General features: G+C 67.5%; 56 protein-coding genes (1 of these 56 running past the window's edge). 29 read left to right on the forward strand and 27 right to left on the reverse strand.

Annotation, left to right across the window (positions count from 1 at the left end; translation table 11 throughout):
* Positions 1-103: 103 nt before the first annotated feature.
* The 3 genes from spt to HT136_RS05330 all read right to left on the reverse strand — a co-directional run bounded on the left by spt (position 104) and on the right by HT136_RS05330 (position 2,091).
* Positions 104-1,342 (reverse strand): serine palmitoyltransferase, encoded by a 1,239-nt coding sequence (gene spt, locus HT136_RS05320; RefSeq protein ID WP_214198542.1) that lies wholly within the window; start codon positions 1,340-1,342, stop codon positions 104-106.
* An 11-nt stretch (positions 1,343-1,353) separates the two neighbouring features.
* Entirely contained in the window at positions 1,354-1,593 is a 240-nt protein-coding gene (locus tag HT136_RS05325) for an acyl carrier protein (protein ID WP_214198543.1), read from the reverse strand.
* A gap of 135 nt (positions 1,594-1,728) precedes the next feature.
* Positions 1,729-2,091: a response regulator gene (locus HT136_RS05330; protein ID WP_214198544.1), complete on the reverse strand. Its 363-nt coding sequence runs from the start codon at positions 2,089-2,091 to the stop codon at positions 1,729-1,731.
* A 62-nt stretch (positions 2,092-2,153) separates the two neighbouring features.
* On the opposite strand from HT136_RS05330, the gene HT136_RS05335 reads away from it, so the two are divergent.
* Genes HT136_RS05335 through HT136_RS05355 form a run of 5 tightly spaced genes read left to right on the forward strand, consistent with a single transcriptional unit; the run spans position 2,154 to position 5,448 of the window.
* The gene (locus HT136_RS05335; RefSeq protein WP_214198786.1) at positions 2,154-2,441 is read left to right on the forward strand and encodes a DUF3572 domain-containing protein; all 288 of its coding nucleotides are present in this window, start codon (positions 2,154-2,156) and stop codon (positions 2,439-2,441) included.
* Positions 2,438-3,079: an HAD family hydrolase gene (locus HT136_RS05340; RefSeq protein WP_214198545.1), complete on the forward strand. Its 642-nt coding sequence runs from the start codon at positions 2,438-2,440 to the stop codon at positions 3,077-3,079. The genes HT136_RS05335 and HT136_RS05340 overlap by 4 nt, the downstream gene beginning before the upstream one ends.
* Positions 3,079-3,543 (forward strand): RidA family protein, encoded by a 465-nt coding sequence (locus HT136_RS05345; RefSeq protein ID WP_214198546.1) that lies wholly within the window; start codon positions 3,079-3,081, stop codon positions 3,541-3,543. The genes HT136_RS05340 and HT136_RS05345 overlap by 1 nt, the downstream gene beginning before the upstream one ends.
* The gene (locus tag HT136_RS05350) at positions 3,524-4,300 is read left to right on the forward strand and encodes a glycerophosphodiester phosphodiesterase family protein (RefSeq protein WP_214198547.1); all 777 of its coding nucleotides are present in this window, start codon (positions 3,524-3,526) and stop codon (positions 4,298-4,300) included. The genes HT136_RS05345 and HT136_RS05350 overlap by 20 nt, the downstream gene beginning before the upstream one ends.
* Complete coding sequence (locus tag HT136_RS05355; RefSeq protein WP_214198548.1) at positions 4,297-5,448, forward strand: GNAT family N-acetyltransferase; 1,152 nt, start codon at positions 4,297-4,299, stop codon at positions 5,446-5,448. Before HT136_RS05350 ends, HT136_RS05355 begins: the two co-directional genes overlap by 4 nt.
* A gap of 6 nt (positions 5,449-5,454) precedes the next feature.
* On the opposite strand, the gene HT136_RS05360 is transcribed toward HT136_RS05355, so the two are convergent.
* Positions 5,455-5,805, reverse strand: a complete 351-nt coding sequence (locus tag HT136_RS05360) for an SEL1-like repeat protein (RefSeq protein ID WP_214198549.1) — start codon at positions 5,803-5,805, stop codon at positions 5,455-5,457.
* A 330-nt stretch (positions 5,806-6,135) separates the two neighbouring features.
* Here HT136_RS05360 and dksA point away from each other — a divergent pair, with 330 nt between their 5' ends.
* From dksA to HT136_RS05385, 5 genes are all read left to right on the forward strand, one after another.
* Positions 6,136-6,594 carry an RNA polymerase-binding protein DksA gene (gene dksA / locus HT136_RS05365; RefSeq protein ID WP_214198550.1) on the forward strand — a complete coding sequence of 153 codons (459 nt, stop codon included), beginning with the start codon at positions 6,136-6,138 and terminating at the stop codon, positions 6,592-6,594.
* Between the two features lie 216 nt (positions 6,595-6,810).
* Positions 6,811-7,176, forward strand: a complete 366-nt coding sequence (locus HT136_RS05370; protein ID WP_214198551.1) for a PilZ domain-containing protein — start codon at positions 6,811-6,813, stop codon at positions 7,174-7,176.
* Positions 7,177-7,253: 77 nt separating this feature from the next.
* The gene (locus tag HT136_RS26180; protein WP_246543390.1) at positions 7,254-8,933 is read left to right on the forward strand and encodes an ABC transporter substrate-binding protein; all 1,680 of its coding nucleotides are present in this window, start codon (positions 7,254-7,256) and stop codon (positions 8,931-8,933) included.
* 81 nt (positions 8,934-9,014) lie between these two features.
* Complete coding sequence (locus HT136_RS05380; RefSeq protein ID WP_214198787.1) at positions 9,015-9,398, forward strand: DUF4112 domain-containing protein; 384 nt, start codon at positions 9,015-9,017, stop codon at positions 9,396-9,398.
* A 1-nt stretch (position 9,399) separates the two neighbouring features.
* Complete coding sequence (locus tag HT136_RS05385) at positions 9,400-9,648, forward strand: hypothetical protein (RefSeq protein WP_214198552.1); 249 nt, start codon at positions 9,400-9,402, stop codon at positions 9,646-9,648.
* Positions 9,649-9,669: 21 nt separating this feature from the next.
* Here the strand turns inward: HT136_RS05385 and arfB are convergent, their stop codons facing one another.
* Genes arfB through pabB form a run of 4 tightly spaced genes read right to left on the reverse strand, consistent with a single transcriptional unit; the run spans position 9,670 to position 13,725 of the window.
* On the reverse strand, positions 9,670-10,086 hold the full coding sequence (gene arfB, locus HT136_RS05390; RefSeq protein WP_214198553.1) for an alternative ribosome rescue aminoacyl-tRNA hydrolase ArfB: 417 nt from the start codon (positions 10,084-10,086) through the stop codon (positions 9,670-9,672).
* A complete protein-coding gene (locus HT136_RS05395; protein ID WP_214198554.1) occupies positions 10,083-10,736 on the reverse strand; it encodes an RluA family pseudouridine synthase in 654 nt (217 codons plus the stop codon). The genes arfB and HT136_RS05395 overlap by 4 nt, the downstream gene beginning before the upstream one ends.
* Positions 10,736-11,851: a pyridoxal phosphate-dependent aminotransferase gene (locus HT136_RS05400; protein ID WP_214198788.1), complete on the reverse strand. Its 1,116-nt coding sequence runs from the start codon at positions 11,849-11,851 to the stop codon at positions 10,736-10,738. The genes HT136_RS05395 and HT136_RS05400 overlap by 1 nt, the downstream gene beginning before the upstream one ends.
* Positions 11,852-11,901: 50 nt before the next feature.
* The gene (gene pabB, locus HT136_RS05405) at positions 11,902-13,725 is read right to left on the reverse strand and encodes an aminodeoxychorismate synthase component I (protein WP_214198555.1); all 1,824 of its coding nucleotides are present in this window, start codon (positions 13,723-13,725) and stop codon (positions 11,902-11,904) included.
* Positions 13,726-13,919: 194 nt separating this feature from the next.
* On the opposite strand from pabB, the gene HT136_RS05410 reads away from it, so the two are divergent.
* The gene (locus HT136_RS05410) at positions 13,920-15,518 is read left to right on the forward strand and encodes a helicase HerA-like domain-containing protein (RefSeq protein WP_214198556.1); all 1,599 of its coding nucleotides are present in this window, start codon (positions 13,920-13,922) and stop codon (positions 15,516-15,518) included.
* A gap of 114 nt (positions 15,519-15,632) precedes the next feature.
* Here HT136_RS05410 and HT136_RS05415 read toward each other — a convergent pair whose 3' ends face one another.
* From HT136_RS05415 to HT136_RS05440, 6 genes are all read right to left on the reverse strand, one after another.
* The gene (locus tag HT136_RS05415) at positions 15,633-16,565 is read right to left on the reverse strand and encodes an OmpA family protein (protein ID WP_214198557.1); all 933 of its coding nucleotides are present in this window, start codon (positions 16,563-16,565) and stop codon (positions 15,633-15,635) included.
* Positions 16,566-16,970: 405 nt separating this feature from the next.
* A complete protein-coding gene (locus HT136_RS05420; RefSeq protein ID WP_214198558.1) occupies positions 16,971-18,392 on the reverse strand; it encodes an ATP-binding protein in 1,422 nt (473 codons plus the stop codon).
* Positions 18,389-19,123: a response regulator gene (locus HT136_RS05425; RefSeq protein WP_214198559.1), complete on the reverse strand. Its 735-nt coding sequence runs from the start codon at positions 19,121-19,123 to the stop codon at positions 18,389-18,391. Before HT136_RS05425 ends, HT136_RS05420 begins: the two co-directional genes overlap by 4 nt.
* 43 nt (positions 19,124-19,166) lie before the next feature.
* Positions 19,167-19,964, reverse strand: a complete 798-nt coding sequence (locus tag HT136_RS05430; protein WP_214198560.1) for an EF-hand domain-containing protein — start codon at positions 19,962-19,964, stop codon at positions 19,167-19,169.
* A 205-nt stretch (positions 19,965-20,169) separates the two neighbouring features.
* A complete protein-coding gene (locus tag HT136_RS05435) occupies positions 20,170-20,577 on the reverse strand; it encodes a cupin (RefSeq protein WP_214198561.1) in 408 nt (135 codons plus the stop codon).
* A gap of 35 nt (positions 20,578-20,612) precedes the next feature.
* Positions 20,613-22,433, reverse strand: coding sequence for an aminopeptidase P family protein (locus HT136_RS05440; protein ID WP_214198562.1), 1,821 nt, complete (start codon positions 22,431-22,433; stop codon positions 20,613-20,615).
* Between the two features lie 42 nt (positions 22,434-22,475).
* Between HT136_RS05440 and HT136_RS05445 the strand changes: the two genes are divergently transcribed.
* Entirely contained in the window at positions 22,476-24,566 is a 2,091-nt protein-coding gene (locus HT136_RS05445; protein ID WP_214198563.1) for a S9 family peptidase, read from the forward strand.
* A gap of 8 nt (positions 24,567-24,574) precedes the next feature.
* A complete protein-coding gene (locus HT136_RS05450) occupies positions 24,575-24,982 on the forward strand; it encodes an acyl-CoA thioesterase (protein WP_214198564.1) in 408 nt (135 codons plus the stop codon).
* On the opposite strand, the gene HT136_RS26185 is transcribed toward HT136_RS05450, so the two are convergent.
* Both HT136_RS26185 and ald read right to left on the reverse strand, forming a co-directional pair.
* A complete protein-coding gene (locus tag HT136_RS26185; protein ID WP_281423370.1) occupies positions 24,979-26,718 on the reverse strand; it encodes a sensor domain-containing diguanylate cyclase in 1,740 nt (579 codons plus the stop codon). The genes HT136_RS05450 and HT136_RS26185 overlap by 4 nt on opposite strands.
* Positions 26,719-26,775: 57 nt before the next feature.
* Positions 26,776-27,891: an alanine dehydrogenase gene (gene ald / locus HT136_RS05460; protein ID WP_214198565.1), complete on the reverse strand. Its 1,116-nt coding sequence runs from the start codon at positions 27,889-27,891 to the stop codon at positions 26,776-26,778.
* A 157-nt stretch (positions 27,892-28,048) separates the two neighbouring features.
* Between ald and HT136_RS05465 the strand changes: the two genes are divergently transcribed.
* A complete protein-coding gene (locus HT136_RS05465) occupies positions 28,049-28,504 on the forward strand; it encodes an Lrp/AsnC family transcriptional regulator (RefSeq protein WP_214198566.1) in 456 nt (151 codons plus the stop codon).
* On the opposite strand, the gene HT136_RS05470 is transcribed toward HT136_RS05465, so the two are convergent.
* From HT136_RS05470 to HT136_RS05480, 3 genes are all read right to left on the reverse strand, one after another.
* Positions 28,489-30,273, reverse strand: coding sequence for a cation:proton antiporter domain-containing protein (locus HT136_RS05470; protein ID WP_214198567.1), 1,785 nt, complete (start codon positions 30,271-30,273; stop codon positions 28,489-28,491). The two genes, HT136_RS05465 and HT136_RS05470, sit on opposite strands and share 16 nt — an antisense overlap.
* Before the next feature lie 137 nt (positions 30,274-30,410).
* Positions 30,411-32,864 carry a DNA translocase FtsK gene (locus HT136_RS05475; RefSeq protein ID WP_214198568.1) on the reverse strand — a complete coding sequence of 818 codons (2,454 nt, stop codon included), beginning with the start codon at positions 32,862-32,864 and terminating at the stop codon, positions 30,411-30,413.
* Between the two features lie 86 nt (positions 32,865-32,950).
* Entirely contained in the window at positions 32,951-33,571 is a 621-nt protein-coding gene (locus HT136_RS05480) for a thiamine phosphate synthase (protein ID WP_214198569.1), read from the reverse strand.
* Here HT136_RS05480 and HT136_RS05485 point away from each other — a divergent pair.
* The 3 genes from HT136_RS05485 to HT136_RS05495 all read left to right on the forward strand — a co-directional run bounded on the left by HT136_RS05485 (position 33,570) and on the right by HT136_RS05495 (position 36,058).
* Positions 33,570-34,262, forward strand: coding sequence for a YggS family pyridoxal phosphate-dependent enzyme (locus HT136_RS05485; RefSeq protein ID WP_214198570.1), 693 nt, complete (start codon positions 33,570-33,572; stop codon positions 34,260-34,262). The two genes, HT136_RS05480 and HT136_RS05485, sit on opposite strands and share 2 nt — an antisense overlap.
* A gap of 12 nt (positions 34,263-34,274) precedes the next feature.
* Complete coding sequence (locus HT136_RS05490; protein ID WP_214198571.1) at positions 34,275-34,898, forward strand: LysE family translocator; 624 nt, start codon at positions 34,275-34,277, stop codon at positions 34,896-34,898.
* Positions 34,899-34,981: 83 nt separating this feature from the next.
* A complete protein-coding gene (locus HT136_RS05495; protein WP_214198572.1) occupies positions 34,982-36,058 on the forward strand; it encodes an FUSC family protein in 1,077 nt (358 codons plus the stop codon).
* 26 nt (positions 36,059-36,084) lie between these two features.
* Here the strand turns inward: HT136_RS05495 and pyk are convergent, their stop codons facing one another.
* A complete protein-coding gene (gene pyk, locus HT136_RS05500) occupies positions 36,085-37,566 on the reverse strand; it encodes a pyruvate kinase (protein WP_214198573.1) in 1,482 nt (493 codons plus the stop codon).
* A 77-nt stretch (positions 37,567-37,643) separates the two neighbouring features.
* Here pyk and HT136_RS05505 point away from each other — a divergent pair, with 77 nt between their 5' ends.
* Positions 37,644-37,955, forward strand: coding sequence for a DUF1244 domain-containing protein (locus HT136_RS05505; RefSeq protein WP_214198574.1), 312 nt, complete (start codon positions 37,644-37,646; stop codon positions 37,953-37,955).
* 37 nt (positions 37,956-37,992) lie between these two features.
* Here the strand turns inward: HT136_RS05505 and HT136_RS05510 are convergent, their stop codons facing one another.
* Positions 37,993-39,153 carry an acyltransferase family protein gene (locus tag HT136_RS05510; RefSeq protein WP_214198575.1) on the reverse strand — a complete coding sequence of 387 codons (1,161 nt, stop codon included), beginning with the start codon at positions 39,151-39,153 and terminating at the stop codon, positions 37,993-37,995.
* 216 nt (positions 39,154-39,369) lie between these two features.
* On the opposite strand from HT136_RS05510, the gene HT136_RS05515 reads away from it, so the two are divergent.
* Complete coding sequence (locus tag HT136_RS05515; protein WP_039389019.1) at positions 39,370-39,606, forward strand: DUF2312 domain-containing protein; 237 nt, start codon at positions 39,370-39,372, stop codon at positions 39,604-39,606.
* Between the two features lie 51 nt (positions 39,607-39,657).
* Here the strand turns inward: HT136_RS05515 and HT136_RS05520 are convergent, their stop codons facing one another.
* Both HT136_RS05520 and HT136_RS05525 read right to left on the reverse strand, forming a co-directional pair.
* On the reverse strand, positions 39,658-40,389 hold the full coding sequence (locus HT136_RS05520) for a CPBP family glutamic-type intramembrane protease (RefSeq protein ID WP_214198576.1): 732 nt from the start codon (positions 40,387-40,389) through the stop codon (positions 39,658-39,660).
* 140 nt (positions 40,390-40,529) lie between these two features.
* On the reverse strand, positions 40,530-40,910 hold the full coding sequence (locus HT136_RS05525) for a winged helix-turn-helix transcriptional regulator (protein WP_214198577.1): 381 nt from the start codon (positions 40,908-40,910) through the stop codon (positions 40,530-40,532).
* A 146-nt stretch (positions 40,911-41,056) separates the two neighbouring features.
* Here HT136_RS05525 and HT136_RS05530 point away from each other — a divergent pair, with 146 nt between their 5' ends.
* The gene (locus HT136_RS05530) at positions 41,057-42,175 is read left to right on the forward strand and encodes an NADH:flavin oxidoreductase (protein ID WP_214198578.1); all 1,119 of its coding nucleotides are present in this window, start codon (positions 41,057-41,059) and stop codon (positions 42,173-42,175) included.
* 36 nt (positions 42,176-42,211) lie between these two features.
* On the opposite strand, the gene HT136_RS05535 is transcribed toward HT136_RS05530, so the two are convergent.
* Positions 42,212-42,667, reverse strand: coding sequence for an allene oxide cyclase barrel-like domain-containing protein (locus HT136_RS05535; protein ID WP_214198579.1), 456 nt, complete (start codon positions 42,665-42,667; stop codon positions 42,212-42,214).
* Positions 42,668-42,782: 115 nt separating this feature from the next.
* On the opposite strand from HT136_RS05535, the gene HT136_RS05540 reads away from it, so the two are divergent.
* From HT136_RS05540 to HT136_RS05555, 4 genes are all read left to right on the forward strand, one after another.
* Entirely contained in the window at positions 42,783-43,295 is a 513-nt protein-coding gene (locus HT136_RS05540; protein ID WP_214198580.1) for an arsinothricin resistance N-acetyltransferase ArsN1 family B, read from the forward strand.
* 174 nt (positions 43,296-43,469) lie between these two features.
* Positions 43,470-44,234, forward strand: coding sequence for a YebC/PmpR family DNA-binding transcriptional regulator (locus tag HT136_RS05545; protein WP_214198581.1), 765 nt, complete (start codon positions 43,470-43,472; stop codon positions 44,232-44,234).
* Positions 44,235-44,456: 222 nt separating this feature from the next.
* Positions 44,457-44,933, forward strand: coding sequence for a crossover junction endodeoxyribonuclease RuvC (gene ruvC / locus HT136_RS05550; protein WP_214198582.1), 477 nt, complete (start codon positions 44,457-44,459; stop codon positions 44,931-44,933).
* A gap of 41 nt (positions 44,934-44,974) precedes the next feature.
* Complete coding sequence (locus HT136_RS05555; protein WP_214198583.1) at positions 44,975-45,469, forward strand: nucleoside deaminase; 495 nt, start codon at positions 44,975-44,977, stop codon at positions 45,467-45,469.
* A 4-nt stretch (positions 45,470-45,473) separates the two neighbouring features.
* Here the strand turns inward: HT136_RS05555 and HT136_RS05560 are convergent, their stop codons facing one another.
* Positions 45,474-46,964 carry a glycosyltransferase family protein gene (locus tag HT136_RS05560; protein WP_214198584.1) on the reverse strand — a complete coding sequence of 497 codons (1,491 nt, stop codon included), beginning with the start codon at positions 46,962-46,964 and terminating at the stop codon, positions 45,474-45,476.
* A 153-nt stretch (positions 46,965-47,117) separates the two neighbouring features.
* Between HT136_RS05560 and ruvA the strand changes: the two genes are divergently transcribed.
* From ruvA to HT136_RS05580, 4 genes are all read left to right on the forward strand, one after another.
* Positions 47,118-47,729 (forward strand): Holliday junction branch migration protein RuvA, encoded by a 612-nt coding sequence (gene ruvA, locus HT136_RS05565; RefSeq protein WP_214198585.1) that lies wholly within the window; start codon positions 47,118-47,120, stop codon positions 47,727-47,729.
* The gene (locus HT136_RS05570) at positions 47,726-48,292 is read left to right on the forward strand and encodes a DsrE family protein (protein WP_343222114.1); all 567 of its coding nucleotides are present in this window, start codon (positions 47,726-47,728) and stop codon (positions 48,290-48,292) included. The genes ruvA and HT136_RS05570 overlap by 4 nt, the downstream gene beginning before the upstream one ends.
* Complete coding sequence (gene ruvB, locus HT136_RS05575; protein WP_214198586.1) at positions 48,292-49,335, forward strand: Holliday junction branch migration DNA helicase RuvB; 1,044 nt, start codon at positions 48,292-48,294, stop codon at positions 49,333-49,335. The genes HT136_RS05570 and ruvB overlap by 1 nt, the downstream gene beginning before the upstream one ends.
* Positions 49,336-49,598: 263 nt before the next feature.
* Entirely contained in the window at positions 49,599-50,456 is an 858-nt protein-coding gene (locus HT136_RS05580) for a PEP-CTERM sorting domain-containing protein (protein ID WP_214198587.1), read from the forward strand.
* Positions 50,457-50,623: 167 nt separating this feature from the next.
* On the opposite strand, the gene acnA is transcribed toward HT136_RS05580, so the two are convergent.
* On the reverse strand, positions 50,624-53,299 hold the full coding sequence (acnA, locus tag HT136_RS05585; RefSeq protein WP_214198588.1) for an aconitate hydratase AcnA: 2,676 nt from the start codon (positions 53,297-53,299) through the stop codon (positions 50,624-50,626).
* Positions 53,300-53,455: 156 nt separating this feature from the next.
* Complete coding sequence (locus tag HT136_RS05590; RefSeq protein WP_214198589.1) at positions 53,456-54,403, reverse strand: DMT family transporter; 948 nt, start codon at positions 54,401-54,403, stop codon at positions 53,456-53,458.
* Between the two features lie 170 nt (positions 54,404-54,573).
* On the opposite strand from HT136_RS05590, the gene HT136_RS05595 reads away from it, so the two are divergent.
* Positions 54,574-54,770, forward strand: the 5' portion of a protein-coding gene (locus HT136_RS05595) for a L,D-transpeptidase family protein (RefSeq protein WP_214198590.1). Its footprint extends 1,249 nt past the window's final position; the window shows 197 of its 1,446 coding nt (coding positions 1-197); it begins with the start codon at positions 54,574-54,576; its stop codon lies beyond the right edge, outside the window.

Raw genomic sequence — 54,770 nt, forward strand, 5'->3', positions numbered from 1 at the left:
TTGCCCTACTCGAACAAGGCGATGCGCGGCACGCCGAAGCCGAACAGCGACTTGCGAACCTTGCGCGCCGCCCCTTTTTCGTTTTCGGCCCGTCGGGGCGGGGTCAGCCGATGATGCCGACCTTCTGCCCTGCGCGGGTGAACATGGCGATGATCTGCTGGACCTGCTCGGCCGAGTGCTCGGCGCAAAGCGAACAGCGCAGCAGCGTCATGTTGGCAGGCGTTGCCGGCGGACGCGCAAGGTTGACGTAAAGCCCTTCATGGAGGAGCGCCTCCCACATCCCCGCGCCGCGCTCGAGATCGGGCATGATCACCGAGATGATCGCGCTCTGTGGCTCGGTCGTCCCGAGCTGGAAGCCGGCATCGGTAAGGCCCTTGTGCAGGGTCTTCGAATTTTCCCAAAGATGTGCGCGCTTGTCGCCCGCATGCATCAGCTTGCGGATCGAGGTGCAGGCGGTCGCCACCACGCTGGGCGGCAGGCTGGCGGTGAACACGTAGGGGCGGCAGACCAGGCGCATGACTTCGAACTTGGGGTGGTTCGAGACGCAGAAGCCGCCGACCGTGCCGACCGACTTGGAGAACGTGCCGATCACGAAGTCGACGTCGTCGAGGCAGCCTTGCGCTTCGGCGACACCGCGTCCGTGTTCGCCGATGAAGCCCATCGAGTGCGCCTCGTCGACCAGCACCATCGCGCCGTACTTCTTGGCGACCGCGATCATCTCCTTGAGGGGCGCGATGTCGCCGAGCATCGAGTAGACGCCTTCGAGCACGACGAGCTTGCCCGCGCCCTCGGGAATGCGCTTGAGGCGCTTTTCCATGGCTTCGATGTCGTTGTGCTTGAAGGGGACGACTTCGGCGTCGCCCATCTTGCACCCGTCCCAGATCGAGGCGTGGCTGTCGATGTCGAGGACGATGTAGTCGCCCTTGCCCGCGATCGTCGAGATGATGCCCAGGTTCGCTTGGTAGCCGGTCGAGAAGACCATGGCGTGCTGCATGCCGTAGAAGTCGCATAGCGCCTCTTCGACCGCCTTGTGCCCGGCATACGTGCCGTTGAGCACGCGGCTGCCAGTCGTGCCTGCGCCAAAATCGTCGAGCGCCTGCTTGCCCGCCGCGATCACGTCGGGGTCGAAGGTCATGCCCATGTAGTTGTAGGTGCCGAGCAGGATCGTCTCGCGCCCGTTGCACATCGCGACGGTGGGCGAGAGCACGCGCTCCATGACGAGGCCGAAGGGATCGGTGACCCCGGTCGAAAGCAGATCGGCGCGCATCTTGATGAGCGGGTCGAACTTGCTGAACAGGTCGGTGTGCGCGGTCGTCGCGTTGTCGCTGAGCATGTCGGTCATGGTGGTGTCTTTCAGCCCTGGAGCTTCATCACCGCGTCGACGAGCTGGCCGTAGTTCTCGATCTCGGCCTGCTGGTTCATCGAGATGATGATGTCGAATTCGTCTTCGATGGCGGCCACGAAGTCCATGACGGTGAGGCTGTCGAACTCCAGGTCGTCGGTGAAGCGGGTGGCATCGGTGACCGCAACGCCCTTCTTGTTGAAGGGTTCGATCAGGGTGATGATGCGCTCCGAAACGTCTTGGCGATCCATGGTGATTCTAACTCCGTAAGGTCCGGGCTGCTCTGTGTTCCGGAAATGCGGCGCAAAAGCGGCACGAGTGTAACATGTCAAGCGCCCATGGCGACAACGCGGCGGGGCGTGCGCACCAGGGGACGTGATCGCGCGTCAGATCAGCGCTCTTACCGCCTGCATGAAGGGGCCGATCGAGACCGGCTTGGCGAGGTAACCTTCCGCGCCCGCCTCGCGGATGCGTTCCTCGTCGCCCTTGCCGGCATAGGCGGTGACCGCCAGCACGGGAATGGTGCGTAGCGCCGGGTCGCGCTTGGCCGCCTCGATCAGGTCGAGCCCCGAGACGTTGGGCAGCTGGATGTCCATGATGACGAGGTTGGGCACGAAATCGCGCGCCCGCGCGAGCGCATCGCGCCCGTCGGCGACCGGCTCCACCGCGAAGCCCTGGCTGACCAGTACGTCGCAAAAGAGTTTCCGATTGAGATCGTTGTCCTCGACAACGAGGATTCGCTTTGCCATTCGGTCCCCGAGCCCCATCTAAGGTTCGTGACACGCTCTAGGACAGCCAAGCGAGACTGACAATTCTCCCCCGAACGCCATCCCCCGCCAAGACCCCGGCCCCCGATCCCCAGGCGCTCGCCTTGAACGCGCTCGGTTGGGTGCTCGCCGAGGAGGCGCGCGCCGAGCGCTTCCTTGCTCTTACCGGCCTGACGCCCGACGAGTTGCGCGCCGCGCTCGGCGATCCGGCGACGCTGACCGGCGTGCTCGATTTCCTGTGCGCGCACGAGCCCGATCTCGTCGCGGCGGCCGACGCGCTCGGCCTCGCGCCGCAGGTGATCGTCGAGGCACGCGCGAGGCTGGCGCGATGAACCGGCCGCTGCTCATCACCGACTGCGACGAAGTCCTGCTCCACATGATCAGCCATTTTCGCGACTGGCTGGCCGAGGAGAAGGGGGTCGATTTCGCGCTCGGCAAGCCCGATTTTGCAAGCGCGATGCGCCGGATCGGCAGCGACGTGCCGCTCGAGCCGGATGAGATGTGGGACCTGCTCGGCGCCTTCTTCGACAGCGAAATGCACCGCCAGACCCCGGTCAAGGATGCCGTCGCCTCGATCCAGGCGATCGCCGGGATCGCCGACGTCGTCGTGCTGACCAATCTCATGGACTTTCGCAAGGAGGCCCGGCGCGAACAGTTGCGTGGCTTCGGGCTCGACCTGCGGGTCTTCACCAATCAGGGGCCCAAGGGGCCCGCGCTCAAGGCGATCCTCGAGGAATACCGGCCCAGCCGCGCGGTGTTCATCGACGACCTGGCGCAACACCACGATTCGGTGGGCGCGACCGCCCCCGAAGTGGCCCGGCTCCACTTGTGCGCTGAACCGCGCATCGCGCAGGTCATCCCCTGCGCACTCGAGGCCGGCCATGCCCATGCCCGTATCGACACATGGGACCACGCCTTGCCCTGGGTGCTTGCGCGCCTTCGCGGCGAAGAAGAGGAAAGTCTTGGATAATGAGTGATATCGAAACCCGCCTGTCGCAGCTCGGCCTGATCCTGCCCGAACCCGCAGTTCCGGTCGCGGCCTATGTCTCGGTGGTCGAGGCGGGCGGCATGGCGCACGTCTCGGGCCAGTTGCCCTTCGTCGGCGGCCAGCTCGTCACCGGGCGGCTGGGCGAGGACGTCTCGCTCGAGGAAGGCACCGTGGCGGCGCAGGCTTGCGCGGTCATGATCCTCGCGCAGCTCAAGGCTGCGCTCGGTTCGCTCGATCGCATCGAGAAAATCGTCAAGCTCGGGGTCTTCGTCAACTCGACTCCCGAATTCACCGATCAGCCCAAGGTCGCCAACGGCGCGTCGGAGCTGATGGTGGCCGCGCTCGGCGAGGCGGGCAAGCACGCGCGCAGCGCGGTGGGCGTGCCGGTGCTCCCGCTCGGCGCGGCGGTCGAAGTGGACGCCATCGTTGCCGTTCGGCCTGCTTGATGGCTGGCTGAGCCCGGCCCCGGAGGAGGGCAAGGTCGCCTGGCTGCGCCAGGGCGATTTTGCCCACCGGGGACTTCACGGCGCGGGCCTGCCCGAAAATTCGCGCAGCGCCTTTGCGGCCGCGATCGCGAAGGGGCACGGCATCGAGCTCGACGTCCAGCGCGCCAGCGACGGGCAGCCGGTGGTCTTCCACGACGACACGCTCGAGCGTCTGACCGGGGCGCAAGGCCCGGTCAACCGGCTGAGCGCGAAGCAGCTCGGCGCGATTGCGCTGACCGGCAGCGAGGACACCATTCCCACGCTGCGCCAGGTTCTGGCGCAGATCGCGGGGCAGGTGCCGGTCCTCATCGAAATCAAGTCGGGCCGCGCCTCGCACGTGGCGGGGCGTTGCCTGGCCGTGCGACGCGTGCTTGAGGGCTATGTCGGGGCGCACGCGGTGATGAGCTTCGATCCCCGCGTATCGCGCTGGTTCCGCAAGCATTCCGCGCATACCGCGCGTGGTCTCGTGATGAGCGAGGACGGCAACCCATCGCTTCCCGCGCGCATCCGGCGCCATCTTGCATTGTGGCACGCGAAGCCCGATTTTCTCGCTTACGACATTCGCGACCTGCCAAGTCGGTTCGCCGCCAGCCAGCGCGCGCGCGGGCTGCCACTGGCGACCTGGACGGTGCGAGGCGAGGCTCAGGCCGAGCGCGCCGCGCTCCACGCCGATGCCGCGATATTCGAGATCGAGACAGGAGCAGACCGGCCAGCGTGAGCGAAAGTGAATTTACAGCTCGGGTACATGCCTCGGTCGGTGGCTTGCCGGCCGAGGAATGGGACGCGCTGACCGGTGGGAGCAATCCCTTCGTGCGCCACGCGTTTTTGTCCGCGATGGAGGATTCGGGTTCGGTCGGCGACGGCACGGGCTGGACGCCGGTCCCGATCACTATAGCTGATGCCGCGGGAAGGCTGGCCGGCGCGCTCCCGGCCTATCTCAAGCAGCACAGCCAGGGCGAATACGTTTTCGACTATGCCTGGGCCGATGCCTGGCACCGCGCGGGCGGGGCCTATTACCCCAAGCTCCAGATCGCGGTGCCCTTCACGCCCGCGACCGGCCCGCGCGTGTTGAGCACCGAGCCTGCGCTCGGCCTGCCGCTCCTGCGCGCAGCCGAGGCGCTTTGCGAGCAGAATGGTCTGTCCTCCGCGCACGCGACCTTCATCGAACCTGCCCAGGTCCCGCTGTTCGAGCGTGCAGGCTGGCTCTTGCGCGAGGACATCCAGTTCCATTGGGAAAACCGGGGCTATGCGACCTTCGAGGACTTCCTCGCCGCGCTGTCCTCGGCCAAGCGCAAGAACTTGCGCAAGGAGCGCGCGAAGGCGCAGGAGGGGGTGACGATCCGGCACTTGCGCGGGGCCGAGATTCGCCGCGAGCACTGGGAGGCCTTCTGGTTCTTCTACCAGGACACCGGCGCGCGCAAATGGGGGCGGCCCTATCTCACCCGCGAGGCATTCGACCTCCTGGGCGCGCGTATGGGCGATGCGATCCTGCTGATCCTCGCGTTCCAGGACGGCGAGCCGGTGGCGGGGGCGCTCAACTTCATCGGGGAGGAGGCCTTGTACGGGCGCTACTGGGGCGCTTCGGTGGACAAGCCCTTCCTGCATTTCGAGCTGTGCTACTATCAGGCCATCGATGCGGCGTTGGCACTCGGCCTGTCGCGCGTCGAGGCGGGGGCGCAAGGCGGGCACAAGCTGGCGCGCGGCTACGCGCCGGTGCGCACGGTTTCGGCCCATTTCATCGTCCACGAGGGGCTGCGCGCGGCGATTGCCGAATTCCTCGAGGAGGAACGGGCCGGTGTTGCGCGGGACCAGGTGGGGCTCGGCGCGCGCACGCCATTTCGAAAGAGCGACGAAGACCTGGCCTGACCGATATCAGGCGGCGCGGCGCAGCGTGGCGTGGGGCGTGGCGCAGAGCCATTGGCGGGCGCGGCGCTGGGCTTCGGCGATATCGCGCGCGGTCATTTCGTCGGCCACGTCGGCGCGGCACTGCGCGGCGTCCTCGTGGCCGGCGACGGCGGCGAGGTTGAACCACTTGTGCGCCTCGACAAGGTCGCAAGGGGCGCCGTGGCTGCCGGTCGAAAAGGCAACACCAAGATCGAAATAGGCCGAGGTGTCGCCGCTGGAGGCCGCGGCAAGGCCCTCGGCGAGTTGGAGGTCGTGGCTCTCCTCCTCGTGGGCAAGGGGTGTATTCGCGAGCTCTTCTTGAAACCAGGCAGTACCCATGACGTGAATTCCCTGTCTTTTGAAGCCTGTTCGGCGCCAGTTCGATCTCTGTCCGGCGGCACCATTCGGGCCGTCTGTCCTGGAGCAGCCTGAATTACGCTGGTGAAGATTGCGTTAACCACGACATCGGAAAGATGTCGGGCGACCTGTTCACATTTGAATTGAGACGTCTGTTCAGGAAATGTGTGGGCATCGCGTGATAACGACTTGTGCACGAATTGTTGCGGAATTATAGGCCCCTTCGACCGCGGATTGCTAACGCGCTACCGGAAAAATTCGGAGCAGCAGGGCTGAAGCGATTCGGGGCGGATACCTGCGGAGTTTCTCTGGATGGCAACGGCCCTAGACAATGATATTGACGTGCTGATCAAGGCACAGCGGGTTATCGGCGGCGCTTATGTTCCCGCCGAAGACGAACCTTACATGTCCGATGCGCAGCAGGACTATTTCCGGAGCCTGCTTCTGGCCTGGAAGAAATCGATTTTCGATGCCTCGGCGGGAACGCTGGCGCAGCTCCAGGATGGCCCCTTGCGCGAGCCCGATCTCAACGATCGCGCCTCGAGCGAGACCGACTGGGGCATTGAACTGCGCACCCGCGACCGGCAGCGCAAGCTGATCGCCAAGATCGATTCGGCCCTGCGCCGCATCGAGGAAGGCGAATACGGCTATTGCGAGGTGACCGGCGAGCCGATCGGGATCGGCCGTCTCCAGGCACGTCCGATCGCCACCATGACGGTCGAGGCCCAGGAGGCGCACGAACGCCGCGAGAAGATCTCGCGCGACGACTGACCCCGGCAGGGGAACGGGCGACAGGCGGGCTTCGCCTGCCTGTTAAGCCTTTCTTATGCGCTCGGCTTTAACATCGAACGCAAAGCAATCTGCTTGCCCGCCGGTCCCGACGCTGTCATGCCGGGAACCAGGTGGGGGCCGGACTCGGGGGCATGCCCTGCGGACTGGTCGGCATCAGCCGAAAATGGTACGGCCAAGAGTGGCTGGACGAGGACTATGGACGAACAAGACAACCGGCAGATCCCGCGGGACAGTCTTTTCCTCATGGCCGACTTGCATGTCGAGGGCCTCGAGGGCGAGCATCGCATCAAGGTGCGCAATCTCTCGGCGGGCGGCATGATGGGCGAAGGGCCCATCCGCGTGGTGCGCGGCTCGGTGGTCGAAGTGAACATTCGCAACATCGGCTGGGTCGAAGGCTCGGTGGCCTGGGTCCAGGACAGCCGCTTCGGCGTCGCCTTCCACGAGGATATCGACCCCAAGCTGGCGCGCGAGCCGGTGCGCATCGGCGAGGACATCGCCCCGCGCTACACCAAGAACCACAAGGAAGTCGGGCCATCGGGGCTCGCCATCCGCAAGATCTGACCGGGCAGGCGGCCGCGTGCGCGCGGCGTGCCTTTCATGCCTTTGCGGTGCGGGGAAAATCGATTACGCCCGGGATCATGTCCGGTGTGTGTGTTCCCTTCCGTCTGGCCCCTCTCCTGTTGGCCCTGCTGGCCTGCGGATGCGGCGGGGGCGATGCCTCCACCATCGCGATCGCCGTCGTCGAGGCACCTGCGCTCGAGGCGATACCGGCCGAGACCGACACCAATTCCGCGCGCCTGATCCGCGCCGCGACGAGCGAGGGCCTGGTCGCCTTCGACGCGCAGGGCCGCGTCGTTCCTGCGCTTGCCGATCGCTGGATCATCACCGACGACGGTCAGAGCTATATCTTCCGCCTGCGCGACGGCAACTGGCTCAACGGCGACGAGCTGACCGCCAGTTCGGCCCGCGCGGCGCTGATGGCCTCGCTGCGCGCCATGCGGGGAAGTCCGTTCGAGAGGGACTTGTCCGGCATCGACGAGATCCGCGTCATGGCCGGGCGCGTCATCGAGATTCGTCTCCAGCGGCCGATGCCCTATCTCCTCCAGCTCCTCGCCCAACCCGAACTCGGTCTGCTTCACGAAAAGCAGGGGTCGGGGCCGATGCGGCGCGTCGACGAGTGGAGCGAACGGGCCGAGGGCGAGGCAGGCGCCGGTGGGGAAGCGGCAGATCGTGCGCGCGAGGCGGTCGCGAAGGCGGACCCGGTTCCTGAGGGTGGGCCCAAGGGGCAGGCGATCCGTCTCGCGCCGATCGAACCCGGGCGGCTCGGGCTCCCCGACGTCGAATCCTGGGATACGCGCACGCGGCCGGTCGACATGCACGTGCTGAGCGGAGCCGAGGCGGTGCGCCAGTTCAACGCAGGGACGGTCGACCTCGTGCTGGGCGGGCGCATCCAGGACTTCCTGCTGACACGCAGCGTGGGCATCTTGCGCGGCACCATCCAGCTCGATCCGGTGGTCGGCCTGTTCGGCCTGCACGTCATGAACGACAAGGGGTTCCTGGCCGACCCCGCCAACCGCGAAGCGCTTGCAATGGCGATAGACCGCGAAGCCTTGCTCGACCCCTTCGGCGTGGGCGGCTGGCATCCCAGCACGCGCATCGTCTCGCCCAGTCTCGAGGGCGATCTGGGCACCATCGGCGAGCGCTGGGGCGAGCAGAGCGTGCCGCAGCGCCGCGACGTGGCGGCGGGCCGCGTACGGGCCTGGATGCTGCGGACCGCTGCGCAGCCGAAGTCGGATGAGCCGCCGGCAAGGGGCACCGCGACCGGCAAACCCGCGGCACCCGGCAAGCCCGGACAGCCTCCGGCAGCCCCTCTCGACAACGCGCCCGAGGTTTCGGTGTGGTTGCCCGAGGGCGATGGTTCGCAGATCCTCTTCGCGCGTCTTTCGGCCGATCTTGCGGCGATCAGTGTGCGGCTGGTGCGCACCAACGAAGCGGGCGAGGCCGACCTTTTGCTGGTTGACGACGTCGCGCGTTACCCCCGCGCGACCTGGTTCCTCAACCGCCTCTCCTGCGCGGCCCGGCAGGGCCTGTGTTCGGCCGAGGCCGACACCCGCGTCGACGAGGCGGCTGCCGCCACTTCGCCCGAGGACCGCGCCGCGCTGCTGAGCGAGGCCGAGGCGGAACTAACCGCCGCCAACGTGTTTATCCCCTTCGGAACCCCCATTCGCTGGTCGCTGGTGCGCGGCAGCGTCAGCGGGTTCGCGACCAACAGCTGGGGCTGGCACCCCTTGATGCCCTTGTCCTGGCTGCCCAAATAAGGCGAACCGGCACGACGTGTACCGGGTTTGAAGGAAGGGTTCGACGTGGCGGCTGGTCAGGACTGGATGCAGGGCCGGGAGATGCCCCTCCCGCTGGGCAACGATCCGATGGCGGTTCGCCGCCGGATCGAGGCGCTCGAGTATCTCCTCGAACGCGCGGTTACCGTCCCGGGGATCAACCGCAAGGTCGGGCTCGACGCCATCGTCGGCCTGGTGCCGGTTGCGGGGGACATGATCTCGGCGGCGCTTGGCCTCTACATCGTGTGGGAGGCGCGCAACCTGGGCATGTCGAAGTGGCAGCTGGCGCGCATGACCGCGAACGTGGGCTTCGACACGCTGGTGGGCGCCGTGCCCTTGGCAGGCGATCTGTTCGACTTCCTCTACCGCTCGAACAGCCGCAATCTCAAGATCATCCTCAAGCATCTGGACAAGCACCATCCGCACACCCGCATCATCGAGGGCTGAAATGGTCCGTTCGTTTCGTTCGGATGTCGCCCCCGGCGTGGCGCTCTGCGCTTTGCTGCTGGCGTTGGCCGCCTGCGGGCAGGCCGAGAGCGATCCGGGCCCGGGCGGGGTCACCGTGGGCGAGGCGCAAGCGCTCGACGCCGCCGCGCAGATGCTCGACGAACGGCGCGTGCCCGAAGCCGCACTTCACCCCTCGGACGAGGGGACGGCTCTGCCGGCGACTTCGGCCGAGGCCTCGGCAACTCCCTAAGACCGGGCAATCGGGGCCGGGTCAGTCGTGGCGGACCTTGCCGCGCCCGGCCTTCACGTCGCTGCGGATCTTCTTGCCCTTGAGGCGCTGGGTCTTGCCCACGCGGTTGAGGCGGCTCTTGGCACGCTTCTCGGGCAGGTCGTGCGCCTTGGCGATGAGCTCGGCCATCCGCTCGCGCGCATCGGCGCGGTTGGCTTCCTGCGTGCGGTACTGCCGGGCGGTCAGGATCAGCTCGCCGCTTGCCGTCATGCGGCTCCCGGCGAGGTCCTTGAAACGGGCGAAGACGGCGGGGCTGAGGCGCAGCGCGTAGACGTTGAGCCGCAGCTGTACCGCCGAGGCGACCTTGTTGACGTTCTGCCCGCCCGGGCCCGAGGCGGCGATGAAGCTTTCCGAGCAGTGCGCGTGTGCCCGGGCGATGGCGTCCTCGGCCTCGCTCATGCCTCTCCGAAACCGAGCGCGACGAAATCCGCCGGAAGCGGGGCCATCGCGCCGATCGGCTCCTTGTTCGCGCGCGGCACGAGCAGGCCGGCGGCGTGCAGCATCGTGCGGCGCATGCCGCTGCGGCTGCCGTAGACGGGATCGCCGAGCAGCGCCGCGCCGAGGCCCGAAGCGGCGTGGACGCGAATCTGGTGGGTACGGCCGGTCTCGGGGCGGAACTCGACGAGCGTGCGTCCGTCGATTTCAGCCAGCTTGCGCCAGTGCGTGGTCGAGGGCTTGCCCTTGCGTGCGGGGATCATGCGCCAGCCGTCCTTCACCGTGCTGACCTTGGAGAGCGAGAGCGCGATCGTGCCCTCTTCTCCTTCGATCAGCCCGTCGACCACGCCGAGGTAGCGCTTTTCGACGAGGCGCTCCTCGAAGGCCGCCGAGAAGCGCTTGAGCGCCTTGGGGTTGCGCGCCAGCAGCAGGCAACCCGAAGTGTCCTGGTCGAGCCGGTGGACGGGGATCGGCGGGCGCTGGAAGCCGAGGCGGAGCGTCTCGAGATAGTCCTCGAGGCAGGCGCCGCCCGCGCGCGGGCGGTCGATCGGGAGGCCGGCGGGCTTGTCGATGACGAGCGCTTCGCCGTCTTCGTAGAGGATCGGGATTTCCATCAGGCGAGGGCCTTTGCAATGCGGCGCAGCGCCTCGTCCAGCTTGGCCTCGTCGGCGGCGAAACTGATCCGGAATCCGTCCCTCCCGCCAAAGGCCGAGGCCGGAACGATGGCGACGCCATGTTCGAGAATGTGGAGCGCGAGCTTCGCGTCGTCGCCGAAGCGGCCCATCAGCGGGGCAGCGTCGATCATGCAGTAGAACGCGCCCTCGGGTGTGGGGGTGGAAAGGCCCGGGATCGCGTTGATCGCGCCCACCACCATGTCGCGCCGCGCGCGGAAACGCTCGCGCCAGTCAAGCAGGAATTCCTGCGGGCCCTCGAGCGCGGCGACGGCGGCGGCCTGGCTGAACGAGCAGGGGTTGCCCGAGGAATGCGACTGGAGCCGCTCCATCGCCCGGATCAGCCATTCGGGACCGGCGGCAAGGCCGATGCGAAAGCCTGTCATGGCGTGGCTCTTGGAGACCCCCGAGACAGTCAGGATACGCTCGGCAAGGTCGGGGCAGAGCGCGGCAAGGGTGGCGTGCGGGGCGCCCGAATAGTTGATCGGGGCATAAATGTCGTCGGAAAGGACCATCACGCGCGGATGGCGGCGCAGCACCTCGCCGATGCCCAGCAGCAGCTCGCGCGGATAGCACGCGCCGGTCGGGTTGCCCGGGCTGTTGAGCATGACCCACTGCGTGCGCGGGCCGATCTGTGCCTCGAGATCGGCGGGCGAGAACAGGAAGTTGTTCGTCGCCGAGGTCTTGAGCGGGACCACCTTGCCACCGGCAAAGCGGATGATCTCGGGATAGCTGACCCACCAGGGCGAGGGCACGATCACTTCTTCGCCCTCGCTGACGGTCGCCAGCATGGCGTGGAAGATCGCCTGCTTGCCCCCCGCGCTGACGGTTATCTGGGAGACGGGGACCTCGATGCCCAGATCGCGCGCGAAATGGAGCACGGCCGCGCGCTTGAGCTGCGAGGTGCCGCCGACCGGCGTGTACTTGGTGAGCCCGGCGTCGAGCGCGGCCTTGGCGGCCTCGAGCACGTGGGCGGGCGTTGCGAAATCGGGCTCGCCCACCGAGAGCGAGATGATGTCGCGGCCTTCCTCGCGGAGCTGGATCGCGCGGTCGGTCATCGCCGTCGTCTGCGAGGGGGCGATGCGCGAAAGGGCGGTGCTGATGTGGTTCACGTGAGGAGCTTTGCAGGAAAGAGGCCACGCACCGCGTTGCCCAGGAGAAAACCGTCGGCGAGATCGTCGAGCGTGAGACGCGCCTCGCGCGCACGGCCGTCCTCGAGGAGCGAGCGGCGCAGCACGCCGGGAAGGAGCCCGAGCGAGGCCGCAGGGGTCAGAAACTGGCCGTCGCGCTCCACGAAGATGTTGGTGAAGCTGCCCTCGGTCACGCAGCCATCGTCGCGCAGGAACAGCGCTTCGCCTGCACCCGCCTCGCGTGCGAGGGCAAGCCCCGCCTCGTAGAAGCCGCGGTCGCTGGTCTTGTGCGCGAGGCGCCAGTCCGAGGTGTCGACCGGGAGCGGCAGCACGGCCACGACCAGCGGCTGTGCCGGGGTTTCGGGCAAGGGCGCAAGTTCGAGCGAATAGGCGCCCGAACGGCCTGCGACGAGGCGCAGCTTGGCCGGCGCCTCGGCGTCGAAGCAGAGCGCCTGGATGGCGTTGCGCACGGCGTGGCGGTCGAAGCTGAAGCCGAGCGCGGCTGCGCTCCCCTTGATGCGTTCGAGGTGGAGTTCGAGCAGTGGGATGCCCTCGTCGGGCGTGAAGCGCATGGTCTCGATCAGGTCGAACCGCGCCGGCGACACCGCCAAGCCTCCCGTCTGCATTGCCGAACCGCGCACGAAACCCCCTTTGACAAGACACTCCCGCCATTCGGGCAGGCTTTGCGAATCCGCCACGATGGCCCCGCCGACCCCCAGGGTCGCCCTCCCGGAAACCGGGGTCGCTCCGGACTTGTCCGGGGTCAGGCGCAAGGTGCGGATTGCCACATTAAACACGCTGTCGCCAGTGGGTTCGATATAACCCACCGAGCCGCAATAGAGCTCGCGCGGGGCCTGTTCCACCTCGGCGATCAGTTCCATCGCCCGGATCTTGGGCGCGCCGGTGATCGATCCGCAGGGAAACAGTGCGCGCAAGAGGTCGACGGCGCCATTGCCGGGGGCGAGCCGGGCCTCGACCGTGGAGACCATCTGGTGGACCGTGGGATAGCTCTCGATCGCGAACGGCGCAGGCACGTGGACGCTGCCCGCCTCGGCCACGCGCGACAGGTCGTTGCGCATGAGGTCGAGGATCATCAGGTTCTCGGCGCGGTCCTTGGGCGAGGCGGCCAGTTCCTCGCGCAGGGCTGCGTCCTCGGCGGCGTCGCGTCCGCGCGGGCGGGTGCCCTTCATCGGGCGGGCGTGGATCGCGCGATCGCGGATCTGGAAGAACAGTTCGGGCGAGAAGCTGAGGTGCCAGTCCTCGCCGTCGTGGATCACCGCGCCATAGCCCGCCTGCGCGGCGCCGCGCATCGCCGCATAGAGCGCCAGCGGGTCGCCCGACCAGGGCCCTGCGAGCGGCATCGTCAGGTTGGCCTGGTAGATGTCGCCCGCGTGGATCGCGGCGTGCAGGGTTTCGAAGGCCTGGGTATATTCGCCAAGCGTGATCTGCGGCCTCAGCGGCCCGATCCATGGCGCCTCGCCGTGCGCGTGGCGCGAAAGCCACAGCGGCATCGCTTGGGCGGGAATCGTCTCGTGGCGGGTGAAGGCGCCGAACCAGACCAGCGGCCCGGTGCAGCCGGTGTCCCGAGCGGCAAGACGCGCTTCGAGCGCGAGGCCGGCCTCGTAGGCCATGTATCCTGCAAGGTGCAGCCCTTCGCCGGCGAGCGCCTCGATCCGCGCAAGCGCGGGGGAGACCTCGGCCGGAGTGCGCGCGGTGACGATCTCCACCGGATCGCGGTAGAGGCGCGCGTCCACGGCGCCATGGGCGCGGGCGTCGTCGAGAAGGAGGAAGGGTTGGGTCATCACATTGTCGCTGGCCCCTTAGAGCATATCGCGGGCTTCTGGGAACACCTGGCGCAGGGGAAAATGCGCATGAGAGTTCGAGAAGTTCGCGTCCGGGCGGTGAAAAAGGCGCTCGCCCGCCCGGCAAGCCGCTTCTATCAGCGGGGACACACTGATATTCCAGACGGATAGCAATAAGGGCAGGGCGAAGCACGATGAGCGCAATCTATCTCGGCCTCGGGGCCAACGAGGAGCGTCAGGAGCTGCGGCTGGGCCGAGCGAACCGCCACGGGCTGATCGCGGGCGCGACCGGCACCGGCAAGACGGTGACCTTGCAGACGATCGCCGAGCAGTTCTCGGCGCAAGGGGTTCCGGTTTTCCTGGCCGACGTGAAGGGCGACCTTTCGGGCATCGCCATGGCCGGAAGCCCGCTCGCCAAGAACGCCGACAAGCTGGAGGGCCGCGCGCGCGAGATCGGCATCGCCGACTACGCTTACGCCGACAATCCGGCGGTGTTCTGGGACATCTACGGCACGCAGGGCCATGCCGTACGCACCACGATCTCGGAAATGGGGCCGCTGCTGCTGGCGCGCCTGCTCGATCTCAACGACACGCAGGAGGGCGTGCTCAACATCGTCTTTCGCGTGGCGGACGAGCAGGGCCTGCTGCTGCTCGACCTGGCCGATCTTCAGGCGATGCTGGCTTACGCGGCCGAGAATGCCTCCGAACTCTCGGGCAAGTACGGCAATGTTACCAAGGCCAGCGTTGGCGCGATCCAGCGCCAGTTGCTCACCCTCGAGAGCCAGGGGGCAGGCCAGTTCTTCGGCGAGCCCGCGCTCGAGATCGAGGATTTCCTGAAGCTAGACGACGAGGGGCGCGGCATCGTCAACGTGCTGGCCGCCGACCAGCTCATGCGCAGCCCCAAGCTCTACGCGACCTTCCTGCTCTGGCTGCTGTCCGAGCTTTTCGAGGCGCTGCCCGAGGTCGGTGATCCGGACAAGCCCAAGCTGGTGTTCTTCTTCGACGAGGCGCACTTGCTTTTCGACGATGCCCCCAAGGCGCTGCTCGACACGGTCGAGACAGTCGTGCGCCTGATCCGCTCGAAGGGGGTGGGTGTCTACTTCGTCACGCAGAACCCGGTCGACATTCCCGAAAAGATCGCAGGCCAGCTGGGTAACCGCGTCCAGCATGCGCTGCGCGCCTTCACCGTGCGCGACAAGCGCGCGATCAAGGCGGCCGCCGAGACCTTCCGTATCAACCCCGATCTCGACGTCGAGGCGGCGATTACCGAGCTCAAGGTGGGCGAGGCGCTCGTCTCGACGCTGGACGAGGACGGCGCGCCGGGCGTGGTCCAGCGCACCCTGATCGCGCCTCCGCGTTCGCGGCTAGGGCCGGTGAGCGACAAGGAGCGTGCGATCGTTCAGTCGATCAGCCCCTTCGCGGGCAAGTACGACACGCCGGTCGATCGCGAGAGCGCCGAGGAAGTGCTCGCGGCCAAGGCGGCCGATGCGGCTGCGACGGCGCAGGAAGTGGCCGAGCAGGGCGAGGAAGAGGTACGCAAGCGCGAGCGGCGCAGCCCGGGTCTGTGGGATGGCATCGGTGGCAAGGTCGCCAAGGCGGCGGCGGGAGCCGCGGCGGCGAGCGCGGGCTCGATCCTCGCGCAGAAAATGCAGGGCAAGCGGAGCCGGGCCAATCCCGGGGCCTCGGCCGCGAGCGCGGCGGCGGGCACGGTCGGCTCGGTGCTCGAGCGGGCGATCGGAATCCCCGGGATCGGTCGGTTCGCCCGCAACCTCATCGGCGGGCTGATGCGCTAGCCGCAAACGAGAACGGGGCGGGCCATGGCCCACCCCGTTTCCGCGATCGGATGTTGCAATCCGAAGTGGCGATCAGATACCGGCGATCAGATACCGGCGATCAGATACCGGCGATCAGATACCGTCCAGGCCCTTGGAGACCAGGATGTTGACCGCGACGCGGCGGTTCTGCGCCTTGCCTTCGGGGGTGGAATTGTCCGCGAGCGGGTCCGCCTTGGCCATGCCCGTGGGGGTCAGCATGCGATAGGGCTTCCAGTGGCAGGCCTGCTGCAGGTAGTTCACCACGCGGCTGGCGCGCTTTTCGCTCAGGACCTGGTTGAAATCGTCGCTGCCGGTGGAGTCGGTGTAGCCCACGACCAGAAGCAGCGCGTTGTCCATGCCTTCGGCCTGGTTTGCGGCGGTGCACAGCTCGGCCTTGGCTTCGGGCGAGAGGTTCGACTTGCCGGTGTCGAAGTTGACGTTGGTCGTGCCCTTGATGTTGTACTTGTCGATGTCGGCCATGCGTCCGCGCAGCGCCTCGGTGGCGGCGGTCTGCTCGGCGAAGCCCTGGGCGGTACCGTTGCGGATCATCGAGGCGGTCTTGAAGTCGTCGTTCTTGAACTTGATCTCGCTGGCGAGCAGCTGGCTGCCGCCCTGCAGGGTCTTGACGGCGACGGGCAGGCCGTTGAGCAGCGAATCTTCGGCGCGCTCCTTGGTGGCAAGGCCGAGGAACCCGCCCTTGCCCTTGATCTGCGTGGTCTCGCTGATCGCGACGACCGTGCTGGTGCCGTCCTTGGCGGTCACCTGGAGCAGGTTGCCCTTGCGCGCGGAAATGATGCCGTCGAGTTCGGGGCCCTCGGTCATCTGCGAGGGGTCCATCGGGGCATCGCCATAGACGGTGGCCGAGACGTCGGCATCGGGCGCGTCCTGGCCTTGTGCGTAGAGCGCGCTGGTCGGCGCAGCCAGGAGGCCCAGTGCGAGCAGCGCGCCGGTCGTCTTCGCAAGGCCACTCTGTTTCGAAACGCCCTTCGGCTTGGAAATGCCATTCTGCTGGAAAATGACTGTCATCTTGCAAATCCTCCAATGACGTCAGCGGGGCCAGACATGTCTGCGACCCGAAAGGTCGCCCCTCTGTTGGCAAGCCCGGCTGACAAAATCCGGTCTGTGGTACGATCCAGGTAACGGCGGCGACCGTGCCTGGATGCAATGGACCTTCTGGGTGTTCTGATCTGCCTTTCCCGAAAATGAACACTGGTGCACGCTGGGGCGGTTGAACCGTCGGCCTGAGTGCATCGTGCGGTGAGTTGCATCAGATTGTATCACGCATCGGCGTGTTTCTGTGCTTCGGGTGCGACGGGTTTTAGTCGAGGACTTGATTTCGCAATTACTTGCGCGATTACAAATTCGACAAGTCGTGTTTGGCTCGCGGTGTATTCCTGGGAACCTTTGCGCGTTCTTCGATTGCGAATCGCTTCAGATCAGGGGGATCGCCAGAGTCGCACGAAGGCCAGCGACCGCGCCGTCGGGTGCGTGCCGGTTGGAGAGGACGAGCGAGCCGCCGTGCTGGTCGGCGATCGCGCGGGCGAGCGCGAGGCCCAGGCCTGCTCCGCCGGTGGAGGAGTTGCGCGAGGGGTCGCCGCGGGTGAACGGGTTCATCATCGCCTCGATCGCGCCCTCGGGAATGCCTGGGCCGTCGTCGTCGATCACGATGACCGCCGATCCTTCCGCGCGCGACAGCGAGACCCGCGCTCGTTCGCCGTAACGCAGCGCGTTGCCGATGAGGTTGCGCAGCGCGCGGCGCAGCCAGGTGGAGCGCAGTTCGAGCGCCATGCGGCTGGTCTCGCCCAGTTCCACCGGCTCGCCCATGTCCTCGTATTCCTCGACCACCGAGACGACGAGCGCGGAAAGTTCGGTCCGCTCGAGCGGATCGCTCGGGCGCCCGACCCGCGCCAGCGAGAGAATGTCGTCGAGGGTGCGCACGATGTCCTCGATGGTGGAAGCCATGCGCGCGCGTTCGGTATCGTCCTCGACCGATTCGATGCGCACGCGAAGCGCCGCCAGCGGGGTCTTGAGGTCATGCCCGATTGCGCCGAGCATCACGTCCTTCTCGTCGAGCAGGTCGGCGATGCGCGTTTCCATCGCGTTGTGTGCGAGGATCAGGCGGCGAACGTCGTCGGGGCCCGACGGCGAGAGCTGCCCTGCGAGGTCGCGCGTGATGGCGAATTCCTCGACGCGCGTGGTGAGCGCGGCGAGCGGGCGGCTCATCCGGCGCAGGATCAGCGCCACGGCACCGACCAGCACGGCGTAGATGACCAGGGTCTGCAGGATCAGCGGGAACAGCAGAATGTTCATCGCGCGCGGGCTTCGCACGCGTGTCACCAGCCATTCGTCGCTGCCCTTGAGGCGCACGCCCACGACCAGCAGGTGGTTGCTGAGCGCTTCGTCCATCGTCTGGCGATCGAACCCGCGCCGCTGCGCGTGATCGAGGAAGTGGTCGCGCGCGTCGGGGTCTTCGCTCAGCGTGCGGTGCACGATCACCACCTGGTCCGCGTCGAGCGACTGGTTGGCGAGGATGTCCGAGAACCGGGCTTCGGCGCGGCCGTCGCGTGTCTCGCCCGGCTTGACGGGCGAGGATGGCCGGTGTTCGAGCGGGAAGCCACGCGGCGGGGGACCGCCGAAGGGGGCGCCCTCGGGCTTGTCGTGCGGCTCGGGCGGCCGGCGTCCGCGGGTCTCCACCACCAGCCGGAAGGCGGCTGCGTTGAGCATGCCGTTCTCGTAGCTGTCACGCTGCGCGCTGTAGATCAGGAAGGCGCTCAGCGCCTGGACCAGCAGCAGCGCGGCGGCGACGGCCAGCAGCATCTGGCCCATCAGGCTGCGGGGGAGGAAGGCTTTCATTCGTCGGCCAGCGCCACCCGTTTGACGTCGGCGGCGAGCATGTAGCCACCACCCCAGACGGTCTGGATGAGTTGCGGGTTGCGGCTGTCGGCCTCGATCTTGCGGCGCAGGCGGCTGACCTGGTTGTCGACCGCGCGATCGAACAGGTGCGCCTCGCGGCCCTGGACCATGTCGAGCAGGCGGTCGCGATCGAGCACCTGGCGGGGGTGTTCGAGAAAGGCCATGAGCAGGCGGAACTCGACCGAGGAGATCGCCACGACGGCGCCTTCGGCATCGGTCAGGCGGCGCTTGAGCGGATCGAGCGTCCAGCTCTCGAAGACGAAAGCCTCGTTCTCGGTCGCGGGCGGCCCGCCGCGCGCCGAGCGGCGTAGCACCGAGCGGATGCGGGCGACCAGTTCGCGTGGCTCGAACGGTTTGACGACGTAGTCGTCGGCGCCGATCTCGAGGCCGACGATGCGGTCGGTCGCCTCGCCCCGCGCGGTGAGGAAGATGACCGGCAGGTCCTGCGCTTCCACCAGGTGGCGGCAGAAGGAAAGGCCGTCCTCGCCCGGCATCATGATGTCGAGCAGGACGAGATCGACCTTTTCCTCGCGCAAGTGCGAACGCGCCTCGGCGGCGCTGCTCGCCTGGGTGACGGCAAACCCCTGGCGCGAGAGGTATTCGCCCAGGGGTTCACGCAGAGCCGCTTCGTCGTCGACGAGAAGCAGGCGGATCGGCGCGGTGTCGTTCATATCAATTCCCAGTATTGCCTTCGGACGTCGCCGCGCCGCTTGGTCAGTTCGCCTTGCCTTGGGCCGGAGCCTGGGGCGGGGGACCCTTGGAGCCCTTGAACTGGCTGCGCATCTTGTCGTGGAACGCCTTGCGCTCTTCGGCGGTGATCTGTCCATCCTTATTGGTGTCGACTTCGTCGAAGTGCTTGATGGCCGAGGCGGCGAATTCGGACTTGGTGATGGCGCCGTCCTTGTTGGCGTCGGCATCGCGCATCATCATCATGCCGCCGCCCATGTGGCCACGACCCATGCGGGGGCCGTGGTGGCGGTCGTGATGGCGACCCTTGCCCGGGCCCATCGCGTCGGGTCCCATAGCGTTGGGGCCGTCCATGCCGGGGCCGGCGTCACCGGGAGGCGGCGGGCCGTCCATGTCCGGACCACCATCGCCCGGAGGCGGGGGCGGTGGGCCATCCATGCCAGGCCCGTCCATTGCGGGTCCACCCATGCCGGGGCCGCGATCACCATGTGGTCCCTTGGCAGCGAGGAACTCGGCCCTGGAGATGGAGCCGTCCTTGTTGGTGTCGAGCGCCTCGAACATCCGGGTGCGACGTTCGGTCTGGCGGGCCTCGCGGTCGGCCTGGTCAATCTTGCCGTCCTTGTTGACGTCCATGCGGGTGAACATCGCCTCGGCGGCGGCCTGCGCTTCGGCGCGGGTGACCACGCCATCGCCGTTGGCGTCCATGGTAGGGCGGTTCTTGCCGCCGGGCCCGCCGGGACCGCCGGCCTGGGCATAGGCGACGCCGCCCAGGGCCAGGGTCGCGGCCGTAAGGCTCAGCGTTATGGTCTTCATCCTGGTGTTCATCGTTCTTCTCTCTCGTGTCCCAAAAGCGAATTGGATGAAAGCCGCAAGAAAGCGGGAAGTGAGGGGGAAGTTGCTGCCTCGCGACTTTCTGATCTTCGTTCTAAACACCGCTTGTCGCGCAAGTTTGCCGTGCGGGGCGATTTTTGTCGCGAATTGTCTCGTTTGGGTCACTGTGTTCAGATTGGCGAAAGGCGGGCGAAATCGGTTATCCGCGCGGTCGGTGCCGGGTGTCCTTACCCGCCGTGATGAACAGGACGCTGGCGTGCTGCGCGATGTCGGCGGTGTGCCAGACACCGGCCGGGTTGATGGCGTAGTGGCCGGGGCCAAGCACGGTCGCGACCTGGCCCCCCTCGTCCTTCTCCTGGATGAGCGTGATCTCGCCCTTCGTGCATACGACCACTTCGTCGCCGCAGGGGTGCATTTCCCAACTGTCCCAGTCGCAGGAGAATTCGTAGCCGGAGACGAGGCGTCCCTCGGCCCCGTCCGCCACGTGGCGTGCGGCGTAGGCCTCGTACCACTCCATGGTCCCCGTGTGGGGCGGCTGGACCTCGGCTCGCCCGCCCAGGCCCAGGTGGATCGGGTTCGAGACCAGTTCGTGTGCCGCCTCAGCCATGGCCGGGTCCTTTCGGGTTTTCGTGTGGGCCCCGCTCAGAGCGGGGCGCATTGCGCCTCGAGCCAGGCGCGCTCCGCACCCTCGAGCTGCGGGCCGACAAGCGCGAGGACACGCGCATGATAGTCGTTCCACCAGGCGATTTCACCTGAGTCGAGGAGGTCGGTGTCGACCAGGCGTCGTTCGATCGGCGCGAAGGTCAGCGTCTCGAAGCCGAGGAAGTCGTTTTCGCTTCCCGCGATCTCGCGCGGAACGACGAGCACGAGGTTCTCGATGCGGATGCCGTAGGCACCCGGCTTGTAGTATCCTGGCTCGTTCGAGAGGATCATGCCCGGCAGGAGTGGCTGGTCGGTGCCCGGCTGGCCACCGCCCGACTTGGCGATGCGCTGAGGGCCTTCGTGGACACCCAGGAAACTGCCCACCCCGTGTCCGGTGCCGTGGGCGTAGTCGAGCCCGGCCTGCCACAGCGCGTGGCGCGCAAGCACGTCGAGCTGGCTGCCGGTGGTGCCCTTCGGGAAGGCCACGCGATCGAGCGCGATGTGACCCTTGAGCACGCGGGTGAAGCGGTCCTTGACCTCGGCGCCGGGGGCCTCGGGGCCGATCCAGACGGTGCGGGTGATGTCCGTGGTCCCGGCGGGGTACTGCCCGCCCGAATCACACAAGTAGACCGAGTTGGGCGCGAGCGTGAGATCGCTCTCCTCGCTCACCGCGTAGTGCGGCAGCGCGGCGTGAGGGCCCGCGCCCGAAATCGTGTTGAACGAGGTGTCGCGAAGGTCCGCGCACATCTGCCGAAAGCCCAGCAACTTGTCCGAGGCCGAGAGCTCGGTGACGGTGCCCTTGGGGCCTTCGAGGGAGAGCCAGTGCAGGAAGCGCGCGATGGCCGCGCCGTCGCGCTCCTGCGCATCGCGCTGGCCCTGCTGCTCGACCGGGTTCTTGATCGCCTTGGGCAGGACGACCGGATCGCGCGCCTCGATGACGTGTGCGCCGGCGTCATGCAGCGCCTGGAAGATGGCGGCAACGGCGTTGTCGGGGTCGAGCGCGACGCGCTTGCCCGAAAGCTGCGCGAGACCTTCGGTGAAGGCCTTGCGCGGGTGGATGGCAACGGCGTTGCCCAGGTGCTGGCGCAGTTCGGGTGTGACCTTCTCCTCGGCAATGAAAAGGTCGGCGGTGCCGTCGGCATGGGCGATCACATAGGACAGCGCGACCGGGGTGTGGACGACGTCGGTGCCGCGAATATTCAGCAGCCAGGCCACCGAATCGAGCGCGGAAATGACGGTGGCGTCGATCTTGCGGGCGCTGAGCCCCTCGGCGATATGGGCGCGCTTGGCCTCGCTCGAGACGCCGGCGAACTCTTCGGCGTGGACGAGCGCGACGGCGGGCGAGGGCGCGGGCTGGTCGGTCCAGACGGCGTCGATCGGGTTGCTCTCGAGTGCGACGAGCGAGGCGCCCTTCTCGGCGAGCGCGACTTCGACCGTGCGCACCCAGTGCGACGTGTGGAGCCAGGCGTCGTAGCCGATCCTGTCGCCTTCGCGGACATGGTCGGCGAGCCATTGCGCGTGGCTGGTCTGGGGGACGCTTTCGTAGGCGTAGTAGCGGGCATCGACCTGCTCGCGCACCTGCACGGTGTAGCGCCCGTCGGTGAACATCGCCGCGGCGGGGTCGCGCGTCGCGTCGGCGAGCACGATGGCCGATCCGGCCGAGCCGCCAAAGCCCGTCAGCCAGGCGAGGCGCTGGGCATAGGCGCCCACGTATTCGCTCATGTGTTCATCGCAGATCGGCACGACGAAGCCGTCGAGGCCCCGGTTCGTCAGTTCCTGGCGCAGCGCTTCGAGGCGCGCTTCATGGGTGTTCATCAGCATTGTTTTTCTGTCCGGCTTGCGGGTTCCATGGTGCACACATAGATGCAGGGCATGGCAGATTCCACCCAAGCACCCGTTTCGCCCCCCGTCGCGGCGAAGAAGCCCCATTCCTTCACGATGCACGGGACGAGAGTTTCGGACGACTATGCCTGGCTGCGCGATCCGGGCTATCCCGAGGTGACCGACATCGAAGTGCTCGCCCACCTCGAGGCGGAGAACCGCTGGTTCGAGGCCCGCATGGCGCCGCACCAGGACCGGATCGACACGCTTTTCACCGAGATGCGCGCGCGCATCAAGGAAGCCGACACCTCCGTCCCGCAGAAGGACGGCGACTACCTGTACTGGATCGAGTTCGAGGAAGGCGCCGAGTACAAGAAGTGGTGGCGCCGTCCCGTCGCCGCTGGTGACGATGCGGGCGCGAACGAGTTGATCCTCGACGAGGTCGCGTTGGCCGAGGGCAAGGAGTACTTCCGTCTCGGTGCGATCTCGGTCAGCACGAGCGGCAAGCTGCTCGCCTTTTCGATCGACGACAACGGCTCGGAGCGCTTCACCGCTTACGTCAAGAACCTGGCGACCGGCGAAATGCTGGCGGACGAGATCCCCGGCACGCTTTCGGCCCTGGTCTGGGTCGCAAACGACACCGGCCTCGTCTACTCGCTCGCCAACGAGCAGTGGCGCACCGACAACGCCCGGCTGCACTGGCTCGGCCAACCCCTGGAAAGCGATATTGAGATCTACCACGAGGACGACGACGGCTTCCGCGTCGGCGCCTCGCTCTCGTCGAACGAGAAGTGGCTGATCATCGGCGCCAGCGACCACGAGACGAGCGAGGCCTGGCTGGTCCCCGCCAACGATCCGCTGGGGGAACAGGTCCTCGTCAAGCCGCGCGAGAAGGGCGTCGAGTACGACGTCGACGAGCGCGAGGGCGTGCTCTACATCCACGCCAACGACACCCATGAGAACTTCCGCCTTGCCACCGCGCCGCTTGCCTCGCCTAGCGAATGGACGACGCTGATCGAAGGCTCGGACGAGTTCTACCTGACCGGGGTCGACCTGTTCCGCGATTTCTACGTGATCGAGGGGCGCGAGCGCGGGCTCGATCGGATCGCGGTCCACTATTACGACGATCCCGCGCGCATCGAACCTATCGATTTTCCCGAGGCGAGCTATTCGGCGGGGCTTTCGAGCAATCCCGAGTGGCACACCGACAAGCTGCGGCTGTCCTACGAATCGATGGTCAAGCCCGCCTCGGTGATGGACTACGACGTCGCCGCGAAGACCCTCGAGACGCTCAAGGTCCAGGAAATTCCTTCGGGCTACGACGAAAGCCTCTACGCGACCGAGCGACTCGAGATCGAGGCACGCGACGGCACGCTGATCCCGGTCTCGGTGGTTTACCGCAGGGACCGCACCGGAGCGGGGCCGCTGCACCTTTACGGTTACGGAGCCTATGGCATCGCGATCGATCCGGGCTTTTCGACCGCGCGCCTCAGCCTCGTCGATCGTGGCTTCGCCTATGCCATCGCGCATATCCGGGGCGGCGACGACATGGGGCGTGCCTGGTACAAGGCGGGCAAGCTCGACCAGCGGACCAACACCTTCAACGACTTCGTCGATTGCGCGAAGGGCCTCGTCGCGCGCGGCTTCACGAGCGCGGGCCAGATCTCGATCTCGGGCGGATCGGCGGGGGGCGAACTGATGGGCGCGGTGATCAACTCTGATCCCGAGCTGTGGGGCGCGGTGGTGGCCCATGTGCCCTTCGTCGACGTGCTCAACACGATGCTCGACGAGGACCTGCCGCTGACCCCCGGTGAATGGCCTGAATGGGGCAACCCGATCACCGACCCCGCTGCCTTCGCGCATATCCTGAGCTACAGCCCGTATGACCGGGTCGAGGCCAAGGCCTATCCCCCGCTGATGGTGACCGCCGGGCTCAACGACCCGCGGGTGACCTATTGGGAACCGGCCAAGTGGGTGGCCAAGCTGCGCGAGGTCAAGACCGACGCCAACGAGCTGATCCTCAAGACCAACATGGGCGCGGGCCACGGCGGCAAGTCGGGCCGTTTCGAAAGCCTGAAGGAGACGGCAGAGGAATTCGCCTTCATCCTCTGGCAGCTCGGCATCGAGGGCTGAGCGCGCGTATGGCAGAGCCCTTCATCCGTACCTTCACGGCGGGGCCCGAGCACATCGACCAGCTCGGCCACGTCAACAACGCAGTGTGGGTGCAGTGGATGGAGGAAATCTCGGTCGCGCACTGGGAGGCGGTCGCGCCGCCTGCGCACCAGGCGGCCTACGTCTGGGTCGTGACCCGCCACGAGATCGACTACCGCGGCAACATCCGCGAAGGCGAGGGCGTCACCGCGCGCACCTGGATTCCCGATCCGCCCAAGGGCGCGACGTTCGATCGCTGCGTCGAATTTCGCAGCGACGCGGGGCGGCCTCTCGTACGTTCGCGCACGACCTGGGCGGTGATCGACCTTGCCAGCGGCCGCCCGATCCGCATTCCCTCCGAGGTCGCCGCACCGTTCTGGAACGGCGCGGATTCCTAGCGGGCCAGCGCGATCGGGGGGCGGGTGTCGGGCCAGGACGCCGGCAGGGGTGCGTTGCTGCGCACGCAGTTGCGACCCGCTTCCTTGGAGGCATAGAGCAGCCGGTCGCACGTGGTATAGACGTTGATGAAGGCGGGCGCGGGCTGGTCGGCCTTCTCGCTTTCGTGGGTATAGATGCCCATGCTCGCCGTGATCAGCCGTGCAAGTCCCGGGTGGTGCTTGGCCACGCGGCTGGGGATTGCCTGGCGGCGTCGCTCGGCGCGGTCGAGGGCGTCGTCACCGCGCAGCAGGAGCAGGAACTCCTCACCGCCCATGCGCACCGCGATCGTGTCCTCGTCCGGGCGCAGCGCCGAGGCGACCGCGCGCAGCACCTCGTCGCCCGCCGCGTGGCCATGCGTGTCGTTGACGGCCTTGAAATGGTCGAGATCGAGCGCGGCCATGGTGTGGAAGCCGGCCGCATAGAGCTCGGGAAACTGCTCTTCGATCGCCCGGCGGTTGAGCAGCCCGGTCAGCGCGTCGTGGCGCGCGAGATTGGACTGGACGCGGACCTGGTCGATGGCGAGGTCGCGCTGGAGGCGAATCGCCATGATGCGATCGGCGGCGCCCAGCGTGGTGACGACGATTTCGAAGACGATCGCGAGGTGCTGCGCGAGCATCAGGCCCATCGGCGCATCGCCGAGGCCCAGGATGGTGGCGTTGCGCGCAAGGCCCAGCAGCATCAGCGGGCTCCAGCCCACGATCTGGAACCAGACCTGGCGGCTCCCGCGCATGGCCGCGGCGATGAGCGTGGTCACGAGCACGGCGATGATCGGCAGGAACGCCATGTAGTAGAGCGGCGCGACCGAGGGTAGCAGCGGTCCATCGGCGAGGACGTAGTAGCCGCTCCAGAACAGGAACCAGGGCGTGATCGCACTGATGGCCATGCGGTGGCCCGGGCGGACGGTTTCGGGTTCGAGCAGGTTCACGAAGAAACGCACGGCGCAGATCACCATGGCCGCCCAGCTCAGCGTGGACAGCAGGTTGATCTGGTAGAGCGACAGCGTGGCGAAGCGGTTGACGAGGCCGCAAGTGACGAGCGTCTGCACCAGCATCGCAAGGACGGCGGCCGCGTGCCACAGGATGAAGCGCTGGCGAAGGATGCGGAAGAAGAGGAAGCTCAGGATCAGGGGCATGAGCATCAGCCCGCAGAGCGCGGCGAGAAGCAATTCGGCATTGCCGACGCGGGCCTCGTCGGGTGGCGGGGCGATCGCGATGTCGGAGAGCAGGCCGGGATGGCGGGCGCCGGTCACCTTGACGACATAGGCCTCGACCGGCGCGGTGAGGCGGGGCAGGCGCATGCGCATCGTCCAGCCGGTCGTGGAGAACGTCAGGTCGGAGGGCGCGATGTCACGCGTTGCGAACCTGCCGTCGCGTGCCACCGCCGTGATCGACAGGCCGTGGTAGCGGGTCAGCCGGGTGGCGAGCATGGCGCCGTCGGCCACCCCGGCGCGTGGCACGGTGATGCGCACGAGGGTGTCGCGGCTTCCGTCGATCGGCCAGTGCGCGCCCGAGCAGTTCCACCGCGAGGCTTGAGGTGCCCAATCCCGCGCGATTTGTGCCGGCGAGATGGCCTCGGGGGCGAGCGCGGTGCACAGCACGGGCTGTGCTGCCCGCGGAGCGGCGACGCTCGCGCCGGCACTCAGTCCCAGCGCAGCCAGCGCAAAGAAGACAAGAAAGGACCGGACCCGCTGGAACATGAACTGTTCCTTGGACCCGGCCCTTCAAGATAAGGTTAATAGGGGGCTATAAGTCTTTTACGATAGAAGCGAAGAGACCGGCACGAAGTCATGACCAAGTTCGTGCGCGACTGCCTCGTAGTTGACTGTTCCGGCGTGGACGTTGAGGCCCTGCGCCAGGTGCGCATCGCGCGCGAGCGCCGCCTTCCAGCCCAGGTCCGCGATGGCGAGCGCGTGGGGCAGGGTCACGTTGTTGAGCGCATACGTGCTCGTGCGCGCGACCGCGCCGGGCATGTTGGCGACGCAGTAGTGGACGATGCCGTCGACCATGTAGGTCGGCTCGGCGTGGGTGGTCGCGTGGCTGGTCTCGAAACAACCGCCCTGGTCGATGGCGACGTCGACGAGCACTGCGCCCTTCTTCATCGTGCCCAGCATCGCGCGGGTGACGAGCTTGGGCGCGGCTGCGCCCGGGATCAGCACCGCGCCGATTACGAGATCGGCCTCGGCAACGCTCTCGGCCAGGTTCGCCGCGCTCGAGAAGCGGGTCTTGGCGCGCGATTCGAAGTGATTGGCAAGACGCTCGAGCACTTCGGGGCTGCGGTCGAGGATGGTCACGTCGGCGCCGAGGCCCGCGGCCATCTGCGCGGCGTTGAAACCGACCACGCCGCCGCCGATGACCGCGACCTTGCCCGGCATCACGCCCGGTACGCCGCCCAGCAGCACACCACGCCCACCATGCTCCTTCTGCAGCGCGGTGGCGCCGGCCTGGACCGACATGCGGCCCGCGACCTGGCTCATCGGCTTCAGCAGCGGCAGCGCGCCGCCCGGTCCGGTCACGGTCTCGTAGGCGATCGCGGTGACGCCCGAGGCGATCAGGTCCCTGGTCTGCTCGGGATCGGGGGCGAGGTGGAGGTAGGTGTAGAGGATCTGGCCTTCGCGCAGCATCGCGCGCTCGCCCACCTGCGGTTCCTTGACCTTCACGATCATGTCGCAGCCGGCGAAGATCTCCTCGGCGGTGGGCACGATCTTCGCGCCAAGCGCGGCGTACTGCTCGTCGCTCGCGCCGATGCCCAGCCCCGCGCCGCTTTCGACCCAGACTTCGTGGCCGTGGCCGACGAGTTCGCTCGCGCTTTCGGGGGTGAGGCCCACCCGGTATTCGTGGTTCTTGATTTCGGTGACGGTGCCGACGCGCATGGTGCAATCTCCCGGGATCGGTTGAGGGTCCGGTTCGCGACCGGTCGCCAGTGAGACTACATCCGGGGCGGCGCAAAGTTTCCCCTCATTTGACCTTGTGATTACCCGTGTTTGGAATATTTTCCGTCATACAGGCAATTTGGTGGGAAAATATTCAATGGATCGCACGGACAGGGCCTTGCTTCGCGCACTTCAGGCCGATTCGTCGCGCTCAATTTCGCAATTGGCCGAGGACGTCCATCTCTCGGCCTCCGCGTGCCATCGCCGCATCCGCCTGCTCGAGGAGCAGGGGCTGATCGCGGGCTATGTCGCACGACTCGACGCGCGCCGGATCGGGCTCCCGGTCGAAGTCTTCGTCGAGATCGCGCTCAGCAGCCAGAGCAGCGAGGCGATGGACCGCTTCGAGCGGGCGGTGGGCGATTTTGACGACATTCTCGAGTGCCACTTGATGAGCGGTGGGGCCGACTACCTGCTGCGCGTGGCGGCGGCGGACCTCGACCACTACGAGGCGATCCACCGCGATTGCCTCTCGCGCCTGCCCGGCGTCACCTCGATGAAGACGAGCTTTTCGCTGCGCCGGGTCAAGCGTTTCGCGGGCTACTCGGTGCCCTGATCGGGGTCGGAGCCGCGCGCGAGGCGCAAGGGCTCGGTGATGATCCGGTCGTGCGCCACGCGCAGGTCGCGCGCTTCGTACTGGAGCGAGAGGCGCTCCTTGTCGCGGGTGCGGTAGACGCCCTCTGCGCGGTCGATGTCGTCGACCGAGAGACCCAGGCCATCGAGGATCGCGCGTGAAAGCGTGACCGCCGAGCCCAGCACTTCGCGCGCCATGAAGCGCACCGGACTGTCCTTGAGCTTGAGCAGCGAGCGCCGGTCATAGACGCGCGCGTAGATCGCGGCCTGGGGAAAGGCGGTCTGCACCGCACGCATGAAGGCCTCGTCGAGCTGCTCGCCATCGATGCAGAAGGCGATGATCTGCGCGTCGGCACAGCCGGCCTGGCGCAGGAGGTCGAGCCTGGTGCCGTTGCCGAAGTAGACCTTGGCCCCGAAGCGCTGGGCGACGTCGATCATCTCGATGTCGGTGTCGATGAGGGTGACGGCGATCTCGGCAGCGTTGAGGATCTGCGCCACGGTCTGGCCGAAGCGGCCATAACCCACGATGATGGCGCTGGCGCCATCGGCGCGCGGGCCCTCGCGTTCCTGCGAGGGGCCTTGCGGGGCCTCGCGAAAGCGGCGCGTGGCCATCATCAGGAACGGGGTGGTGACCATCGAGAGCGTGACGATCGCGCCGAACAGGCTCGCCGCCTCGCTTTCGACGAGCATGGCCTGGCTCGCCTGGGCGAAGAGCACGAAACCGAACTCGCCACCCTGGCTGAGCAGAAAGCCGAGCGCGAGCGCGCTGCGCCATTTCATTCGGAAGGCGAGGCCGAGCGCGAAGATGATCGCGGCCTTGGTGATGATCAGTGCCAGCGCCATCGTCACCACGAAGACGGGATGCTGGGCGATGGCCGAGAGGTCGAGCATCATGCCCACCGCCATGAAGAACAGGCCGAGCAGGAGCGAGCGGAACGGCTCGACGTCGGCCTCGAGTTCGTGGCGGTAGGGCGAATCGGCGAGCATGACGCCCGCGATGAAGGCGCCGAGCGCGGTCGAGAGGCCCAGCGTCTCCATCAGCGCGGCCGAGGCGATCACCGTGAACAGCGCGGCGAAGACGAACATCTCGCGCTCGCCGAGGTTGCCGATGAGGCGGAACAGTGGGCGTATGACGAAGCGGCCCGCGGCGACGAGGCCGACGATCGCGAGGACGGTCATGAAGGCGAGCTGCCAGCCCGGAGGTCCCTCGGGCAGCGCCGGGTTGCGGTTCATCGCCGCGATGATCGTGATCAGCGGAATGATCGAGAGGTCCTGGAACAGCAGGATCGCGAAGGCGCGCTCACCGAAGGGGCTGTTGAGTCGGCCCGCGCTCTGCAGCATGGGCAGGACCTGCGCGGTCGAAGAGAGGCCGAGCGGAAGACCGAGCGCGAGCGCGGCCTGGAGCGTGAAGGGCGTGAAGACGAAGATGATCGCGGAGATGGCGAGCCCGCACAGCGCCACCTGCAGCAGGCCGAGGCCGAAGATCTCGTGGCGCATGCGCCACAGGCGCCGGGGTGCCAGTTCGAGGCCGACCACGAAGAGCAGCAAGGTGATGCCCAGCTCGGCGAAGTCGATCTTGCCTTGCGCGTCTCCGATCAGGCCGAGTGCGTAGGGCCCCAGGATCGCGCCTGCAAGCAGGTAGCCGAGCGTCGCGCCCAGGCCCAGGCGGCGGAACAGGAGAACGAAGACAAGGGCCGTGCCGAGAAGGAAGAAGCCCTCCTGCAGCAGGAATGCCTGACCATGGTTGTCCATGGGGACCTTTCCAGTTTCGTCGGCCGGAGCCGGTCGGTGATGCCGTGGCCGAAGCCGGGATCGCGCAAAGTAGGGCGTCCGCTTGAAATTACCAAGTCACCCCGATGGTTGGTTGCCCGTGAAGGACAAGCTGCGAATTAGAGCGGGCTGCCGTTCTCGTCGCGGTAGATGTCGCGCCGGCCGACGTGATTGGCCGGGCCCACGTAGCCGTCCTGCTCCATGCGCTCGACCCACTTGGCTGCGGTGTTGTAGCCCACGCCCATCTGGCGCTGGAGCCAGGAGACCGAGACCTTCTGGTTCTCGAAGACGAGCTGGCAGACCTGGCGGTACTTGCGCTCTTCGGGCTGGTCCGAAGCGGTGGCGTCGAGGTCGTCGAAGCCGAAGCTGCCTTCCTCGGGCTCCTCGGTGACGGCATCGACGTATTCCGGCTTGCCCTGGGTGCGCCAGTAGTCGGCGACGTGCTCGACTTCCTCGTCCGAAACGAAGGGGCCGTGGACGCGCTTCACCGGGTCGGTGCTCGGCTTGTAGAGCATGTCGCCCTTGCCCAGCAGCTGTTCGGCGCCCTGTTCGCCCAGGATCGTGCGGCTGTCGATGCGGCTGGTGACCGCGAAGGAGATGCGGGTGGGCAGGTTGGCCTTGATGACGCCGGTGATGACGTCGACCGAGGGGCGCTGCGTCGCCATGATGAGGTGGATGCCCGCCGCGCGGCTCTTTTGCGCAAGGCGCTGGATCAGCACTTCGATTTCCTTGCCGACGGTCACCATGAGGTCGGCGAGCTCGTCGACGATGAGCACGATCTGGGGCAGAACCTCGTAGTCGAGCTGGTTTTCCTCGTAGAGCGCCTCGCCGGTCTCGGGATCGAAGCCGGTCTGCACCCGGCGGCCCAGCGGCTCGCCCTTGGCGGCGGCCTTGCGCACCTTGTCGTTGAACCCGGCGAGGTTGCGTACCGAAACCTCGCTCATCATGCGGTAGCGTCGCTCCATCTCCTCGACCGCCCACTTGAGCGCGCGCACCGCCTTGGGCGGCTCGGTGACCACCGGCGAAAGCAAGTGCGGGATGTCGTCGTAGCTCTTGAGTTCGAGGACCTTGGGGTCGACGAGGATCAGGCGGCACTGCGCAGGCGTCAGGCGGTAGAGCAGCGAGAGCAGGATCGCGTTGAGGCCGACCGACTTACCCGAACCCGTTGTACCCGCGACGAGCAGGTGGGGCATTGTGGCCAGGTCGGCGACGATCGGTTCGCCCGCAATGTCCTTGCCCAGAATGATCGGCAGCATGCCCTTGTGGTGGGCGAAGGCCTCGGACGCGACCATTTCCTTGAACGAAACCATCTGGCGTTCGGCGTTGGGCAGCTCGATACCCATGACCGTGCGGCCCGGGATCGAGGAGACGCGCGCCGAGATCGCCGACATGTTGCGCGCGATGTCGTCGGCAAGGCCGATCACGCGGCTGGCCTTGATGCCGGGCGCCGGCTCGAGTTCGTACATCGTGACGACGGGGCCGGTGCGCACCGCCGTGATCTCGCCCTTGACGTTAAAGTCGTCGAGAACGGTTTCGAGAAGGCGTGCGTTGCGTTCGAGGCTGAGCTTGTCGATCTCCTTGTCCGAGCCTGGTGGAGGATCGGCGAGGAGGTCGAGCGAGGGCAGCTTGTAGGCGTCGAACAGGTCGGTCTGGCTGGAACCCGCGCCGATCTGCGCGGGCTTGGCGGCGCGCTGGCTGTCGACGATGGCGGGCGCCTTGCGCGGCTTGTCCGAGAGCGGGGCCGGGCTTCGACGGCCCTCGGCGCGCGCGGAGACGGGGGCGTCGATCTCGAAGGGCAGGTCGTCATCCTCGTCCAAGGCCTCGCCGGCGCGGGCCTTGGCCTTGCTGCGCGGCTTTTCCTTGCCCGCAGCGCCCTTGCCGGTGCGGGCGAGCAGGCCGGGCGAGGGCAGCGCGGTGGGCAGGCGGCCGATCCGGCCCGGCAGCGTGAGCAGGCGCGCCCAGTCGAGCGCGAAGACACGCCCGATCAGTGTCACGCCCACGCCGAGCAGGACCAGCGCCACGGCAAGCTTGATCCAGCCCGCGACCACGGCCGGAGCGAGCCCGGCCAACGCGTTGATGAGGTAGGCGCCGAGCAGGCCGGTGATGCCGCCCATCGAGGCCGGCAGCGTGCCGCCCGGCTCGTTGAACCAGAGCGAGAGCACGGTGGTGACGAGCATCATGGCAACGACGAGCATCGCCACCGGCTTCCACCAGCGCTGGTCGGACGGCTCGGCCTCGGCGTCCTCTTCCTCGACCAGCAACCACAGCTTGCGGGCGAAGACGTAAAGCAGCGGGACGAAAAGCCAGGCGACCGGGCCGAAGTAGAACAGGAACTGGTCGGCCACCCAGGCGCCGACCGGACCCATCCAGTTCTGGACGGTACCTCCGGCCGCGGTCGAGGCGGAGGGGTCGGTCTGGCTGTAGGTGGCGAGCGCGAGGATCAGGAACGCCATTGCGGCGAACAGCACGAGCGCACCGCCCAGTTCGCCCGCGCGGCGGACCGATCGCCGGAACACGGCGCGCCAGTCCGGCTTGGCCGTGCGCTGCCCGGCGCTGAACGCCCGTGATGCCATCGTCAAAATCCCGCGTGTCGATTAAAAAGCTTCAAGGCCTCGATCATGCGCCGGGGAAGGACTCCACGTCAAGAACAGACCGGGAATCAGGCTGTGGGTGGACGGGGCGACTCGCCGGAAAGTCCGTCGATCGCGGCCCATCGCTCGAGCCTGTGCGCCTGCGCGCGCCGGGCGGTCATGCCGCCCAGCGCGATCACCGGGAGCGGGCATTGCGCGGCCATGAGGTGGAAGCGGGCCGGGCCGAGCGTGGCTTGGCCCGGGTGTGAGCGCGTCGCGAAGACGGGGGAAAGCAGCACCGCATCGGCGCGCGCGGCCAGGGCCCGGCGGATCTCGCGCGGGTCATGCGCGCTCGCAAGACGCAGGCAAGCGCCGCCGCGCAGCAAGTCATGCGCCGAGCCATAGGCGCCGTCGGCACCCCAGCGGCGGGCCTGCCTGGGGCATCCGGCAAGAACCAGCCAGTGGCCCTTTGCGCGCGCGACGCGCTTGAGCGCCTCGAAGCGGGCGCGCCGGGCGGGAGGGGGAAGATGGTAATGGCGGTAGATCAGCCCCTGGCCGCGCGGGAGGCGGGCAAGCGCGGCTTCGAGTGCGGCGTCGTTGCGCGCATCGCTCACCAGCCAGAGGCGCGGCAGGGCCGTGCGCGGCTGGGGCCTCGCGGGCGAAATCGATGGGTGGCGGTTGCGCACAGGGACGCTATAGCAGCGCGCCATGAATGAGCCAGTCACTCCCCTCGATCCACTCACTCCTCTGGAGGATGTGCGCGAACGCATCGCGCAGGCCGCCCGCATCGCCCAGCGCGAGCCCTCGGCCATCGAACTCATCGCGATTTCCAAGACCCACGCGGCCGAAGCGATCCGTCCGCTGATCGCCGAGGGCCAGCGCGTCTTCGGTGAGAACCGGGTGCAGGAGGCGCAGGAGAAATGGCCCGCGCTGCGCGAGGAGACGCCCGGCATCGTGCTGCACCTCGTCGGCCAGCTCCAGTCGAACAAGGCCGAGGACGCGGTCGCGCTGTTCGACTGCATCCATTCGCTCGACCGGCCCTCGCTGGTGACGGCGCTTGGCAAGGCGATGGCAAAGCTCGGGCGCAAGGTTCCCTGCTTCGTGCAGGTCAACATCGGGGCGGAAGACCAGAAGGGCGGCTGCCCGATCGCCGAAGTGCCCGCGCTTGTGGCCTCGGCGCGCGCGGCCGGCATTCCGGTCATCGGCCTGATGTGCGTGCCGCCCGCCGAGATCGAGCCTGCGCCGTTCTTTGCCCTGCTCGCCAAGATCGCGGCGGAAAACGGGCTCGAGGAGCTATCGATGGGCATGAGCGGCGATTTCGAGACCGCGATCTTGCTGGGCGCGACCCAGGTGCGCGTGGGCTCGGCGCTGTTCGGCGCACGTGCGCCGAACGCGGGCTGAGCGGCGGGCGCGATGACGCTGGCCCACTGGTGGCTCTTCGCGGTCGCCACCTGCCTGCTCAGCGCGACGCCCGGGCCCAACATGCTCCACGCGCTGACGCGCAGCGTGGAGGTGGGCTTTCGGCGGGCTCTGGCGGCCGCAGCGGGGTGCCTGCTCGCGGTACTGTGCCTGCTGAGCGCGCCTGCGGTGGGCCTCTCGACACTGCTTCACGCGGTCCCGGGGGCCTTCACGCTGTTGCGCTACGCGGGCGGCGCCTATCTCTTGTACCTTGGTTTCAAGGCCTGGCGCGCGCCCGCCAGCACGACGCTGGACGACGTCGCGATGCCGGGCAGGTCTGTGTCGCCGGGGTCGCTGGCTCGGGGCGGTTTCGCGGTCGGCATCAGCAATCCCAAGGCGATTCTCTTCGCCGCGGCCTTCCTGCCCCAGTTCGTTGACCCGATGCTCCCGCAGGCGCCGCAGTTCGCGATCCTGGTGGCGACGTCCTGTGCCTTCGAGGCGATGTGGCTAATGATCTATGCGGCCGGGGGGCGCTCGATCGCGCGGTTCCTCTCCCGCGGGCAGGTCAAGAAGGCCTTCAACCGGTTGACGGGCTCGCTCTTCGCCGCATTCGGTCTGGCGCTGCTCGCCAATCGTTGAGCGGGGGAAGTACGGGAATAGTCCTCGCTTTCGAGCGACTTCGTCCGCTAGTCTCGGGAATGCCCATAGCCGGGGACGCGAAGATGAACGAGCCTGCGCAAACCGATACGGCCGGTCCCGCCCGGGTGCGTCTGTTCGCCTTCGTGCGACCGTTTCACGGTCACGAAGGCCTGCTGGCGGTGCCCGCGCTGGTGGGGCTGGTGCTGGCCGGGATGATCTGGGACGAGCGGGTGCACGCCATGGTCGCGGCGGGCGCAGCGTTCAGCGTCGGGCTCGGCACGGCGCACACGATGGGGCGTTGGCGCTGGGATTCGATGGTGGCGGCGTTGGCGGGGATGATCCTCGCCGGATTCGCCGGAACGCTGATCGGGCTGGTCGGCTGGGCCTATGTCGCCTTTGCATCCGGTTTCGCGGGTCTGACGGCCTGGCTGGCGCTGCGCGACACGCAAGTGTGGTGGACAGTGCTCCAGTTCGAGGTGGGGTTCCTGGTCGCGGGGCATTTCGCGGGCGGTGTCGGCGCCGCGCTGGATCGCGCAGGGCTGATCCTGCTGGGCGGCGCTCTGCAGATCGCGTGCGTGGTCGCGTTCACGCGAATTTTTCCGGCGGTTCGCGAGGCTTATGCCGGGGGATCGGCGGAGCCGGAGACGGATTCCCGCCTGATCGCGGCGCACGTGGCGCGGGCGGTCGTGTGCGTGGGGGCAAGCCTGCTCACCGCGCAGGCGCTTGGCCTTGCCTACGCCTACTGGGCGCCGCTGGCCGCGCTTCTGGTGCTCAAGCCGCGCCTGCACGAGACCCGGGCGCGGGGTGTCCAGCGGCTGGGCGGAACTTTGTGCGGATGTCTTCTCGCCACGCTTTTCGCCATGGCCTGCCATGATGCGCCGCTGGCGCTGGTCGCGGGGATGGCGGTTTCGGCCTGGTGTGCGTTTTCGGCGCAGAAGGCGCATTACGTGCTGCTGACGACGGCAATCACGGTCACCGTGGTGCTGATGGTCTCGCTGGCCGGAACCGACCCGGCGGCCAATGCGGAGCACCGTTTGCTGGCGACGCTGCTGGGCGGTGTGATCGCGCTGGTGGTGGCGGCGCTGGTGCCGCACAAGCTGCCACGCGCGGCGGCGATCCGGATGGACCGGATCGGGCGCCCACCCGCGCCACGCGGCTGAAGCCGGGGCGCGGGCGGACAGCGGGATCAGTTGGGCGTGTCGAGCTCGTTGCCCGAGAGGGTGACGATGTGCAGCAGGTTGGTCGACCCCTTGGTGCCGAAGGGCACGCCGGCGAGCACGACCAGGCGGGTACCCGCCGCGCCGAAGCCGTGGCGCAGCGCCATGCGCTTGCCCTTGGCGATCATTTCCTCGAAGCTGCCGATGTCGCGCGTCATCACCGTGTGCGCGCCCCACAGCAAGGCGCCGCGCCGGGCGGTTTCCTGGCTGGGGGTGAGCACCAGCATCGGCGCGGCCGGACGCTCGCGCGCGACGCGCCTCGCTGTCATGCCTGAACTGGTGAAGACGATGATGCCTTCGATCGGCAGCGTGTCGGCGATCTGCGCGCACGAGCCCGACAGCGCGTCGGCGGTGGTGGCATCGAGCGGCGCCTTGGCGATGTGGATGCGCTCGCGGTAGGTCACGTCGCTTTCGACTTTGACCGCGATGCGGTCCATGATCGTGACCGCCTCGACCGGCCAGTCGCCCGCCGCGGTCTCGGCCGAAAGCATGACCGCATCGGCGCCGTCGTAGACCGCGTTCGCGACGTCGGAAACTTCCGCACGGGTGGGTGAGGGGCTCTTGATCATCGATTCGAGCATCTGCGTGGCGACCACCACGGGCTTGCCCATGGCGCGCGTCTTCTCGATGATGTGCTTCTGGATCGGGGGCACTTCCTCGGGCAGGAGTTCGACGCCGAGGTCCCCGCGCGCAACCATGATGCCGTCGGAGATCTCGATGATCGCATCGAGGCTCTCGACCGCGGCCGGCTTTTCGATCTTGGCCATCAGCGCGCCCTTGCCGCCCATCAGGCGACGCGCCTCGGCGACGTCCTCGGGGCGCTGGACGAAGGACAGGCCGATCCAGTCGGCGTCCTGGGCCATCGCGAAGTCGAGGTCGCGTCGGTCCTTTTCGGTCAGCGCCGGGATCGGCACCAGCGCGTCGGGCACGTTGACGCCCTTGCGGTCGGAGATCGGCCCGCCAACTTCGGCGCTGCACAGGATCTCGTCTTCGCTCGCGCGGATCACGCGCAGCTGCAGCTTGCCGTCGTCGACCAGCAGGCGCTGGCCCTTCTCGAGGATGCCGAACAGCTCGGGGTGGGGCAGGCAGACGCGGTCGTCGTTGCCCGGGTCGGGATTGCGGTCGAGCGTGAAGTGCGCGCCGTGCTTGATGAAGGCTTTGCCTCCCTCGAAGCTGCCTACGCGCAGCTTGGGGCCCTGCAGGTCGCACAGGATCGCGATGGGACGCATCAGGTCCTTTTCGACCGCGCGGATGTTTGCGATCGTCTCGCGGTGCGTCTCATGGTCGCCGTGGCTCATGTTGACGCGGAAGGCATCGGCGCCGCGCTGGATCAGCTTGGCGATGGTTTCCTTGTCACGGCTGGCGGGGCCGAGCGTTGCAAGGATCTTCACCTTGCGCTGGCGCTTGATGCCGCGATGATGCGGAGAACGACGGTAGGGAATGGTTGCCAAGTTCAGTCTGCCTCTTTCGAAACCCGCCGTCCATATGGCAAAGGGATGCGCACAAACCAAGGTCGAAGGTCAGGAATATGGACGTAAAACCCACTATAGACGGACTTGATGATGCAATTGCGGCAGCCGCGTTCCGCAGGCTCGTCAAGCATCTCCAGCACCGCCACGACGCGCAGAACATTGAACTGATGGGGCTTGCGGGGTTCTGTCGCAATTGCCTTGCCGACTGGATTCGGGACGCCGGCTTCGAGGGCGACAAGGATGCGGCGCGCGCGCTGATCCACGGCATGCCCTTCGGCGACTGGAAGGCCGCCTACCAGAGCGAGGCGACCCCCGAGCAGATCGCCCGGATGGAGGAAAGCCTGAAGAAGAACGCCCCGGGCCATTGAACGAGGGCTTCGCGCCGCGCGGGTCTGCCATGGCTTGCTAACGGGGATGGACCGAGCGGTCTTGCCGTCCGGGCAGGACGCCTGTGAGAGATGCGGCCATCCTTGACGCGGCGCGCCAGATCGCGTGGCGAAGGGCCTCGAAGGCGAGGACGAGCAGCGCGGTCTGCGCGAGCAACGAGGCGAACACGAGCAGCGACAAGCGCGGCGCGTAGATCCAGCCTTGCGCGAAATAAGTGCACAGGAACGGGTGCACGAGCCAGATCGGCAGCGAATGGCGCCCCAGCCAGGCGAGCCAGGGGCGATCCGGCGACGATCCCGCGAAATGCACCAGCATCACGAGGAAGAGCGGCGCGGCGAGGATCAGGTACGGCGTGAGCGCCGAGGGCAGGAGAAGCTCCATTGCCGCCGCACCGAGGAGGGCCAGGCCTGCCGCGAATACGGCGACCCGTCGCTGCGCGAGCCACGCCGAAAGGTCGCGATCGACCGCCTCATGGCGCGCGAACGCCAATCCGAAGCTGAAGGGCAATTGCCACACGAGCAGATTGGAGAGCGAGAACAGCGGCGGATTGAGGTGGGCTGCGTCGAGGAGGGCTCCGAGCGCAAAGGCCAGAAGGGCGAGACCAAGGAGAAGGGCGGGACGCCTCGCCAGGTGCAGCGCCAGCGGCAGGAGAAGCACCAGCGCAAGATAGGTCTGCGCGAACCACCACTCATAGACGAGCGGGCGGCCCAGCGTGAGCAGGGCCGGGGCGCGCAGCCGGTGAAGCAGGGCGAGGGCCTGCGGATCCGATGGTACGAGCATGGCACCAACGAGGAGCACGAGCGCGGCGGCAAGCGTGAAATAGTAGGCGTAAGTCGCCAGGAAGCGCCCGGCCCGCTGCCAGGCCTGCCGCCAGATGCTGCGGCTCCGTCCAGAGCAGGCCACCGCGTCGGCTTCGCCGTGCCGGCGGGCAAGGCCATAGCCGGACAGGAACAGGAAGATCGGCACGCAGATCTTGCCGAGCCGGGCCAGTTCGTATTCGAGCGGGAGGCCGGGCACCAATGGCACGTAATGGTTCGGCGCCCGGATCAGCGTGGGCAGCGCGAAGAGGTGATGCGCCAGCATGAGCAGGATCGCGATGCCCTTGAGGGCAAGTGCCGTACGCGGCGCGATCAGCGGCCTCCGATCGCAAGGCGGTGGCGGTTTTGTCTCTCGTTCCACGCGCGATCATCCCGGTTGCATCGGTCCCTCGCAAGCTTGGGCCGAGCCGGGAGGCAGGGCGAGCGAAGTTGGCTCCGTTTTCGCGGTTTGGAGAGGTCGTCCACGCTATCCACAGGATCATCTTTTGCGCAAGAGCGCGACAGCGGCTATCAGCCGGCGCCCGTTCGCCTTGGCGACACCCGATTCTCACCATCCTTTTTTCGGAGCTGACATTCCATGGCCGAAACCGCCGACGACCGCCTTCGCCTGCTGATCGAGCGCATCGAGCGCCTCGAAGAGGAAAAGAAGGGCATCTCGGACGACATTCGCGACGTCTACAACGAAGCCAAGGCGGTCGGTTACGACGTCAAGATCATGCGCCAGATCGTCCGCCTGCGGAAGATGAAGCCCGACGACCGCCGCGAGATGGACATGGTTCTCGAAACCTACCGCAGCGCGCTCGGCCTCGACTGAACCGGAATGGGGCCGTTCGCCGCGGCCCCAGGTCCGGCCCCCTGTCCGGTGTCACAAGCCGGATAGTCCGGGCAGCATTGCGAGCGCCATCGTCGCTGCGTTGGCACTCGCGTGCTGGAGCATGCTTGCCCCCAACCCCAGTCGCTGGCGGGTATAGCCCAGCATGATCCCGGCCCAGAGCTGGGGCAGGACGAGCAGCGCGGTGAGCGCGCTCGCATCGCCGTAATTGAGGACGTGGACCCCGGCGAAGGCGAAAGCCATGATCCAGTAGATCGCGGGGTAGGCCCAGCGGAAGATCGGCGGCGTGCGCCGCTTGCGCAGGAAGATCCAGCCCGCCAGAGCCACCACGAGCAGCGCCCCCAGAATGGCGACCGCCGCCAACGCGGGCAGGCCGCGCGAGATTGCGGCCAGCGCCACCATCGCCGGGATCGCGCAGCCCATGAGCCAGAGCGTGCGCGGGCGGCCGCTCTGCCAGCCCCGGAACAGCATTTCCTCGAGAACCGGCGCGATGACCACCGTGATCGGCAGCAGCCAGTTCTGGGGGATCTTGTCGAAGGCATCGGGTGGCGCCAGCCCGAGCGTCTTCTGGACAAGCGCGGTCACCGGCAGCGTCAGTGCGAGCAGCACGAAGACGTGCACGGCGTAGAGCACCCCCAGCGTCTGCCAGCTTGCCGCGCGGCGCAGGCTCCAGGGGTCGAGCACTGCGGGTGAGATCAGGAAACGCGCGAGGTCGGTGAGGACCTGGCGCGGGCCGGCGAAATGAGGCGCGTTGATGGTGTTCATGGGACTTGCTTTCCAGCCGGGGGGATGGGCCGATATCGTGTTGGTCTGAACGAGCGTGCCTGAACACGCGCGCCTGAACAAACACGAAATGCCAAGGCCTTGCGCTAGGGCCTGGTCCGCCCCACCGATGTCTTGCGCGTTCAGGCACCGACCTGCGCGGCCTCGCGCCGAACGTCGAAGCGGCTGCGTGCGGCGTCCACTTCGTCCATGTTGTCGATCGCCCAGACGTAGAGCGCCTTGAACGGGGGCAGCAGCGAGCGCCCGAGCGCGGTCAATCCATATTCCACCGCCACGGGCGAGGCGGGGATCACGCGCCGCTCGACCAGCCCGTTGCGCTCGAGCCGGCGCAGGCATTGCGTCAGTGACTTCTGGGTGACGCCTTCGAGGTGGCGCTTGATCGTGTTGAAGCGCACCGGCTCGTTCTCGAGCACGGTCAGGACCATCATCGACCACTTGTCGGCGATCTGGTCGAACAGCGCGCGGCTGGGGCAATCGACCGAAAAATGCTGGCAAAGGGGCATCGGCGTTTCCTGGCGGACATTCGGTGGCGGGCAGGTGGTATCCTCTAGGATACCTGGCGAACTGAGGGTGCGTTCTTGAACCCAGGTATCGGATATATACCTGATGCCCCGTCATTCAATGTTCCCCAGACGGAGACTCCCGTTTCATGACCCAATCTGCAACCGACATCCTGTTCCAGCCCTACAAGCGCGGGGCGCTCGAGCTGGCCAACCGCATCGTCATGGCACCGATGACCCGCACGATGGCCCCGGACGGCATCGTCGGTCCCGACCAGGCCGCCTACTACGCGCGCCGTGCCGAGGGCGGCGTGGGCCTGATCCTGTCCGAAGGGACCGTGATCGACCGTCCGGCCTCGCGCAACGAGCCGGGCATTCCCTTCTTCCACGGCGAGGCGGCGCTGGCGGGCTGGAAGGGCGTGATCGACGCGGTCCACGCCGCGGGCGGCCGCATGGGGCCGCAGATCTGGCACACCGGCGCGACGCGCGGGATGAGCGGCTGGGAGCCCGAGGTCGACGTGGAGAGCCCCTCGGGCCTCAACGCGCCGGGCGAACCGCGCGGCAAGGCGATGAGCGAAGAGGATATTGCCGACACCGTTGCGGCCTTCGCCCGGGCAGCGGCGGACGCGAAGCGGCTGGGTTTCGATACGGTCGAGATCCACGGCGCGCACGGCTATCTCATCGACCAGTTCTTCTGGGAAGGCACCAACCGGCGTGAAGACCGCTACGGCGGCGCGACGATCGGAGAGCGTTCGCGCATGGCAGCAGAGGTCGTGGCGGCGGTGCGCGCGGCGATCGGGCCCGATTTCCCGCTCATCATCCGTCTCAGCCAGTGGAAGCAGCAGGACTATACCGCAAGGCTGGCGACGACGCCCGACGAGATGGCGGCCTGGCTCCAGCCGCTGGTCGAGGCGGGGGCGGACGTGCTGCATTGCTCGCAGCGTCGCTTCTGGGAACCCGAATTCCCCGAGATCGACGGGGCCGAGGGCCTCAACTTCGCCGGCTGGGCCAAGAAGCTGACCGGGGCGACCACGATCAGCGTGGGTTCGGTCGGGCTCTCGGGTGAATTCATGGCCGCGTTCGGGGGCGAGACTTCCAAGGCGACCGGGCTCGAGCAGCTCGTCGCGCGCATGGAGCGTGACGAGTTCGACCTGATTGCGGTGGGCCGGGCGTTGATCTCCAACCCCGACTGGGCCGCGCGCGTGCGCGCAGGCGATGCCGAGGGGCTCAAGGGCTTCGATCCGGCGTCGCTGGCCGAACTGGTCTGACGTAGCGCGAGACGCGGGTCGGGGCCGGCCCGCGTCTTACCTGCTGAGGTGGAACGTGTAGCGAAAGGCCGGGTCGGCCCCGTCGACGACGTCCATGGTGATCTCGCCGTGCAGGCCGGCGTAGCGTCCGGTGCCGCCCGAGGCGACGAAGGCGGCATCGCCGGTTTCCAGGAAATAGCCGTGCGCCATCACGCTGCCGTCGGCGAAGATGTCGGAGAAGGTGCATTCCTGGCCCTTGCCGACCGCGGTGCGGATGCAAAAACCGTTCATGCGGCCGATTTCCTTGCCGCCCGGGCCATCGAGCAGCGGGTTGTTGAAGGTGAGCATGTCGCCTGCCGAGGGCCCTTTCGCGCCGAGATCGACCGTGGTCTCGCCGGTTGAGAGTTCGACGACCGAGAAGGTGAGCACCTGGGGTGAGGCCGCGATTGTCTGCGCCGGGACCACTAGGCTGGCGGCCAGGGCAACCTGGATCGCAAATGATTTCAAGTTCATGTCCTGCCTTGGAAAATGTTTGGCCTTGCAAGGTGACTTAGGGCGGCCGGACGCCGCCAAGTCAAGCGCTGGACGCCTTGCAACACGTTCGTCGCGCGCGCAGATTGGCCGCACTATGACCGACCGAAGCGATCTGAAAGCTCCCGTTCTGCGCGGGGCGGGACCACACGATGCCGCGGCCTGCGCGGCGATCTACGCGCCTTTCGTCGCGGATACGATCGTCAGCTTCGAGACCGAGGCACCCGACGCAGCGGAAATGGCCAGTCGGATCGCCGCCAACGCGGCCACGCACGGCTGGCTTGTTGCCGAAGTGGGCGGCGAACTGGCGGGCTATGCCTATGGCGCGCCGCACCGCGCGCGTCAGGCCTATGCTTCCTCGTGCGACGTCACGGTCTACGTCGATCCGCGTTTCGCCCGGCAGGGTATCGGGCGTGCGCTCTACGGTGCCTTGCTGCCGGCGCTGAAAGCGCGCGGTCTGCACGCCGCCTTTGCCGGGATCGCGCTTCCCAATGTAGGAAGTGTCGGCCTACACGAGGCGATGGGGTTCGTTCCGGTGGGCATCTACCGCGAAGTTGGCTGGAAGCTTGGGGCCTGGCGCGACGTGGGCTGGTGGCAGCGGGTGCTGTAGGCGCCGATCCGGCACGGGCTTTCGCCAGGGCGGTTGCTCTCGCCCCTCGCCTTGTTGTAAGGGCGCCCGACCAGTTTTCCAACGGACTCGCCGCGTAGCCGCCGCGCGCCCGCCCTTTCAGGGCAGGGCATGGCCTCGGATACATGCGGCGGGCACAAGACAAGAGCGGACCCGATGGCAGGCCATTCCAAGTTCAAGAACATCATGCATCGCAAGGGCGCGCAGGACAAGAAGCGCTCGGCGCAGTTCAGCAAGCTCAGCCGCGAAATCACCGTGGCCGCCAAGATGGGCATGCCCGACCCGGACATGAACCCGCGTCTGCGCGCCGCGGTCAACGCCGCCAAGGCGCAGTCGATGCCCAAGGACAACATCCAGCGCGCGATCGACAAGGCCTCGAAGGGCGATGCCGAGAACTACGAGGAAGTGCGCTACGAGGGCTATGGCCCGGGCGGCATCGCGATCATCGTCGAGGCGCTGACCGACAACCGCAACCGCACCGCCACCAACGTGCGCACCGCCTTTGCCAAGAACGGCGGCAACCTGGGCGCTTCGGGCGCGGTCTCGCACGGCTTCGAACGCCTCGGCCTGATCGAGTACCCGGGGTCGGCCGGCGATGAGGACAAGGTCCTCGAGGCCGCGATCGAGGCCGGCGCCGACGACGTCGAGAGCGACATGGGCGATGGCGACGAGAACCCGGGCAGCCACCAGATCTGGGTCTCGGTCGATGCGCTGCACGAAGTCGCGCGCGAGCTCGAGAAGGTGCTCGGCGAGGCCGAGGGCGTCAAGCTGGCGTGGAAGCCCAACCTTACGGTCGCCGTCGATGCGGATACGGTCGGCACGCTGATGAAGCTGGTCGATACGCTCGAGGACGACGACGACGTCCAGACCGTCTGGGGCAACTACGAAATCTCCGACGAAGTCATGGCGACGCTGGGCTGATCGGGCTTCGTGGCGACCGGGGTTCACCGCTGACATGCTGGCCCTGGTCGTCCGCGCCCTGCTTTCGGGGGGCCTGATCGTCGCCATTGCCGAAGTGGGCAAGCGCCTGCCGGCCGTGGCGGCACTCGTGGCCTCGCTGGCCGCTGGTTTCGGTGCTGACGTTGGTGCTCTGCCTCGCGATGGTGCACCTGGGGCCGCGCTTGGGCCTGAGGATCTGAGACCATGATCATCATCGGGCTCGATCCCGGTCTCACCTGCACCGGCTGGGGCGTGGTCGCCAAGAGCGGCAGCCGCCTCAGCCACATTGCCAACGGGCAGATCCGCACCAACGCCAAGGCCTCGATGGCCGAGCGCCTGGTCGAACTCGACGCGGCCCTCCTCGACGTGATCCTTCACCACCGGCCGGATGCGGGTGCGGTCGAGGAAGTCTTCGTCAACGTGAACCCGCAATCGACGCTGAAGCTGGGCCAGGCGCGCGGCGTCGCCATGCTGGCGATCGCGCGCGCGGGGCTGCCGGTGGCCGAATATCCCACCAAGGTCGTCAAGAAGGCGCTGGTGGGGACGGGCGGCGCGGACAAGAAGCAGATCCAGCACATGCTCAAGGTCCTCCTTCCCGGCGTGCACCTGGCGGGCGAGGACGCCTCGGACGCGCTCGCCGTTGCCATTACCCACGCCAACATGCTCGGCAGCCACCGCTAGCCTGCGGGAACCGCAGCGGCCCTCGCGCGGTTTGCAGCGGCATGAGCAAGAGTGACGAAGACTGGATGCGCCGCGCGGTCGAACTGGCGGTGGAGCGCAAGGGGCGCGATCCCGCCAATACCCCGATCGCCGCGCTCGTGGTGCAGGCCGGCACGCTGGTCGGCGAGGGCGTCAACCGCACCGCCGAGCGCTGCGATGCCACCGCCCACGCCGAGATCGAGGCCTTCCGGGCGGCGGGCCGGGCGACCGGCGCGATGCGGATCGAGGGCGCCACGCTCTACTCCACGCTCCAGCCTTGCGGGATGTGCACGATGGCCGCGATCTGGGCCGGGGTCTCGCGCATCGTCTACGGTGCGGGGCGCGAGCATGTCCACGCGATGTACTTCGAGGACCGCCACCTCTCGACGCTCGACTTCGTGGCCGATGCCTACAAGGACGATCTCTCGCTTGCGGGCGGTGTGCTCGCAAGCGAATGCGCAAAGCTCTATTTCGGCCCCGACGACGAGGTCCCCGAGGACATGCAGGCCAACGACTGAGGCCCTACATATCCTCGCGTTCGAGTGCGGTCTGGTAGTTGTAGACCGGATCGGGCGCGCACGTGCCGGCCCGGATGTAGAGGCAGGGCGTCTCGTGGGGAAGGCGGCCGCAGGCGATCTTGCGGTAGCCTTCGAGGCCCGCCGGTGGCCTGTCCTCCAGGATCAGGGCATTGGCCGCGCGGGCCAGTTCGCGCGGCAGCGGCAACTCGCGCTCGTAGACGCCCTTGGGCGCGATCGAGAGCGGCAGCGCGCGCGGCAGCAGCGCGGGCACGACGTGGTAGTCGAGGCTCTCGGCCACCGCGAGGCGGCAGACCTTCGGGTCGTTCGCCGCCCGGATCGCGAGATGGGTGATGGCATGGCCGCCCCGGAATGCCGAATAGCCCCCCGTCGCCGAGAACGACGCCAGGTTGAGCAGTGCCCAGAGCGTCATCGCGGCCAGCAGGCTGACCGAAGCCAATCGCTCAGGTGCCACGCGCGGCTTCAGCACGCGCTCGCTCAGGCGCAGCGAACCGATCGCGGCCAGCACCAGCAGCACCAGCGTCGAGAACCACACGAAGCGGTACTCCTTGTGCGCGATCAGGCTGTGCAGCGCGATGTTGACGACGGCGGCGACCAGCAGCGGGGCGAAACGACGCCCGCTCGCCAGCGCACAGCCGAGGACCACGACGAGCGCCGCGGCCCCGAAGTGCAGGTAATAGTCGAGCGCGTATTGCCAGGGCGGGCGCACCCCGAACGTGGCGGCCCGGCCCGCCTCGATGTTCTGCTGCAGGTTGATGAAGAACCACGAGAACGGCACTGCGCCTGCGGCAAGGTCGCTGAGCGCGCCCGCGGCGAGGGCGAGGGCCGCTCCTGCCAACAGCGCCAGGCGCCCTTGCGGGCCGCGCCACAGGCTAGACGCGGCAAGGATCAACCCGACCGGGGCATACTGGAAGCGGACGAGCACCGCGAGCGTGAGCAGGAACCCGCCGAGGCCCAGGCGCCGCCCCCGCGCCGCAGGGTCGAGCAGGAGTCCGGCGGCCAAGAGCAGCAGCGCCGAGGCAAGGCTCTCGGAGAGCAGCAGGTTGGAGAGGAGGATGCTCTCCCACCACACCGCGACGACGAACAGCGCGACGAGGCCGTGCCGACGCGAGACTTGCGCGCCCAGCAGCCAGGCGCCCGGCAGGGCGAGCAGGGTGAACGCCTCGAACACGATCCGGGCGAGGTAGTAACCCGTCTCGGTCCCGGGCGCGAAATGGCGCCCGAGCCAGAACGGCACGCTCAATAGCTGCGGGATCAGGCTGTTGCGAAGGCCCAGACGCGTTTCCCAGGGGCGAATGCCGTGGCCGGTGGCCAGGCGATTGGCCTGCTCGGCATACTGCATCAGTTCGTCGGGGTGGGCCGCGTCGAAAGGCGACCAGGCCAGCGCGCGCAGGACGATGGCGAGCACCACCAGGGCCGCGATCGCCAGCCACCAGGCCCCGGGGGGCACACGAAGCCCGGCTGGACGAAGCGCCATCGCGCTCCTGCGAGAATTCCCCATGGCGTTTCCATAGGAGCGTGCCGGGCGCTTGTCATCGCAAACAATGGCAAGGCCGGAGGGGACAGCCGGGCACTTGCCCCTTGTCCCCCGACCATGCCCCGTGCATAGGAAGCGCATGGGGAACAAACCATGATCGCAAAGCTGACCGGCCTGCTCGACGACACCGGACCCGACTGGGCGGTGATCGACGTCAACGGGGTGGGCTATCTCGTCCATTGTTCGGCGCGCACGCTCGACCACCTCGGCATCCGGGGCGACAAGGTCGTCGTCCACACCGAGATGCAGGTGTCCGAGACCGACCAGCGCCTGATCGGCTTTACCTCGGCGGCCGAGCGCAACTGGTTCCGCCTGCTGACGGCGGTGCAGGGGGTGGGCTCGAAAGTCGCGCTGGCGATCCTCTCGGCGCTCACCACCGAGGAACTCCAGCGCGCCTGCGCCGGGGGCGACAGCGCGATGGTTGCGCGCGCCAACGGCGTCGGCCCCAAGCTGGCAACGCGCATCGTCAACGAATTGAAGGACAAGGCGGGTGGCATGCCCACCGCGCCGGGGGCGCCGGGGATCGTCTCGGCCGCTTCGGCCCCGGTGGGCTCTGCCAGCGCCGACGCCGTCTCCGCCCTCCAGAACCTGGGCTTCAAGCCCGCCATCGCCAGCACGGCGGTGGCGCAGGCGATAGGCGAATTGGGCGAGGACGCCGGGCTCAACGATCTTGTCCGGGTTGCCCTGAAGAAGGCGGCGGGGTGAGCGTGGGCTCGCACCTGAACCTGAAGTCGGCGGCGGTGTCCGTTTTGGCCGCGTTGACCCTGGCAAGCGGCGCGGGTGCCGAAGATGCGACGCCGCGCACCGGCCCGGTCTTCGCCAAGTATGGGAAGACTTACGCGGTCGAGGCGGACATGAAGATACCCGAGGGTACCGAATTCAAGGTGGCCTTCGACGTCTCGGCCGCGGCCAAGCCGGGAGAGATCAACCGCGGCTTCGACAGCGCGGCGCGCTTCATCAACATGCAGGTCGCCGCCGGCGTGCCGCTCGACAAGGTGCATGTCGCGCTCGTCGTGCACGGGGCGGCAGGGCGCGACCTGCTCGACAGCCTCGGCTACGCCAGTCGCACTGACGGGGCGAGCAACGCCAACGCCCCGCTGATTGCCGCGCTCCACGCCAGGGGCGTGCGTGTGATCTTGTGCGGGCAGAGCGCGGCGGCGATGGGTCTTGGCAAGTCCGAACTCCTTCCCGGCGTGGAAATGGCGCTCTCGGCCATGACCGCCCACGCCCTCCTCCAACAGGACGGCTACACGCTGAACCCCTTCTGATGAGCGAAAACCCCATCCTCTCCCCCGCCCCGCAGCCCGAGGACGCCGATGCGGCGCTTCGCCCCAAGACCTTGTCCGATTTCGTCGGTCAGGAAGGGGCCAAGGACAACTTGCGCGTCTTCATCCAGAGCGCCAAGTCGCGCCGCGAGGCGATGGACCACACGCTCTTCTTCGGTCCGCCGGGCCTGGGCAAGACGACGCTGGCGCAGATCGTCGCGCGCGAACTGGGCGTTGGCTTTCGGGCCACTTCGGGCCCGGTGATCGCCAAGGCGGGCGACCTCGCCGCACTGCTCACCAACCTGGAACATGGCGATGTCCTCTTCATCGACGAGATCCACCGCCTCAACCCGGTGGTCGAGGAAGTGCTCTACCCGGCGATGGAGGACCGCGCGCTCGATCTCATCATCGGCGAGGGGCCCTCGGCGCGCTCGGTGCGCATCGACCTGCCGCCCTTCACGCTGATCGGGGCGACCACGCGCCAGGGCCTGCTCCAGACCCCCTTGCGCGACCGTTTCGGCATTCCGGTGCGCCTCCAGTTCTACACCGTGCCCGAATTGGAGCACGTGGTGACGCGCGGCGCGAACCTGCTCGGGATCGGCATGGACAAGGGCGGGGCGACCGAGATCGCGCGCCGCTCGCGCGGGACTCCGCGCGTTGCCGGGCGCCTGATGCGCCGCGTGCGCGACTTTGCCCACGTCGCGGGATCGGACGTGATCACCCGCGCCATCGCCGACGATGCGCTGACCCGGCTCGACGTCGATTCGATCGGCCTCGACATGCAGGACCGGCGCTACCTCATGATGATCGCGGACATCTACAAGGGCGGCCCGGTGGGCGTCGAGACGCTCGCGGCGGGGCTTTCCGAGCCGCGCGACACGATCGAGGAAGTGATCGAGCCCTACCTGATCCAGCTCGGCCTTGTCGCACGCACCGCGCGCGGGCGCTGCCTCAACGATCGGGGCTGGCAGCATCTCGGGCTGACCCCGCCGGCGGGACCGCAGGGGGGCTTGTTCGATTCGCCAGGGGGCATGGACGGCGACTGACCGGGGCCGGGAAGGGCCGTCCCCGGGGCGGATACCTGTCGTAATGGTTTACACTTTGCCTTCCGAAAAGTCCCGTTTCGATACAGGGGCGAGCAAGGCCCTCCCAATTCTCGCAAAAATTCGCTTCAAGGGCGTGGATACAGAGTTAACGCCATTGTCGTGTTAACCGCTCTCTGCGTTGAGTGGAGTAGAAACAGGATGCGAGAAGGTGCTGGCCGGCGGCGGCGGCGGCTCTTGCCAGGGTAGCGAAGAAAGCAGCGCATATGTCGATCCGGACCGCCATTGCCAAATTGTCAGCCTGCGCGGCTGGCTGTGCCGTGATCGGGGGCGGGGCGGTGCACGTCGCGGAAACCCAGGCGCCCACCACCCAGTACCACAAGCTCAAGCAGGCCAAGGTCGCGGTCAAGCCGCGCCCGGCAAAGCGCCTGATCCCGCGCGCGAAGCCGCGCGAGACGCGGCGGGAACGCCTGATCGATAAGCCGCCGGTCGAATCGCAGCTGGCCATGGTTCCCGTACCCCCGCCCTATATCCCTCCGGCACCCGCGCCCCTTCCGGCTGGCGGCAGCGGAGGCACTCCGGTGGTGATCGGCGGGTCGAGCGGCGGCTTCGGTGGCTTCGGGGGCGGTTTCTTCGGTGGCTTCTTCGGAGGGGGCGGCAGTTCGGGTGGCGGGACCGTGGTGATCACCTCGACCACCAGCGGCGGGTCGACGAGCACGTCCTCGTCTTCGTCGTCTTCCTCCTCCTCCTCGAGTTCGTCGTCGTCCTCCAGCAGTTCCTCGGGCGGCGACGGGTCGACCACCACCAGCACGACCACGACGAGCACTTCGGGCGGCGACACCACGACGACGACTTCGACCACCTCGGGTTCGGATACGCCCTCGTCTTCGACGTCCACCTCGTCCTCGTCCTCGACTTCCTCCTCGACATCGTCGTCGAGCTCGAGTTCGACCGGTGGCGACACCACGACTTCGACGACGAGCGGCAGCACCACGACCGGCGGCAACGCCCCGCCACCGCCGACCGACGTGCCCGAACCGCCCATGCTGATCCTGTTCGGCGCGGGCGCGGCGGCGGTCTTCGCGCGGCGGCGCCTGGGTCGCAAGGGCTCGGCGGCGGCCTGACACGTCCACCCACGAGGTGCGAAGCAAAAGGGCGGTGCCGATGGCGCCGCCCTTTTTCATTTGGGTCCGGCGTGCACCGGGGCTTGCGGCATTGCGCAACGAAAAGGCCCCGTCCGGCAATGCCGGACGGGGCCTTTTCGTTGCGCGTTACGCGAGCGGCGTGTGGATCAGGCTGCGGCGAGGTTGCGCAGCACGTACTGCAGGATGCCGCCGTGCATGTAGTATTCGACCTCGTTGGCCGTATCGATGCGGCACAGGGCGGTGAAAGTGAAGGTCGAGCCATCGGCGCGGGTCACTTCGACTTCGACGTCCTGGCGCGGCTTGATCGAGGCGACGCCCTTGATGGTGAAGGCATCCTCGCCGGTCAGGCCGAGCGATTCGCGGGTGTCGCCGTCCTTGAACTGGAGCGGGAGCACGCCCATGCCGACCAGGTTCGAGCGGTGGATGCGCTCGAAGCTCTCGACGATCACGGCGCGCACGCCGAGCAGGTTGGTGCCCTTGGCTGCCCAGTCACGCGACGAGCCGGTGCCGTATTCCTTGCCGGCGATGACGACGAGCGGCGTGCCGTCGGCGGCATGCTTCACCGCGGCGTCGTAGACGGCCATGGTTTCGCCCTTGTACGACGAGAAGCCGCCTTCGGTGCCCGGGACCATCTCGTTCTTGATGCGGATGTTGGCGAAGGTGCCGCGCATCATGACTTCGTGGTGGCCACGGCGCGAACCGTAGGAGTTGAAGTCCGCCTTGGCGACCTGGTGCTCCATCAGCCACTTGCCGGCCGGGCTGTCCGCCTTGATCGAACCGGCGGGCGAGATGTGGTCGGTGGTGACCGAATCGCCCAGGATCAGCAGCGGCTTGGCCTCGAGGATGTCCGAAACCGGCTTCGGGGTCATTTCCATGCCCTCGAAGTAGGGCGGGTTGGCAACGTAGGTCGAAGCCGGCTTCCACGCGTAGGTTTCCGAGCCGGTGACGTTGATCGCCTGCCAGTGCTCGTCGCCCTTGTAGACGTCGGCGTAGCGGGCCTGGAACATCTCGCGGTCAACGCAGGCGTTCATGGTCGAGGTCACTTCCTCGTTGGTCGGCCAGATGTCCTTGAGGAACACGTCCTGGCCGTCCTTGCCGGTGCCGATCGGGGTGGTGGTGAAGTCTTCCACCACGGTGCCCTTGAGCGCATAGGCGACGACGAGCGGCGGCGAGGCCAGGAAGTTCGCGCGCACGTCGGGCGAGACGCGGCCTTCGAAGTTGCGGTTGCCCGAGATGACCGCCGAGGCGACCAGGTCGTTCTCGTTGATCGCCTTCGACAGCGGATCCGCGAGCGGGCCCGAGTTGCCGATGCAGGTGGTGCAGCCATAGCCGACGAGGTTGAAGCCGACGTTGTCGAGGTGCTTCTGGAGGCCGGCCTTGTTGAGGTAGTCGGTGACGACCTGCGAGCCCGGGGCCAGCGAGGTCTTGACCCAGGGCTTGGGCTTGAGGCCCAGTTCGTCGGCCTTCTTGGCGACGAGGCCGGCGGCGACGAGAACCGAGGGGTTCGACGTGTTGGTGCACGAGGTGATCGCGGCGATCATCACGTCACCATCGGTCAGCTGGTAGTCGGCGCCGGCAACGGGGACCGACTTGAGCTCGCGCTTGTAGAGCTCGGCCATGTCCTTGTGGAACACATCGTCGACGTCGGTGAGGACGACCTTGTCCTGCGGACGCTTGGGACCGGCGAGCGAGGGCACGACGGTCGAGAGGTCGAGTTCGAGGGTCGAGGAGAACACCGGCTCGGGTGCCGAGGCGTCCATCCAGAAGCCCTGCTCCTTGGCGTAGGCTTCGACGAGCGCGATCTGGCCTTCCTCGCGGCCGGTGAGGCGCAGGTAGTCGAGGGTCTTCTCGTCGATGCCGAAGAAGCCGCAGGTCGCGCCGTATTCGGGGGCCATGTTGGCGAGCGTCGCGCGGTCGGCGAGCGACAGCGTGGCGAGGCCCGGACCGAAGTATTCGACGAACTTGCCGACCACGCCGTGCTTGCGCAGCATGTTGGTGCAGGTCAGCACGAGGTCGGTGGCGGTCACGCCTTCCTTCAGTACCCCTGTGAACTTGAAGCCGACGACTTCGGGGATGAGCATCGAGACGGGCTGGCCGAGCATCGCGGCTTCGGCTTCGATGCCGCCCACGCCCCAGCCAAGGACGCCGAGGCCATTGACCATGGTGGTGTGGCTGTCGGTGCCGACGCACGTGTCGGGGTAGGCGACGAGCTCGCCGTTCTGGTCCTTGTCGGTCCACACGCTCTGCGCGATGTTTTCCAGGTTGACCTGGTGGCAGATGCCGGTGCCCGGGGGAACCGCGTAGAAGTTGTCGAGCGACTTGGAACCCCACTTGAGGAAGTCGTAGCGCTCCATGTTGCGCTGGTACTCGATCTCCATGTTCTGTTCGAACGCCTTGGGCGTGCCGAACTCGTCGACCATGACCGAGTGGTCGATCACGAGGTTGACGGGAACCTGGGGGTTGATCTTCGAGGTGTCACCACCGAGCGCGGCGATACCGTCGCGCATCGCGGCGAGGTCGACCACGCAGGGAACGCCGGTGAAGTCCTGCAGGAGCACGCGGGCGGGACGGTACTGGATTTCCGAACCGGTGACGGGGTTCTTCTGCCAGTCGGCCACGGCCTGGATGTCGTCGGTCGAGACGGTGAAGCCGCCGTCCTCGAAGCGCAGCATGTTCTCGAGGAGGACCTTCATCGAGAAAGGAAGGCGCGAGACGTCGCCGATCTTCTCGGCGGCCTTCTTGAACGAATAGTAGGCGACGGTCTTGCCGCCGGCGGTCATGGTGCTGCGGGTACCGAGCGTATCCTGTCCGACCTGGGTCATGTGGGCGTTATTCCCTTCCTGTGATGTCTGTTTCCACCGCCGTGGCCACGCGGCCTTGGGCCTCGGGCGCTGTTGCGATGCGACAAACGGATTCGTCGGCTCGCCGATGCGCGTTGAACGGCCTCAGGTCAAGGGGGCAGGGCCTGCTACATTCGTCTAGGTTTCGGCTGGCGAAATTTTGTTTCGCGTGCCCACCCAGCATCCCGCCACGATCAGGACGGTTCCGGCAAGAGTCGCAATCGCCACGTTTTCTTGGAATATGAGCCAGCCCAACAGCGCGGCCCAGGGGAAGGCGGTGTACTCTATCGGCACGAGCACTTGCGTTTCGGCGCGCGCATAGCCCCAAGAAAGCAACAGGTGGGCAAGTGCGGCGCTCGCCGCGGCCAGCGCCACCAGCCCCCATTCGATGCCGTGGGGCAGCACGAAGAGCAGCGGCGCGGGAAGCGCGACGTAAAGTGTGCAGAACAGGTTCTGGAACAGCGTGATCTCGCCCGGGCGGGTCATCTGCGCCTGCTTGCGCTGGAGCACGAGGTTGACCGCGTAGAACACCGCGGACAGCAGCACGGCGGCAATGCCCTTCACCGTCTCGGGCGAGGTGTCGAGCGTGCCGAAGCGTCCGCTGCCGATCACCGCGACGCCCACGAGCCCGAACAGCGAGGCCAGGATCGCGCGGGGGCGCACGACCTCGCCCAGCATCAGCGCGGCGAGGAACAGCGCGATGATCGGCGAGATGAACGAGATCGCGATGGCCTCGGCCATGGGGATGCGCACGAGGCCGTAGAAGAACAGGCTGGCCATGCTGGTGGTGACCGCGGCGCGGATGGCGTGGAGGCGCAGGCGTTCGCGCGTCGGGCGCACCGGGCCGCTCAGGGCCCAGATCGGCAGGGCGAAGAGCGTGGCGAGCGCATTGCGCAGGAGCAGTGCGGAGTAGACCCCGACCACCAGCGAGGCGCCTTTCATCGCCGCGTCCATCGCGCTGAACGCGCCGATGCCCGCAATCACCGCCAGGATGGCGAGCCCGTGGCGCGCCGCGGGCGCCATGGATGCAGCGATGACGGGTTGCGTGATGGGGGGCGGAACCGGTTCGGAAGCGGGGGCGTTCATGGCTTGCAAGCTGTGGTCCGGGGGCAACTTATTCGCAAGCAATTCATCCCAGCGACAGGCACGATGCTTGAAGGTCGTGCTATAAAAGCGCACATCGCGCCCTGTCGGCTGCCCTTCGCGAAAGGGCGGCGGGGCGGTCCATTGTTTCTACCGGCGGAATTCGAAACCTGATGAATACCTTCCAGCGCAGGGCCTGCGGTCTTCTCTCGAGCCTCTCGGCGCTTTCGCTCATGGCCCAACCCGTTCTCGCTCAGAGCCGCGCCGGCGCCATGCCCGAGGACATCCTCCCGCGCCCGCACAAGCCGGCGCCGCAGCCTTCGTCGGCGCCGAGCGCGGCACCGACCAACGCGCCGGCCGCGGGGCAGAC

The organism is Novosphingobium profundi, from assembly GCF_018491765.1.
Taxonomy (GTDB): Bacteria; Pseudomonadota; Alphaproteobacteria; order Sphingomonadales; family Sphingomonadaceae; genus Novosphingobium; species Novosphingobium profundi.

Excerpts from the sequence above, each read along its gene's own strand:
- HT136_RS05430 (WP_214198560.1), bottom strand. The coding sequence starts at position 19,964 with ATGAACACCAGGATGAAGACCATAACGCTGAGCCTTACGGCCGCGACC.
- HT136_RS05435 (WP_214198561.1), bottom strand. The coding sequence starts at position 20,577 with ATGGCTGAGGCGGCACACGAACTGGTCTCGAACCCGATCCACCTGGGC.
- HT136_RS05410 (WP_214198556.1), top strand. The coding sequence starts at position 13,920 with ATGAGCGCAATCTATCTCGGCCTCGGGGCCAACGAGGAGCGTCAGGAG.
- HT136_RS05420 (WP_214198558.1), bottom strand. The coding sequence starts at position 18,392 with ATGAAAGCCTTCCTCCCCCGCAGCCTGATGGGCCAGATGCTGCTGGCC.
- ruvA (WP_214198585.1), top strand. The coding sequence starts at position 47,118 with ATGATCGCAAAGCTGACCGGCCTGCTCGACGACACCGGACCCGACTGG.
- HT136_RS05525 (WP_214198577.1), bottom strand. The coding sequence starts at position 40,910 with ATGCCCCTTTGCCAGCATTTTTCGGTCGATTGCCCCAGCCGCGCGCTG.
- HT136_RS05490 (WP_214198571.1), top strand. The coding sequence starts at position 34,275 with ATGACGCTGGCCCACTGGTGGCTCTTCGCGGTCGCCACCTGCCTGCTC.
- HT136_RS05495 (WP_214198572.1), top strand. The coding sequence starts at position 34,982 with ATGAACGAGCCTGCGCAAACCGATACGGCCGGTCCCGCCCGGGTGCGT.
- HT136_RS05450 (WP_214198564.1), top strand. The coding sequence starts at position 24,575 with ATGGCAGAGCCCTTCATCCGTACCTTCACGGCGGGGCCCGAGCACATC.
- HT136_RS05560 (WP_214198584.1), bottom strand. The coding sequence starts at position 46,964 with ATGGCGCTTCGTCCAGCCGGGCTTCGTGTGCCCCCCGGGGCCTGGTGG.
- HT136_RS05555 (WP_214198583.1), top strand. The coding sequence starts at position 44,975 with ATGAGCAAGAGTGACGAAGACTGGATGCGCCGCGCGGTCGAACTGGCG.
- HT136_RS05505 (WP_214198574.1), top strand. The coding sequence starts at position 37,644 with ATGGACGTAAAACCCACTATAGACGGACTTGATGATGCAATTGCGGCA.
- HT136_RS05470 (WP_214198567.1), bottom strand. The coding sequence starts at position 30,273 with ATGGACAACCATGGTCAGGCATTCCTGCTGCAGGAGGGCTTCTTCCTT.
- spt (WP_214198542.1), bottom strand. The coding sequence starts at position 1,342 with ATGACCGACATGCTCAGCGACAACGCGACGACCGCGCACACCGACCTG.
- HT136_RS05400 (WP_214198788.1), bottom strand. The coding sequence starts at position 11,851 with ATGACCGACCGCGCGATCCAGCTCCGCGAGGAAGGCCGCGACATCATC.
- ald (WP_214198565.1), bottom strand. The coding sequence starts at position 27,891 with ATGCGCGTCGGCACCGTCACCGAAATCAAGAACCACGAATACCGGGTG.
- pabB (WP_214198555.1), bottom strand. The coding sequence starts at position 13,725 with ATGACCCAACCCTTCCTCCTTCTCGACGACGCCCGCGCCCATGGCGCC.
- HT136_RS05535 (WP_214198579.1), bottom strand. The coding sequence starts at position 42,667 with ATGAACTTGAAATCATTTGCGATCCAGGTTGCCCTGGCCGCCAGCCTA.
- HT136_RS05520 (WP_214198576.1), bottom strand. The coding sequence starts at position 40,389 with ATGAACACCATCAACGCGCCTCATTTCGCCGGCCCGCGCCAGGTCCTC.
- HT136_RS05580 (WP_214198587.1), top strand. The coding sequence starts at position 49,599 with ATGTCGATCCGGACCGCCATTGCCAAATTGTCAGCCTGCGCGGCTGGC.
- HT136_RS05330 (WP_214198544.1), bottom strand. The coding sequence starts at position 2,091 with ATGGCAAAGCGAATCCTCGTTGTCGAGGACAACGATCTCAATCGGAAA.
- ruvC (WP_214198582.1), top strand. The coding sequence starts at position 44,457 with ATGATCATCATCGGGCTCGATCCCGGTCTCACCTGCACCGGCTGGGGC.
- HT136_RS05475 (WP_214198568.1), bottom strand. The coding sequence starts at position 32,864 with ATGGCATCACGGGCGTTCAGCGCCGGGCAGCGCACGGCCAAGCCGGAC.
- HT136_RS05385 (WP_214198552.1), top strand. The coding sequence starts at position 9,400 with ATGGTCCGTTCGTTTCGTTCGGATGTCGCCCCCGGCGTGGCGCTCTGC.
- HT136_RS26185 (WP_281423370.1), bottom strand. The coding sequence starts at position 26,718 with ATGTTCCAGCGGGTCCGGTCCTTTCTTGTCTTCTTTGCGCTGGCTGCG.
- HT136_RS05360 (WP_214198549.1), bottom strand. The coding sequence starts at position 5,805 with ATGGGTACTGCCTGGTTTCAAGAAGAGCTCGCGAATACACCCCTTGCC.
- HT136_RS05530 (WP_214198578.1), top strand. The coding sequence starts at position 41,057 with ATGACCCAATCTGCAACCGACATCCTGTTCCAGCCCTACAAGCGCGGG.
- HT136_RS05515 (WP_039389019.1), top strand. The coding sequence starts at position 39,370 with ATGGCCGAAACCGCCGACGACCGCCTTCGCCTGCTGATCGAGCGCATC.
- HT136_RS05590 (WP_214198589.1), bottom strand. The coding sequence starts at position 54,403 with ATGAACGCCCCCGCTTCCGAACCGGTTCCGCCCCCCATCACGCAACCC.
- arfB (WP_214198553.1), bottom strand. The coding sequence starts at position 10,086 with ATGAGCGAGGCCGAGGACGCCATCGCCCGGGCACACGCGCACTGCTCG.
- acnA (WP_214198588.1), bottom strand. The coding sequence starts at position 53,299 with ATGACCCAGGTCGGACAGGATACGCTCGGTACCCGCAGCACCATGACC.
- HT136_RS05445 (WP_214198563.1), top strand. The coding sequence starts at position 22,476 with ATGCAGGGCATGGCAGATTCCACCCAAGCACCCGTTTCGCCCCCCGTC.
- ruvB (WP_214198586.1), top strand. The coding sequence starts at position 48,292 with ATGAGCGAAAACCCCATCCTCTCCCCCGCCCCGCAGCCCGAGGACGCC.
- HT136_RS05370 (WP_214198551.1), top strand. The coding sequence starts at position 6,811 with ATGGACGAACAAGACAACCGGCAGATCCCGCGGGACAGTCTTTTCCTC.
- HT136_RS05340 (WP_214198545.1), top strand. The coding sequence starts at position 2,438 with ATGAACCGGCCGCTGCTCATCACCGACTGCGACGAAGTCCTGCTCCAC.
- HT136_RS05425 (WP_214198559.1), bottom strand. The coding sequence starts at position 19,123 with ATGAACGACACCGCGCCGATCCGCCTGCTTCTCGTCGACGACGAAGCG.
- HT136_RS05325 (WP_214198543.1), bottom strand. The coding sequence starts at position 1,593 with ATGGATCGCCAAGACGTTTCGGAGCGCATCATCACCCTGATCGAACCC.
- HT136_RS05465 (WP_214198566.1), top strand. The coding sequence starts at position 28,049 with ATGGATCGCACGGACAGGGCCTTGCTTCGCGCACTTCAGGCCGATTCG.
- HT136_RS05345 (WP_214198546.1), top strand. The coding sequence starts at position 3,079 with ATGAGTGATATCGAAACCCGCCTGTCGCAGCTCGGCCTGATCCTGCCC.
- HT136_RS05485 (WP_214198570.1), top strand. The coding sequence starts at position 33,570 with ATGAATGAGCCAGTCACTCCCCTCGATCCACTCACTCCTCTGGAGGAT.
- HT136_RS05395 (WP_214198554.1), bottom strand. The coding sequence starts at position 10,736 with ATGGAAATCCCGATCCTCTACGAAGACGGCGAAGCGCTCGTCATCGAC.
- dksA (WP_214198550.1), top strand. The coding sequence starts at position 6,136 with ATGGCAACGGCCCTAGACAATGATATTGACGTGCTGATCAAGGCACAG.
- HT136_RS05480 (WP_214198569.1), bottom strand. The coding sequence starts at position 33,571 with ATGGCGCGCTGCTATAGCGTCCCTGTGCGCAACCGCCACCCATCGATT.
- HT136_RS05540 (WP_214198580.1), top strand. The coding sequence starts at position 42,783 with ATGACCGACCGAAGCGATCTGAAAGCTCCCGTTCTGCGCGGGGCGGGA.
- HT136_RS05545 (WP_214198581.1), top strand. The coding sequence starts at position 43,470 with ATGGCAGGCCATTCCAAGTTCAAGAACATCATGCATCGCAAGGGCGCG.
- HT136_RS05415 (WP_214198557.1), bottom strand. The coding sequence starts at position 16,565 with ATGACAGTCATTTTCCAGCAGAATGGCATTTCCAAGCCGAAGGGCGTT.
- HT136_RS26180 (WP_246543390.1), top strand. The coding sequence starts at position 7,254 with ATGTCCGGTGTGTGTGTTCCCTTCCGTCTGGCCCCTCTCCTGTTGGCC.
- HT136_RS05440 (WP_214198562.1), bottom strand. The coding sequence starts at position 22,433 with ATGCTGATGAACACCCATGAAGCGCGCCTCGAAGCGCTGCGCCAGGAA.
- HT136_RS05380 (WP_214198787.1), top strand. The coding sequence starts at position 9,015 with ATGCCCCTCCCGCTGGGCAACGATCCGATGGCGGTTCGCCGCCGGATC.